The sequence below is a fragment of the Candidatus Woesearchaeota archaeon genome (assembly GCA_027858315.1).
GTDB lineage: Archaea > Nanobdellota > Nanobdellia > Woesearchaeales > UBA583 > UBA583.
Window position 1 is genome coordinate 1 of the sequence record JAQICV010000038.1, and the last position, 44,033, is coordinate 44,033.

At 28.3% G+C, this 44,033-nt stretch carries 39 protein-coding genes, 2 tRNA genes and 1 rRNA gene; 30 read left to right on the top strand and 12 right to left on the bottom strand.

Going from position 1 to position 44,033, the window contains the following annotated elements; all coding sequences use genetic code 11:
* Window positions 1-184: 184 nt before the first annotated feature.
* A complete protein-coding gene (locus tag PF569_02950; GenBank protein ID MDA3855192.1) occupies window positions 185-1,555 on the bottom strand; it encodes an MBL fold metallo-hydrolase in 1,371 nt (456 codons plus the stop codon).
* Between the two features lie 213 nt (window positions 1,556-1,768).
* Complete coding sequence (locus tag PF569_02955) at window positions 1,769-2,437, bottom strand: hypothetical protein (GenBank protein ID MDA3855193.1); 669 nt, start codon at window positions 2,435-2,437, stop codon at window positions 1,769-1,771.
* A gap of 124 nt (window positions 2,438-2,561) precedes the next feature.
* On the opposite strand from PF569_02955, the gene PF569_02960 reads away from it, so the two are divergent.
* Entirely contained in the window at window positions 2,562-4,268 is a 1,707-nt protein-coding gene (locus PF569_02960) for an FAD-dependent thymidylate synthase (protein ID MDA3855194.1), read from the top strand.
* A 1-nt stretch (window position 4,269) separates the two neighbouring features.
* Here PF569_02960 and PF569_02965 read toward each other — a convergent pair whose 3' ends face one another.
* Window positions 4,270-5,346 (bottom strand): HD domain-containing protein, encoded by a 1,077-nt coding sequence (locus tag PF569_02965; GenBank protein MDA3855195.1) that lies wholly within the window; start codon window positions 5,344-5,346, stop codon window positions 4,270-4,272.
* Between the two features lie 188 nt (window positions 5,347-5,534).
* Here PF569_02965 and mutS point away from each other — a divergent pair, with 188 nt between their 5' ends.
* Window positions 5,535-8,024: a DNA mismatch repair protein MutS gene (gene mutS, locus PF569_02970; protein ID MDA3855196.1), complete on the top strand. Its 2,490-nt coding sequence runs from the start codon at window positions 5,535-5,537 to the stop codon at window positions 8,022-8,024.
* Here the strand turns inward: mutS and PF569_02975 are convergent.
* Complete coding sequence (locus tag PF569_02975) at window positions 8,017-8,370, bottom strand: hypothetical protein (GenBank protein ID MDA3855197.1); 354 nt, start codon at window positions 8,368-8,370, stop codon at window positions 8,017-8,019. The two genes, mutS and PF569_02975, sit on opposite strands and share 8 nt — an antisense overlap.
* 131 nt (window positions 8,371-8,501) lie before the next feature.
* On the opposite strand from PF569_02975, the gene PF569_02980 reads away from it, so the two are divergent.
* Complete coding sequence (locus PF569_02980) at window positions 8,502-9,164, top strand: nitroreductase family protein (GenBank protein ID MDA3855198.1); 663 nt, start codon at window positions 8,502-8,504, stop codon at window positions 9,162-9,164.
* A gap of 53 nt (window positions 9,165-9,217) precedes the next feature.
* Here PF569_02980 and gyrA read toward each other — a convergent pair whose 3' ends face one another.
* Entirely contained in the window at window positions 9,218-11,668 is a 2,451-nt protein-coding gene (gene gyrA / locus PF569_02985; protein ID MDA3855199.1) for a DNA gyrase subunit A, read from the bottom strand.
* A gap of 246 nt (window positions 11,669-11,914) precedes the next feature.
* On the opposite strand from gyrA, the gene PF569_02990 reads away from it, so the two are divergent.
* The 3 genes from PF569_02990 to PF569_03000 all read left to right on the top strand — a co-directional run bounded on the left by PF569_02990 (window position 11,915) and on the right by PF569_03000 (window position 13,391).
* Window positions 11,915-12,355: a hypothetical protein gene (locus PF569_02990; protein MDA3855200.1), complete on the top strand. Its 441-nt coding sequence runs from the start codon at window positions 11,915-11,917 to the stop codon at window positions 12,353-12,355.
* 31 nt (window positions 12,356-12,386) lie between these two features.
* The gene (locus PF569_02995) at window positions 12,387-12,629 is read left to right on the top strand and encodes a hypothetical protein (protein ID MDA3855201.1); all 243 of its coding nucleotides are present in this window, start codon (window positions 12,387-12,389) and stop codon (window positions 12,627-12,629) included.
* A gap of 210 nt (window positions 12,630-12,839) precedes the next feature.
* Complete coding sequence (locus tag PF569_03000; protein ID MDA3855202.1) at window positions 12,840-13,391, top strand: class I SAM-dependent methyltransferase; 552 nt, start codon at window positions 12,840-12,842, stop codon at window positions 13,389-13,391.
* Here PF569_03000 and PF569_03005 read toward each other — a convergent pair.
* A complete protein-coding gene (locus PF569_03005) occupies window positions 13,381-15,345 on the bottom strand; it encodes a hypothetical protein (GenBank protein ID MDA3855203.1) in 1,965 nt (654 codons plus the stop codon). The genes PF569_03000 and PF569_03005 overlap by 11 nt on opposite strands.
* 1 nt (window position 15,346) lies before the next feature.
* Window positions 15,347-15,679, bottom strand: coding sequence for a hypothetical protein (locus PF569_03010; GenBank protein ID MDA3855204.1), 333 nt, complete (start codon window positions 15,677-15,679; stop codon window positions 15,347-15,349).
* Between the two features lie 129 nt (window positions 15,680-15,808).
* Here PF569_03010 and PF569_03015 point away from each other — a divergent pair, with 129 nt between their 5' ends.
* Both PF569_03015 and PF569_03020 read left to right on the top strand, forming a co-directional pair.
* Window positions 15,809-17,071, top strand: coding sequence for a site-2 protease family protein (locus PF569_03015; GenBank protein MDA3855205.1), 1,263 nt, complete (start codon window positions 15,809-15,811; stop codon window positions 17,069-17,071).
* A 42-nt stretch (window positions 17,072-17,113) separates the two neighbouring features.
* On the top strand, window positions 17,114-17,956 hold the full coding sequence (locus PF569_03020) for a hypothetical protein (GenBank protein MDA3855206.1): 843 nt from the start codon (window positions 17,114-17,116) through the stop codon (window positions 17,954-17,956).
* A 5-nt stretch (window positions 17,957-17,961) separates the two neighbouring features.
* Here PF569_03020 and PF569_03025 read toward each other — a convergent pair whose 3' ends face one another.
* Together PF569_03025 and PF569_03030 are read right to left on the bottom strand one after the other, a co-directional pair.
* Window positions 17,962-18,450 (bottom strand): hypothetical protein, encoded by a 489-nt coding sequence (locus PF569_03025; protein MDA3855207.1) that lies wholly within the window; start codon window positions 18,448-18,450, stop codon window positions 17,962-17,964.
* 362 nt (window positions 18,451-18,812) lie between these two features.
* Window positions 18,813-18,886, bottom strand: a tRNA-His gene (locus PF569_03030).
* A 177-nt stretch (window positions 18,887-19,063) separates the two neighbouring features.
* On the opposite strand from PF569_03030, the gene PF569_03035 reads away from it, so the two are divergent.
* The 12 genes from PF569_03035 (at window position 19,064) to PF569_03090 (ending at window position 31,530) form a co-directional block, all read left to right on the top strand.
* Window positions 19,064-20,470, top strand: coding sequence for a hypothetical protein (locus PF569_03035; GenBank protein MDA3855208.1), 1,407 nt, complete (start codon window positions 19,064-19,066; stop codon window positions 20,468-20,470).
* Between the two features lie 108 nt (window positions 20,471-20,578).
* Complete coding sequence (locus tag PF569_03040; GenBank protein ID MDA3855209.1) at window positions 20,579-21,229, top strand: hypothetical protein; 651 nt, start codon at window positions 20,579-20,581, stop codon at window positions 21,227-21,229.
* Between the two features lies 1 nt (window position 21,230).
* Entirely contained in the window at window positions 21,231-22,235 is a 1,005-nt protein-coding gene (locus tag PF569_03045; GenBank protein MDA3855210.1) for a 50S ribosomal protein L10, read from the top strand.
* Window positions 22,236-22,290: 55 nt separating this feature from the next.
* Window positions 22,291-22,581 carry a 50S ribosomal protein L12 gene (locus PF569_03050; protein ID MDA3855211.1) on the top strand — a complete coding sequence of 97 codons (291 nt, stop codon included), beginning with the start codon at window positions 22,291-22,293 and terminating at the stop codon, window positions 22,579-22,581.
* Between the two features lie 44 nt (window positions 22,582-22,625).
* Entirely contained in the window at window positions 22,626-23,492 is an 867-nt protein-coding gene (locus PF569_03055) for a hypothetical protein (GenBank protein MDA3855212.1), read from the top strand.
* Between the two features lie 182 nt (window positions 23,493-23,674).
* Window positions 23,675-24,316: a hypothetical protein gene (locus PF569_03060; protein MDA3855213.1), complete on the top strand. Its 642-nt coding sequence runs from the start codon at window positions 23,675-23,677 to the stop codon at window positions 24,314-24,316.
* A 43-nt stretch (window positions 24,317-24,359) separates the two neighbouring features.
* Window positions 24,360-24,704 carry a hypothetical protein gene (locus tag PF569_03065; GenBank protein MDA3855214.1) on the top strand — a complete coding sequence of 115 codons (345 nt, stop codon included), beginning with the start codon at window positions 24,360-24,362 and terminating at the stop codon, window positions 24,702-24,704.
* A 113-nt stretch (window positions 24,705-24,817) separates the two neighbouring features.
* Window positions 24,818-26,731, top strand: a complete 1,914-nt coding sequence (locus tag PF569_03070) for a beta-CASP ribonuclease aCPSF1 (GenBank protein ID MDA3855215.1) — start codon at window positions 24,818-24,820, stop codon at window positions 26,729-26,731.
* A gap of 362 nt (window positions 26,732-27,093) precedes the next feature.
* Window positions 27,094-27,167, top strand: a tRNA-Ala gene (locus PF569_03075).
* 129 nt (window positions 27,168-27,296) lie between these two features.
* Window positions 27,297-30,148 (top strand): 23S ribosomal RNA (locus PF569_03080).
* A gap of 433 nt (window positions 30,149-30,581) precedes the next feature.
* A complete protein-coding gene (locus PF569_03085) occupies window positions 30,582-30,869 on the top strand; it encodes a hypothetical protein (protein MDA3855216.1) in 288 nt (95 codons plus the stop codon).
* A 37-nt stretch (window positions 30,870-30,906) separates the two neighbouring features.
* Window positions 30,907-31,530: an alpha/beta hydrolase gene (locus tag PF569_03090; GenBank protein ID MDA3855217.1), complete on the top strand. Its 624-nt coding sequence runs from the start codon at window positions 30,907-30,909 to the stop codon at window positions 31,528-31,530.
* On the opposite strand, the gene PF569_03095 is transcribed toward PF569_03090, so the two are convergent.
* Together PF569_03095 and PF569_03100 are read right to left on the bottom strand one after the other, a co-directional pair.
* The gene (locus PF569_03095; protein MDA3855218.1) at window positions 31,527-32,681 is read right to left on the bottom strand and encodes a hypothetical protein; all 1,155 of its coding nucleotides are present in this window, start codon (window positions 32,679-32,681) and stop codon (window positions 31,527-31,529) included. The genes PF569_03090 and PF569_03095 overlap by 4 nt on opposite strands.
* Window positions 32,678-33,184 (bottom strand): hypothetical protein, encoded by a 507-nt coding sequence (locus PF569_03100; protein MDA3855219.1) that lies wholly within the window; start codon window positions 33,182-33,184, stop codon window positions 32,678-32,680. The genes PF569_03095 and PF569_03100 overlap by 4 nt, the downstream gene beginning before the upstream one ends.
* A gap of 262 nt (window positions 33,185-33,446) precedes the next feature.
* On the opposite strand from PF569_03100, the gene PF569_03105 reads away from it, so the two are divergent.
* The 3 genes from PF569_03105 to pyrH all read left to right on the top strand — a co-directional run bounded on the left by PF569_03105 (window position 33,447) and on the right by pyrH (window position 39,053).
* Window positions 33,447-35,273, top strand: a complete 1,827-nt coding sequence (locus tag PF569_03105; GenBank protein MDA3855220.1) for a hypothetical protein — start codon at window positions 33,447-33,449, stop codon at window positions 35,271-35,273.
* A gap of 130 nt (window positions 35,274-35,403) precedes the next feature.
* Window positions 35,404-38,292, top strand: a complete 2,889-nt coding sequence (locus PF569_03110; protein ID MDA3855221.1) for a hypothetical protein — start codon at window positions 35,404-35,406, stop codon at window positions 38,290-38,292.
* Between the two features lie 77 nt (window positions 38,293-38,369).
* A complete protein-coding gene (gene pyrH / locus PF569_03115; GenBank protein ID MDA3855222.1) occupies window positions 38,370-39,053 on the top strand; it encodes a UMP kinase in 684 nt (227 codons plus the stop codon).
* Here the strand turns inward: pyrH and PF569_03120 are convergent.
* A complete protein-coding gene (locus tag PF569_03120) occupies window positions 39,042-39,593 on the bottom strand; it encodes a hypothetical protein (GenBank protein ID MDA3855223.1) in 552 nt (183 codons plus the stop codon). The two genes, pyrH and PF569_03120, sit on opposite strands and share 12 nt — an antisense overlap.
* A 108-nt stretch (window positions 39,594-39,701) precedes the next feature.
* Between PF569_03120 and fsa the strand changes: the two genes are divergently transcribed.
* The 7 genes from fsa (at window position 39,702) to PF569_03155 (ending at window position 43,532) form a co-directional block, all read left to right on the top strand.
* On the top strand, window positions 39,702-40,379 hold the full coding sequence (fsa, locus tag PF569_03125) for a fructose-6-phosphate aldolase (GenBank protein ID MDA3855224.1): 678 nt from the start codon (window positions 39,702-39,704) through the stop codon (window positions 40,377-40,379).
* 3 nt (window positions 40,380-40,382) lie between these two features.
* Window positions 40,383-41,318, top strand: coding sequence for a hypothetical protein (locus PF569_03130; protein ID MDA3855225.1), 936 nt, complete (start codon window positions 40,383-40,385; stop codon window positions 41,316-41,318).
* Window positions 41,319-41,326: 8 nt separating this feature from the next.
* Window positions 41,327-41,782 (top strand): ribose 5-phosphate isomerase B, encoded by a 456-nt coding sequence (rpiB, locus tag PF569_03135; protein MDA3855226.1) that lies wholly within the window; start codon window positions 41,327-41,329, stop codon window positions 41,780-41,782.
* A gap of 68 nt (window positions 41,783-41,850) precedes the next feature.
* Window positions 41,851-41,973: a hypothetical protein gene (locus PF569_03140; protein ID MDA3855227.1), complete on the top strand. Its 123-nt coding sequence runs from the start codon at window positions 41,851-41,853 to the stop codon at window positions 41,971-41,973.
* 66 nt (window positions 41,974-42,039) lie between these two features.
* Entirely contained in the window at window positions 42,040-42,840 is an 801-nt protein-coding gene (locus PF569_03145) for a DUF1566 domain-containing protein (protein MDA3855228.1), read from the top strand.
* Between the two features lie 58 nt (window positions 42,841-42,898).
* On the top strand, window positions 42,899-43,123 hold the full coding sequence (locus PF569_03150) for a hypothetical protein (protein ID MDA3855229.1): 225 nt from the start codon (window positions 42,899-42,901) through the stop codon (window positions 43,121-43,123).
* A complete protein-coding gene (locus PF569_03155) occupies window positions 43,089-43,532 on the top strand; it encodes a DUF1566 domain-containing protein (GenBank protein MDA3855230.1) in 444 nt (147 codons plus the stop codon). The genes PF569_03150 and PF569_03155 overlap by 35 nt, the downstream gene beginning before the upstream one ends.
* Window positions 43,533-44,033 lie beyond the last annotated feature (501 nt).

The following is a 44,033-nucleotide window of genomic DNA, read 5'->3' on the forward strand; positions in this document are numbered from 1 at the left end:
TTATTTAATTCTTGACGAAAAGAATTCTCGTGAGGAATTATTTGTTTTTGTACAAGTTTACGAATCATAATAATTAAAGAAATTTGAACTTTATAAATCTACTTCGGATAAAGCCTAATATAAAATTCGAAGAATAAAAGCTTGTTATTGATTTTTTTGTTTAAGATATAGTTAAAAAATTATATTAAATATCTTTGATTGATTCGAATTCAACAACCTTTTGATCATCTAGAACTAAAAGAGTATTTCCTTCTTCATAACCTAGTTCTTCAGCAAGTTCAATCATACCTTCTTTTAATCTAATATCTCCGTGAGCAGGAACAATATATTTAGGATGAATCATATTCAATAAATCTCTATGATCTTCTCTTGATGCATGTCCTGAAACATGAATATCTTTAAATATTTTACATCTAAAAGGTTCAAGTTTAGCACTTAAAATTTGACTCGCTTCAATATTTACTTGTGTAGGAATAACTTCGGATGAGAAAACTACAATATCATCTTCTTTTAATTCAAATGGAGTTCTAGCTTCAGCAATTCTTGAAAGAACAGCATTATCTTCTCCTTGGTGACCTGTACATACAATAATATAATCTTTTTTATTTTTATTAATTATATCTAGCCATTTATTAATTTCAGCAGGACTCTCAGCAATTGCTACATCTTTTTCTTTAAAATCAATAATTCCTGCATTCTTAGCAGCTTTACAATACTTTGCCATACTTCTACCTAAAAAAACTAATTTTCTTCCAAGTTCGTTAGTAAGTTCCATAATAGATTTAAGTCTAGTGATATGTGATGCAAAAGTTGTAATAACAACACCTTGTGTATTAACAATATCTGTTTCAATGAAAATATCTCTAAGCATTTCTTTTACAACAATTTCAGAAAGAGTTTTTCTTTTAAGATTACTTCTCAAACTATCAACAACAAGCATTGAAATTCCTTCTTTCTTATCAATTTCTCTTAATCTTTCATAATTAGTTCTTTGACCTAAAGCAGGCCTATTATCGAATTTAAAATCATTAGCATACATAATTACTCCATCTTTAGCATGAATTGCAATAATTGCAGCTTGAGGGATTGAATGTGTTGCATTGATAAATTCAATTTCCAAACCTGAAGGGAGAGTAATACTTGAATTAACATTTACTTTGATAAATTTATTTTTAAGTGGTTCTTTAACACTTCTAGAAGATTTCATTAAAACTTTCAAAACTTCAATTGTAAATGGAGATCCATAAATTGGACAATTAAATTTTGAAGCCATATACTGAATAGCACCTACATGATCTAAGTGAGCATGAGAAACAACAATTGCTTTAACCTTATCTTTTTTTGCCATGATTAATTCAGGATTAGCCATAATGTCTTTCTCAATCATCTCTTCAACACTCATGTTATCTACTTCATTATTATAAGCTACAAGATTGCTAAGCTGTAATCCCATATCACAAATAATAATCTCGTCTTCGATTTCAAAAGCTACCATATTTCTGCCGGCTTCGTTAACTCCACCCATTGCATATAATTTATGTTTATTTTTTGTCATTTTTTAAATTAAAATATAGAATAAGTATACAAATTATCATATTATTCATTGATAATGTATTTTCCTTAAATTCTCACTACTTCAAATTTAAGTATATCTTTTTAATAAAAAAGTAAAATAATAAACGAGTTTAATATACTTTATTCTATCCTAGAAGATATTTGTGTTTATTTATTTATAAATGTTCTTATTATCGAACATTATCAAAAGTAGCTATTTTTGTTGAATGTATTGTTTGAACTTTTTCATTTTCCCCCAAATGATTTCTTCATCAAATTTGCCTGCTAAAGCAAGGATAGCCTCCATTTTACCATCCTCATAAACCTCTCCTCTTAGTTCACAAAAATCCGAAATTTTTTTGTTATATTTTAATCTTGAATCTTTATAAATGAATCTAGGAGTAATAGTTCCAATATCTATGCTGAAAATTTCACCTCTTATCTCGATTTCCCCTCCTGGCATTAAACCCTCGAATACTAACTTTCTTCCACCTCTAATCGAATACCATTCCTTGTTCTTATCTTCTGTAATTTCAAAATCAGGGTCATTAATCTTATCTCTTAATTTTTCTCCTTTTTTAATCACTCTTCTTAATTTTGGATAATAAGATAAATATTTTTTAATATTTGTGGTAATCTGTTTTTGGATTATTTTTCCATTTAATTTTAAAGCCTCTTTACTTAGATCTTCCCGCTCTTCATCACTAATCTGAAAAAATTGTTCTTCGTAAAAATATGGGTCGTAATGGTCTACAAAAAGATTTTTAGAATAGTTATTTATTTTATTTAAATCATCGAATTCATATTTTTTAGATTCTGCACATGAATATGTTACAATTGATAAACAAGCACAAGTTGCAATTATTAATTCATTAAGTTTCAATTTACTTAAATTACAACATTATTCCTTTATAATGTTTGTGTTTTCATTTTATTCTTTAAATATAAATGAGTACTCAATCAAATTTAACAAAAAGCATATAAAGGCTTTTTTTCATTAAATTATTATGAAAGATTTATATGAAAAAACAGGAACATTAGCACCAATTTTAAATAAAAGAGAATACACAAAAGATGAAAAAACTGTATTATTACATTTTTTCACAAATATTGATAAAAATGTATATTGTGCAACTGATGCAATGAGTTCGCAATTATACGCTTTTTTAATGGGACAATATTCCAGAACTTCATATTCTATGAGGGATAGATTTTTACAATTATTTGAAGATGCACAAAAAAATTTTGATGAAGGAAAAATAACAAAAGATGATTTTATTTCATTAGGTGATTTGGCCGAATCTATAAAAAATGATAATCGTAAGGGAATACAATATTTCAATGATAAAGCTGCAATTTTTCTAAAAAAATGGGGCGTTGATTATGGTCATAATTCTCTAAAAGATGCAGATAGAATAAGATTTGCAGTAGAAAATATTTCTGAAGTATTCACAAAAGTAATTGAAGCTCCATTTCCAACACTTGGAGATTTCCAAGAAAAGTCTACAAGATATGTAAGTTTTTCAAAAGAAAATATAATTTATTCTCCTAAATTAGAAAAATCAAAATTTGGACCAAAAATAAAAGAATATATGGAAGAATTAATGGATTTATATGAAAAATATTTACCTGTAGTGAAGGATGTTCTTGTTGGAAATAAAGTAATAAATAGGAAAGACTTTCAAAGAGAATCTGCATTTGAGAGAACTCTTAATGCAAAGGCATTTGATATAGTAAGATATTTACTTCCAACAGGAGTAGCAACTTCTCTTGGATGTGGTTTCTCTGCAAGAACTGCTGAATCACATATCTCTGAAATGTTATCTCATCCACTAGAAGAAGTAAGACTCGTTGCAAAATCGATGCATGAAGAAGCAATAAAAGTATCACCTGGTCTTTTAACTCATGTAAAAGAAAATGAGTATTTGAGAATAAAAAGAGAGAAAACTCAAACTATTACTGAAGACATATTTGAAAAGTCCTATCTTGGTGATATTCATCACGGAATTGAAGATTGTAATAGGGTAAAATTAATTTCTTCTGATAATCTAGACAATATAATTGTTGCATCAATTTTATATGAAAACTCTCGAAAAAAAGGAATTTCATTTTTAGATTGTCAGAATAGAGCAGAATATCTCTCACAAAATGTCAAAGAAAAAATAATTGAAGCAGAATTAGGGGATAGAGGTCAATTTGATAGAATGCCAAGAACAATTAGGCATGGAAAAATCATATTTGAATTTTTAACTGATGCTGGTGCATATCGTGATTATCAAAGACACAGAGCTTCACCACAATTATATCAAGGAATGGGAGCAATACATGGATATGATTATCCTGAATATATGGATTTGCTTGGAATGGAAGAATTCACAAAAGACTATGATGAAATAATGACAAAAATAACAAATCTTTCCAGAGAAGTAATCAAAGAAGAAATTTATGAAACAGAATATATTGCAGCATTAGGTCATTTATTAAGAACTACATTTGAAATGGACCCTGGTCAATTAGCATACATTATAGAATTAAGAACAACTCCTCATGGTCATCATTCATACAGGAAATTATTTCAGGAAGTATACAAATTAGTACAATTAAAAGCTCCAATTTTCTCAAAATATATTCGAGTAGATCAAGATCTTCAAGCAACAAGAGTAAAACAAGAAGAAAAAGCTGCTAAAAAGAGAGAAGAATTAGGTTTGAATTAAATCATTTAAAATATGAAAAATTAATACATTCATCAGTTTTTGATCTCATAGTTATATCTTTAAATTCATCTCTATAATCTAATACGATTTCTTGAATTATAGGGTCTATATGTCCTTGGAAGTCTTGACCCCATTGATCTTTATATTCTCCAGTTAACATTCCTAAAAATTCATCTTGTTCAATAGCTTTTCGGTAAGGTCTATCATTAGTCATAGCATCATTTAAGTCACCTAGCATTATTATTTTTGCACCAAGTGGAATGCTCTCTCCTTTTAAGTCTAGTCCATATCCTGTACCATCTGATCTCCAATGATGATTTCCTGCGGCAGAATAAGCAAATTCTAATCCTGGAATATTTTTTAAAAGTCTTGCCCCATATTCTGCATGTTTTGTGACAATTTGGAACTCTTCTTTACTTAATTTTCTTGGAGCATGTAAGATATTCCAAGGTACAAATATTTTCCCTATATCATGAAGAAGACCTGCGAAAACTAGTTGATTGAAATAATTTGTGTGATATTCATTCACACTTTTATCAATAGCTCCTCTAAATTCTTTTTGTAATATTTTATACTCAGATTTGTTTGATAAATTTATTTTCTCCCATATAAATTTTCCAAGATATCCACTAAGAAATCCCATTCTTAAATCGTGAGAATGAGGTTCATTATCATAACCTCTAAAATGAGTTTGAATTGACTTACATGTAGAATAAGCACCACGGTCAGTTATTTCTCCATTAATTATGTCAAATTCTATATTTAGACAAATATAATCTGTTATGTCATGACCAGTTTTATCTTTTTTAGGAATTCCATTTAAATCAGTCCTTGGCACTCCGACAGAAATTCTTTTCTTTACTCTGTTTTCTAATAGTTGTTCTAATAGGAAGTTTGGTTGTATTGGAATAACTTTAGATTTCAATGAAGGAATTATTCTTTCAAAATTATATGAGTTATCACACAGTAAATTATTTTTAATTCTATGTTGTAAACTCCCTCCTTCTTGACATCCAATACACTTATTACTACCCTTGAATTCAATTCCATCGCTTTTAACTATTAGACTTGGTGGCATTCTCTTATTGTTATGAATATTTCAATAGTTATATATGTTACTACTTAATGTACGCACAACTTTTCAAATATATTATGTATATATTAAACTTTCATCACAAACTAAACTAAAAAATAATTATTTTTTATGTGCATTTTAAAAATCCTATTTTCAAATAGTTTTATAAATCATCTTTCTTTTAATTTAATATGGAACAAGGAGAAAGAATTACTCCAATGATGAAACAATTTCTTGAATTAAAAAAACAATATTCGGACTGTATTCTCTTATTTAGAGCAGGAGATTTTTATGAAACATTCTATGATGATGCTAAAATTGCATCAAAAGTTCTTGGAATTACATTAACAAAAAGAGGTGAAACTCCAATGGCAGGAGTCCCATTTCATTCAATAAATCCCTACATTAAAAAATTAGTTCAAAACAATTACAAGGTTGCAATGTGCGAACAATTAGAAGACCCTAAACAAGCAAAAGGTTTGGTAAAAAGAGGAGTAACAAGAGTAATTACTCCTGGAACAATTCTGGAAGATGAATACCTTTCTTCTTCTGAAAATAATTATATTATGTGCATATATTCTCCAAAAGATATTTCTGAAAAATATGGAATATCTATAGTTGATATTACAACTTCAGAATTTTTAACAACTCAAGTAACAAAATTAGAAGATGTGAAAACCATAATTAAGAGATATTCTCCTAATGAAATAATTTTAAATGAATCTTCATTTGTAAGAGGACTAAAGGAAAATATTAAAAATTCAAATATATATTATAATTTTTTATCTGACATAAGATTCAATATTAATTATGCAAACGAAATACTAAAAAAACAATTTGGACATAAATCTGAAGAATTAGGACTTGAATCAAAAGAATACTCAGTAATTTCCTCTGGTGCTTTATTGTTTTATATTTACAAACTTCAAAAATTAGAGCTATCTCACATAAACAAAATCACATATATTAATCTATCATCTAATATGGTTTTAGATTCAATTAGTTTAAGAAATTTAGAAATAATTGAGAGTCTTTACATAAAAGATAAATCCAAAACTCTTTATGGAATTTTAAATAATACTAAAACTTCAATTGGGGCAAGACTCCTTAAATCACACATTGTAACACCTCTATTAGATAAGAAAGAAATCAATAAAAGATTAGATGGGATTGAAGAATTAAATGAGTTAATAATTGAAAGAGATGAGATCAGAGAAATGCTTGATGAGTTCTTTGATATCGAAAGAATAACTTCGAGAATTTCTTCAGGATTAGTTTCTCCAAAAGATTTATTTGCTCTAAAAATTTCTCTTCAAAAACTTCCAAAAATAAAAGAAGCTTTATCATTATTTCAAAGCGAATATCTTACTCAAATAAAAAAAATAGATGTATTAAAAGAGATAACTGAACTTTTAGAAAATTCTATTTCAGAATCTGCACCAGCCCATCTAAGAGATATTGGATATATAAAAAAAGATTACAATGATAAATTAAAAGAACTTTTCGATTTAGCATTTAATTCTAAAGATTATATTAAAGAACTTGAAGAATCTGAAAGATTAAGGACTGGAATTTCAACTCTTCGAATTAGATATAATCGAATATTTGGATATTTTATAGAAATTCCTAAGACTCAATCTTCTAAGATTCCTGATGATTATATTCTAAGGCAAACTCTTGCAAATAATTTTAGATATACAAAAGAAGAATTAAAAGAAAAAGAAGTAGAAATTTTAGGAGCTGAAGAAAAAATAAAGAATTTAGAAAAAGTACTATTTGAAGAAATAGTATCAAAGTTAAAATTCTATATTAGAAAATTCCAAGAAATTGCGGGAAAAATTGCTCTTCTTGATGTTTTAACAAATAATTCATTAAATTCACAATTATATGATTATACTAGGCCAAAATTTAATGATGAAAAAACTCAAATAATTGAAGGTAAAAATCCAATTGTAGAGAGATTCATAACTGAGTTTATCCCTAATGATACTTTTTTTGATAAAGATGAAACTATAAAAATTGTAACTGGACCAAATATGGCTGGAAAATCAACTTACCTAAGACAAAATGCATTAATAATAATTATGGCCCAAGCTGGATTCTTTGTCCCTGCAAAATCTGCAGAGCTTAAAATATATGATAGAGTATTTACTCGAATTGGTGCTCATGATGAACTATCTGAAGGTCAATCAACATTCATGGTTGAAATGACTGAGACTGCAAACATCATTAATAATGCGACTGAAAAATCGTTTGTTCTGCTTGATGAAATAGGTAGGGGAACTTCAACTTATGATGGACTCTCAATTGCATGGGCAATAACTGAAGAATTAAATGAGATTGGTGCTGATACAATTTTCGCAACTCATTATCATCAATTAAATAAACTCTCAGAATATTACTCTACAATTGAAAATTACAATGTTATGATTCGTGAAGAAGGAGATAATGTTGAATTCTTAAGAAAAATAATCAAAGGTGGAACAGATAAAAGTTTTGGAATCTATGTAGGAAAACTTGCAGGAATTCCTGAAAAAGTATTAAACAGAGCAAAGGAAGTTCAAACAAATATTGAAGAAAAAGAAGAGATTGTAATTAAGCAAGAATTCAAAGAAACTTTAGTAAAGAAATCTAAGAAGAATACTGATAACAAAAATAAAGGTTTAGGAGATTTTATTTAAGAGAGTCTTCATAATTAGAAACTAGTTTTTCAAGATTTTTTCTAGTAATCTTTTCTCCATTTGGATCAATAAAAACCCCCTTTTCCATCATTTTATATCCTGAACCTTCAATTAATCTTAAATCAAATTCTTTTTTTTCAGCTATTGAAATTGAATTATCTTGATTTAGATCTGCATATTGACTAATAGTAGAATTATATTTTTTATTATCTCTAGATGCAGGGTCACTCATTGTCGCGTAATTTAGGACTGTAATTAATCCAATAGATACTCCTGCAACTATAATTGCATCTTTCCAATGATTTCTAATCATTTGATAGTTCTTGTTATCATTTTTTTTATCCATAAATATGATTCTTTTGTATATAATATAAAATATTCCAAACAAAAATATAGACAAAACAAAAAATCCACATTTGTTTACTATTTAAAACTTTTCAATAATTTTATAAACATTTAATTCTAAAAATACTTAAGATGAGAGATAAAATAAATAAACTTCTTGGAAGAAAGTCAAATTATTATGATGATGAGATTAAGCAAATGACTCAAGAGGAAGAATTAAAATTTTTAAGAAAGGAAAATTCTAAACTAAAAAAGAAAGCTTGTGAGCAAGGAATTCAAAAATTCAAAACAAGAAGGAGTATTAGAAAATTCTCAGAAAAACCAGTTGATTTCAAATTAATTTGTGATGTAGTTGAAGCTGGAATGAATGCACCTTGTGCAGGTAATGTTCAAAATTATAAAATTATAATTGTGGAAAATTCAAAAAAGAGAATTGAATGTGGTAAAATTGCGATTCAACAATACTGGTTATCTCAAGCGCCATATTTATTAGTAGTTGTAAGAGATGACTCAGAACTCTCTGCACTTTATCCGATGAGAGGTGAATTATATTCTATTCAAAATGTTGCAGCAGTAATTGAAAATGTTTTAATGGCGGCTCACTTTCAGGACTTGGGAGCGTGTTGGGTTGAAGCAGGAGATAATGAAGTATTAAAAGAATCTTTAGGTGTCCCAATGGATAAGAAAATAGATGCAATAATTCCTATAGGTTATCCTCTAGAGAATCCTCAAGTTCCAAAACTTGAAACAATGGAAATGTTATTTTATGAGAAATGGGGAGAAAGGCATAGATAGTTTTTTTAGTTTTTCATAAAAAATATTTTTAAAGAATTAATATTAATTTATAATTATTTCAAATCATCAATTTCTACTGAATCTTCACTAATGATTTTCTCAACTCTCTCAATTCTATCATCACCATGAAGATTTACAATTTTAACACCTTTAGTATTTCTTCCGATAATTCTTACATCACTAATTGGAGTTCTAATAATCTTTCCATGTTTTGTAACAATTAATACTTCATCTTCTTCACCAACTGCTTTCATGGTAATAACTTTTCCATTCCTTGCATCAGTCTTAATATCAATAACTCCTCTTCCAGCTCTTTTAATAGTGGGATACTCTGAAATCAATGTTCTCTTTCCAAAACCTGCCTCACTGATTGTAAACATGGTCTTTCCTGGGTGAGCAAGCTCGATTCCAATAACTTCTTCTTCTCCTCTTAGATTCATTGCTTTAACTCCTCTAGCAACTCTTCCTAAAACTGAAAGATCAGATTGTTTAAATCTAATCGCAAGACCTACATTACTCTCACAAATAATATCTTCTTCATGTGATTTTGTATAAATAACATTTAGAACAGTGTCTCCTTCATCTAAATTAATTGCTTTGATTCCACCAGCTCTTGGTTTTGCAAAGTTCTTCATTTCAGTCTTTTTAATAATACCTTTCTTAGTTAGGAAAATCAAGTATCCTTCTTTTAAGTCAGGAACATTTGCAACACTTGCAATCTTCTTTCCTCTTAGGTCAATGTAGTTAACAATTGGTCTTCCTTTACTCTGTCCTGCAATAGTTGGAACTTCATAAGCTTTCATCCAATTAATATTTCCATCATTAGTAAAGATTAGAACATTATCTTTTGAATTAGCAACGAATAAATTCTTAATCATATCTTCATCTTTGATGTGAGCATTAGAACCTTTTCCTCCTCTCTTCTGACTTCTATAATCTTCTAGGGGTACTTTCTTAATGTAATCATTTTGAGTAATCATTACAACAAAATCTTCATCTTGAATTAGGTCTTCAATTGACATAATACTCTCATCTCTAATTAATTTAGAATATCTCTCATTATTGTATTTATCTTTAACTTCTAATAATTCAGTTCTAATAATTTTATATTGTTCTGAAACAGTCTCTAAAATAAATTTGAATCCTTTAATTAATTCTAGTATTGCATTATATTCTGCTCTAATCTTTTCCATCTCAAGACCAGTTAGTTTTTGTAATCTCATATCAAGAATTGCTTGAGCTTGAAGTTCACTAAATGAATATGTGTTCATAAGTCCTTCTTTTGCTTCAGCTCCAGATTTAGATTTTTTAATTAATATAATAATATCATCGATATTATCTAGTGCAATTTTTAGACCTTCAATAATATGTAATCTTTCTTCAGATTTTTTCAAATCAAATTTAGTTCTATTAACTACAATCTCTTTTCTAAATGCAATAAAATTGTGTAGATACTCTTTCAAATTTAAAACAGTTGGAACTCCATTTACAATTGCAAGCATCTTGGCACTAAAGTTTGTTCTAAGTGAACTAAATTTATACAATTGATTCAAAACAATATTTGGATCAATATCTTTTTTAATCTCAATGAAAACTCTAATTCCTTTCTTATTACTCTCATCTCTAATATCTGAAATGTCTTTAACTCTTCCAGTTTTTACTAATTCTACTATTTGATTAATTAAATTAACTTTATTTACTTGATAAGGAATTTCTTCAATAATAATTGCACTCTTTCCTTTAGCAAGTTCTTCAACAGAACACACGGCTTTCATAGTAATTGAACCTTGACCTCTCAAATAAAAATCTTTAACAGAGACATTATCTAGTATCAATGCACCTGTAGGAAAATCTGGCGCTTTAATAATTCCTTTTCTAACAATTTCTTCAATACTTTGTTCTGGATTATCAATAAAGTCAACTGCAGCATCAATAACTTCTCCAAGATTATGTGGAGGAATATTTGTTGCCATACCAACAGCAATACCTGAAGAACCATTAACTAAAAGATTAGGAAATGATGAAGGTAGTACTGCAGGTTCATTAACAGTACCATCAAAATTAGGAACCCATGTAACAGTTTCCTTATCAATATCATCCATAAGTTTCTCTGCAATCTTTGACATCTTAGCTTCAGTATACCTATAAGCTGCTGCGTTATCACCATCAATAGAACCAAAGTTTCCTTGACCTTGAACAAGAGGATATCTTAAGTTCCAGTCTTGAGCCATTCTAACCATAGCATCATAAACACTACTATCTCCATGCGGATGATACTTCTTTAATACCTCTCCAACTACTCCGGCTGATTTAGAGAATTTCTTATTTGGTAATAATCCTTCTCTAAACATTGCATACATAATTCTTCTATGTACAGGCTTTAATCCGTCACGAACATCAGGAAGAGCTCTTCCAACAATAACACTCATAGCATATGAAAGATAGGCATCTTTCATTTCATTTTCAATAAAAACACTTTTTGTTCTTAGTTCCTTATTATCCATACTAAACTTTCTCATTTTCGTTTATTGTATATTTGTATTCACTGGAGAGTTTATAATTTCAAAAAATCACAAATTTCAAAAATAAGGCATTTTAGAAGTCAAAATTGAAGAGATTTTATTTCTTCACAAATCTTCATTTGTTAAGAAATGACTAAAAATTTACAATTTTTAATTTATTTTTAGAGAATTTTAATCTTTTTATTAGTAGAGTCAACTTTTATAAATTAAAAGTGATACTATCTTACTATGGATATTAGAGAATTACGAGAATTTTTAGAAAAATTTTGTCTACCTGAAGATAAAATTGACGAATTTACCTCAAACAAGTCTCTAATTGTAAAAAACAGCAATATCTTCTTGACTAATAAAAAATTAAATAAAGATGAAGTATTTACTAATGGTTTAATCTTTGTTAATTTACAAAAATTACTTCCTTCATCTTATCTATTAAAATACATTCATCAAAATACTAAACCAATTAAGATTAAGTCTGAAAAGCAATCTTTAAACTTCACATATGCAAAATCTTTAAGTCTTGATAGTGTAAATTGTAATCAAAGATTAGTAGAAAATCAATACTATATAGTTGAATATCAAGAAACAATATTAGGATACGCTAAATTCATTCAAGACCAAAAACATGCTATAATTAATATAATGAATATTGGTGAATATTTAAAAGAGTAAAATTTATTAATCTAAATAATACTATTATTATATGTCAAAAACAAAACTATACACTCAAGGAATGAATCTTGACAAAATTAGATTTATTTCAATAGCGCATTTAAGAAATGGTGATGTGATATCTCTAGTCCAAGCTGAAACGACAAAAGAAATAATGCCAATTGATGAGAGTTATCAAGAATTGATCTCTATAGGTGATGCTCAAGACAAGTTTCAAATAAAGATAGTCCCGAAAAGCATATATGATAATTTAAAAAAACTAATCGTTAATTAGACTTCCAATTGGAAAGCTTTAAAAACCAAACCTCATTTGATATTACTAGGTTATTATACTATATTATACAAAAAAATGAAAAGAAGTTCAAGAAGATGGAAAAAGAAAGGTCAGATGCGATGGAAGTGGCAAAAGAAGATCATGAGAGCTAGAAAGAGAAAAGAAAGAAATAATAGATAAATTTCTTAAACTTAATTTTTAGAACAAACAATGTCAAATATAATTTTAAACAAACTCAATTCTCTACAAAAACAAAAACAAAATAGTAAATTTTGGAATATAACTTATGAACAAGGAATATTTTTATCTAATTTAATTGAAATTAAAAATCCTAAAAGGATTTTAGAAATTGGAACTTCAAACGGTTTCTCTACATTGTTCTTGTCTAAAAATTTAAACAAAGATTCGATAATTGATACTATTGAGGTAAATGAAGAAAGATATAATTTAGCAAAAAAAAACTTTGAGTCTTGCAATCTTAGTCTAATTAATTCACATCTTGGTAAAGCATTTGATATTCTTCCAAAATTAAAAAATACTTATGATTTCATTTTCATAGATGCACTTCAAGCTCAATATTTAGATTTATTAAAAGAGATTGAAAAATTAAAAATCACCTCTAAAGACTTGACAATTATATTTGATAATGTTGGGTCTCACGAGAATATGCAAGAATTTACAGACTATGTAAAAATTTATTATCACACTGAATTTATAGGTCTTGGTGGAGGCATGTTATATGCTACAAAATCTACTCTTTAATTAATGCAACAAACCAATCATTTTCAATGACATTTTTATATCCTTCATACTTCTCATAAAATTCATACAACTCATTTTTTAAAGGTAATTTTTTACCTTTAATTTCAATCGTAGTTTTATTAGTGATATCATAGTAATTCAATTTTTTAATTTTTAAAATTACTTCAGAATATGCATATTTAAATAATTCTTTGATTTTCATTTTATTAGCTTTAACAAATATTTTGGGTTCTGTATTTTTTTTAATTTTTTCAAATTCTTTAAGTTCATCAAAATCTTCTTTAAGAATAACTTTTACTTTTTTACTCTTATTTATTTTTTTTAAAAGAAGAATATCTTCAAATTTTTTCTCTAGATTTGAGTCTTTATATTTATCTTTTTTATTATCTTTAGAATCTTCTTTAAAATATGCTTCTAATACTTGTTTTATTTCTATAGAATTTTTCTCATCATAAATTGAGAGTACTGATATGGAATTCAAAATTACTAAATAAAGAGAATACATATCATTTACATTTAATTCATAAAATTTTATTTTATTGAGTATATTTTCAAGTTTTTTATTTGTATTATTTATCAATTCATTTTTTGAGAGGTTTTTTTTATAAGCTTCAAGATAATCTAAAATAGTATTAGATGAGCTAAGCATATATTTTTCACTTAACATTTTCGCTTCAATTTGCTTAGGGTAATGATTATTTTCAATACTTTTCAAAATAAGTTTTTTAATAAGTTTTTTAATTTTATTTCTTAGTATATATTTTTTATTTTCACAGATATTTTCAGAAATAACTATATTCTTAACATCAATATTATTTTTTGAAATTAGTTGAATTACTAATTCATTCACATTTTCAAATTCTACTATATTATCTTCATTTAATTTCTCCAAAATTCCTTCATAGTTTTTATTCAAAAAAAGATTTAGATATTTTGCTTCTTTTCCTGAAGTTGTTTGTAAATAAAGTCTTTGCAAAGTTTCTTTTTCTAGATTAAATTTAATTCCACTAAGTTCTTGAAATTCTAAAGAGTTTTTAATTGGTAGGAATTTTTGATTTGAAACATCTTTCCAAATTGGTAAAGGTAAATTTCCGTTTTTGGTACTAATTTTTATTGGTTGTAATTTTTTTATTTGATTTATTATTTTATCTTTATCAAAATTAGTTTTTGCTAAATTAATTTTTTCAATAATTTCATCTTTATTAAATCTTAATCTTAATTCATAATCAATATCATTATATAATCTCAAATTAGTTTTTTTATCAAGGAATATTTCTTGCTTTTTTTGATAAATTTGAAATGGTTTAACAACATCTTTAATTTTGAGATTATCGTAAATATTAATAGGAGTTTCATTTATGAAATTATCTTTTATTAGACTAACTAAAGGTAAATTCATTTTAACTGCAAGTTTAAAATGTTTATATCTAAGTGTAGGAACAAACATTTCTAATTCTGATGAATTGGAAACATGTATTTTTTCAAAGTCAAGTTTTTTTATATTAGATAAATATTCTTTTAGATATTCAATAATTTGTGGTTGTGAGAAATTTAACTTATATTTTTTATTATATAATTCTCTAGGTTTAATTTCTTTTTTAGTTTTCACTTGAATATCTTCAAATTTATTACTCTGAATATCTAAAAGGATTTTTTCAGTGCAAATATATTTTTTCAAATCTTTAGTGTTTTCAATTTCAAATAATTTTGTTCTCTCGCCTACAAGAATTGTGTGGCCTAAAAGAAAACTAATAGGCATATCTTCAATAAGTAGTATTTTTTTATTCTCAAGTTCAATTTTACAAATATAAAACTCACAACTAAGGGTCTCCTTTTTCAAATCTTCATAATCAACTATATTATTTTTTAAAACTTTTTTAATAGTAATCTCTTCTATTAAATTTCTATTAATTATTTGATTATAAAAAAACTCTAAGTATTTATCGTCGTTCATTTTATGATATTGTTGTAAGTCTATATTTGTTGTCTTCAATTTCTTCAATTTGTATATCACTACCAAAATAATTTTTTTTAACTTTAACATCTTTATATTCTATAACAATTAGATTACCTTCTTTTCTAAGTTTCGTATCTTCATAACTAAGATCTACTTGAAAATTCCTATCTCCAATAAGTGTTGAAGCATAAGAAAGCTCAGTTGCAGTTGCTTGTGCTTGAAGATAATGCGGATTTGAAGTAATAACTATTGCAGCGCTAATAACTAAGAATAAAAATACAACAACAATAACTTCATAAATCTCATAAACATTGCTAAAGATGTCTGCCATAGTATATATTATGAACTATTTACTTTAATATAATGCACTATGATTTATGGGTAGTAAAAATTAATTTTTGCTTATATTTAATTAATAAGAGTAAAAAACATTTTTAAATAGATTTCATTTCAGATTATTATGGTTTTAGAATTAATAGTAAATAATATTGAGTTTTTCGTATTCAGTTTACTTCTAACATTGTTTTTAGTTTTTAAAAGAAAAAACATACAAATTCAAGGATATTTTCCTGTATTTTATTTAATACTCTACAAGACAAGATTAGGTCTTGATAAAATGAGTTCATGGTCCTCAAAGCAACCTAAGATATTTTTGGGATTATCTTATCTTTCAATATTTGTTGGAATTTTTGGACTATTTGCCTCATTTTTTTTCATGATATGGCAATTAAAATATATTTTAGATTTTAATATAACTCAAGGTGGCGGTTTAGTTTTACCTATTAAAACTGCATCAGGTACCATTGCAGGAATTCCTGTTGTAGCACCTCCATTTTTTGAATGGATAATTGCTCTAATGGTTTTAGTTATTGTTCATGAATTTGCACATGGTGTAATTTCTGAAAGATTTAAAATCCGAGTTAAATCTAGTGGTTTTGCTTTTGGAGGATTATTCTTACCATTATTACCTGCAGCATTTGTAGAGCCAGATGAAAAACAACTAAAGAAAGCTTCATGGTGGAAACAAATTGCAGTATTTGGTGCAGGTTCTACTAGTAATTTTATTTTTGGTTTTTTATTTTACTTAGTATTTATTTTCGTAGCACTCCCATTAACTAGTGCAACCATGCAAGTAAATGAAATTTCATTTAATTCAGTTTTAAATGAGAGTGATTTAAACAATTATAATATTACTTCGGGAAATATAACCAAATTTAATGGAGTTGAAGTTTCAGAACTTGATTTTGTAATTTTTAATGGAGTTGGCCCAGGAATGAGTGATAGAACTTTTTTATTTAGTTTTTTGAACTTAAGTGTAAATGAGAGTATAAGTCTTACTATTGATGATGGTAAAGATATAAATACTTATGATATAAATACTTTTGAGAATCCAAGTGTTAATAATTCAGGAATGATTGGAATTTCAGGTTATGAACCAAAAATTGAAAATAATGGCGAATATGTCTACATTGGTAATTTCCCAATATTTTTCCAAAGATTGATTTATTGGATTATTTTATTAAATATAGGAATTGGAATTATGAATCTATTACCATTATGGATAACTGATGGTGGACAAATTGCAAGAACACTTCTAGTTAAAACAATTAAGAATAAGGATTTGGCTTTTAGAATATTAAATATTGTATCTTATATGACATTATTACTAATAGTATTCTTACTTTTTCCAAATCTTTTAAGATCAATATTTTCTTTATTCTAATTTTTTAAATAGTTTTATAAACTTTTTAAACTCAAATAAATTATGATTAAATCAAAAAAAGGAATGTCATGGGAGTTTCTTATAGGTCTAATAGTCCTAGGTGTTGTTCTTATAATCTCTTTTAATTATGTTCAAGAATTTATAACTGAGGGAGAATATCGTTCTTCAGTTATTGGATGTAAGACTTTTTTTGAACAAATTGATGGAAAACCTGCTTTTTTTAATAATTCTTTAAATGATGTATCTCCTAAATTATATACTGCAATATCTAAAATTTGTCCTTCAAGAGATTATGAAATTGAAAAAAATCAAATCTCTCCTGCAGCAAATTTAATTTCTGATTGTTGGGATAAAACTGGAGCCGGAGAAGATATATTTGGTGCTGAAGTAAGGGATAAAGGGATTTGTTTGTATTGTGGGAAAATTACTGCAAAAGATGAAATTCCTAATTTCAAAGATCAAATTTTAAAAGAGTTTGAAAAAGAAGAGTACTCAAATTTATACTCTGAACAAACTGGTGCAAATAATGTGAATAAATTGTACTTTGAGAAAATACCTAACTCTTTAGATGAAGACAAATCAGCTGCAGTTTTTTATTATGCATATAAACCTCCATATCCTGCTCCTGATAAAAATGGGGAGATTAATTTTGCAACATTTTTTGATGATGTCGTTCTAGGCAAATTATCTCAAGTTGTAGGAAATTTAGGAGCAATAGGAAACTACATTAATTATTTTACAACAACAAGTTCGATAGATACTTACACTGGAATAATAGTGACTTCTCAAATTGAATATGATGAATCTAAAAGTATTGACGATATAAATAATCAAATTGAGTTATATGGTTGTGATGTAATAATCCCTGAGAAAAATATTAAATAGAAGAATTAATGATTATAAAAATTATTACTTTTATCTTGCATAGCCATTCTATTAAAATGTGAATTAAGTTCCATTTGCATTGCAGGAATAGTAATTATAGGAATAAAAAACAAAAAAAACCAATAAATTCCATTTGTTCTAGTGATTCTTCCAAATGATAAACAAAACTCGTAAATATATTTTAAAACTAAAAATAGGATAAATCCCCAAATTACTATTTCTAAAATTTCAACAAATAAGTTATCTATAATTAATCTTTTTATAATTAAAACTACATAAAACCATCCAAAAGGAAGGAGCATCATAACTGCAGCACCTCTTGCAGCATCAGGGGAAAATTTATCTAAATGTTCAAATTCTTTATTTTTAGAATAAATCCAAGTTATTATATAAAATCCTAATGATATTATAATTAATCCAAGAACCAACCACGGATTAGTTTCTCTAAATTCTTTAAAATAAATTTCTCTTTTAGTTGGATTTCTAGAGTACATATATTAAAAATAATAAGACTATTGCTTATTAAGTTTTCTTATTATAGATTTATAACAACATATAATTTAGCAAAAATTCTAAGAGTTTTTATGAATTGGGGAAAGAATGAACTAGAATGATATAAGATTATTTAGAATTTCAGATATTTTTCACAAATGTATAAAATATAATAAACCTATATAGTATGTAATATTGTGCAAGAAATGAGTACTTAGTACAAAATTGGCGTAGAGTTTAAATTTTGGGCAATCAAAAGGTCCAAGCCCGATACGAGAATTTTTTTTTGTTATACGAAAAATTCAAAGTATGTGACCTTGTGCTAGAAATTAGTGCTGAGTTGAAATTTATGTGAACTAAAAAGGACCATGCCCGGGATTTGAACCCGAACTATGAGGACCACAACCTCATGTGCTAACCAAGTTACACCAACATGGTCATTATTGGGTATGTAAGGTTAATTAAATTCTAGTTATAAAGTTTTTGATAATTTATTATTCGAATAGTAATTATACCATTATAAACCTTTTTGTAATACTAACAAATATTTTTTAATTCTTATGTACACTCTCAAGAACAATAAAATTTAAATATGGTGAGGTATGCATTTGAGTTATGAGTATATTTAGAGCATATGATATAAGAGGGATTTACCCTTCAGAACTTTCAGAAAAAGATGCATATTTAATAGGTTATTACTTAGTTAAATATTTAAATTTAAAAGAGATAAAAATTGCACATGACTTAAGATTATCTTTTGAAGCTATAACAAAATTTTTTATTCAAGGAGTTTTAGATGCAGGTTCCAAACCAATTTATTTAGGTGAATTATCTACGCCTGGTTTTTACTATTCATTATTTGAAGGGGTGAATTCAGGAGTAATGATTACAGCATCACATAATTCCAAAGAGTATAATGGAATAAAAGTAATGAATAATATGGAAAGTTTTGATTCAAGAAATGGAATGTTTGATTTAGAAAAGCTTGTGATTGAAGACAAAGATAATAAAATTGTAGAATTAAATCAAATTGAATCTGATTTAAATGATCTGTTTTTGGCGGATTTTTTAAAAGAAAATGAAGTCGAGTATTATTTAACTAAGGAAAACTATGTTAATTTTCTAAAAGACTATTATGATAAGATATTGGATGAAGAAGAAAAAAAAGTTTTGGAAAATATCAAATTTTCTTTAGATTTTTCTTCAGGAGTCTCATCTTTAGGCGTTGTTCCTTTTTTAGAAAAAACTAAATTAAATTATAATTTGTTAAATGAAAAACCTGATGGTAATTTTCCAGTTCATTCTCCAGACCCACTAAAAGCAAAAGAGTATCTATCTAAATTAAACTTAAAAGACAATTTATTTACTTGTGCTTTTGATGGGGATGGTGATAGAATAGTATTCTATGATGAAAATTCGAGGTTTATACTGCAAGATTATATAATTGCAATGTTTATAGATTATTATGTTTCTGAGGGAAGTAAAAGTTTTGTTTGTGACTTAAGGGAGTCAAGAGTTGCATTTGATATTGCAAAAGAAAATGATGTCACTTTAAAGCCTTTAAGAGTTGGAAGAAGTTTTTATCAAGACTTTTTAAAAGAACATTCGTGCATTTTTGGAGCAGAACTTTCAGGCCATATGTTTTTTAGAGACTATCGAAATTTAGACAATCCTGATATAGCATTAATTATAATGTTAAAAATTGTATCTAAAGAATTATTAAAAGGTAATTATAATTTCAAATTTTCAGATTTAGTTGTTAAATACAAAACTTATGAAAGGATTCAAGAGACTAATCTAAAAGTTAAAGATGCAGATAAAGTTTTAGAATTTCTAAAAAATAAATATGAAAAAAATCTTGTCATGGAAATTGACGGGTATTCATTTGATTTAGGAGATTATTGGTTCAATGTTAGGAAATCAAATACTGAGCCTATAATTAGGATAAATCTTGAAGGGAAAGATAAAACAAAAACTCAAGAAGAATTTGACAATTTAATTAAATTTATTAATTCTGTTTAATCTTTAAATTAACTACTCTCAAAAACAAAATTTATAAAGGAGTTTTAATTCTTATTTACTATCTACTCTGTTAGACTATAGTGATTAATCTATAGGAAGAGATTAAAAATGGACATAAAAACTATATCACAAAAAATAATTGAGGCTAGAGAAGCTTCAAAGAAAAGAAATTTTACTCAAACTTTTGATCTTATCATAAATCTTCAAAACTTAGATTTAAGAAAACCTGATCACAAAGTAGATATTGGTGTAAATTTAGATTGTCAAGCAAAAGACAAAAAGTATACTATTGTCGCTGTTATTGATCATGCTATTTCTGGTGCTGAAGAAATCTTTGATAAAGTAATTTACAATGATGAACTTGCTGCTATGAAAGGAAATATGCAAGAAATTAGGAAAATAACTCAAGGCTACGATAAATTTGTAGTTCAAATGAATGTTATGCCTCAATTTGCTCAGATTTTAGGTAGGTACTTAGGTCCTATGAATAAAATGCCTTCACCTAAATTAGGTATGGTAATTAGTCCTAAAACTCCTTTAGCTGAATTATATGCTAAACTTCAAACAGTTGTTTTATTACAAACTAAAAAGAACTTAGTTCTACAAGTAGCAATTGGTTCTGAGAAGGAATCTGATGAAGTAATTGCAAAGAACATTGTTCATTTAAGGGAAGCTTTAATTCATGTACTTCCAGGTCATCAAAACAATCTAAAAGATATTAGATTGAAATTAACTATGGGTAACTCGGTGGTGCTATAAAATGGTAGAAGTAAAATATCGACCAAAAATTAGTCCTAGAAATGAAGTATTCGCTGATAAGATTAGAACATTTGCAAAAAAATACTCAATTGTTGGAGTATTAGATGTTGAAGGATTACCTGCTCCTCAATTCCAAAGAATTAGAGCTTCATTAAAGAAAAATGCTGAGGTTCTTATTGTTAAGAAAAACTTAATTAAATTAGTATTAGGTGAGTTAGAGAAAACTTATCCTGGTATTAAAAATCTTGAGAATAGTATGCAAGGTATTGTTGGTTTAGTTTTCACAAATGATAATCCTTTCACATTATACAAATTTGTGAAGAAGAATAAATCTTCTGCTCCTGCTAAAGCTGGTTCAATTGCTCTGGGTCCAATTGTAGTTCCTGCTGGTCCTACAAGTTTTGCTCCAGGTCCAATTATTGGTGAATTAGGAGCTTTTAAGATTAAAGCTGGAATTAATGCTGGAAAAGTAGAGATTAAAGAAGATTCACCTGTAGCAAAAGAAGGAGATGTTATCTCTGGAGCTTTAGCTGCTATTCTTACTAGATTAGGAATTGAACCAATGGAAGTTGGTTTAAACATTAAATCAATTTATGAAGATGGTACTATTTATACTAGAAGTGTTTTAGATGTTGATGAAGATGCAATTCTTGCAGATATGAGAACTTTGGCTTCAAATGCAGCAAAACTTGCTTATGGTCTAAATTATGTGACTAAAGACAATATCTCTATGTTTATTGGGAAAGCTGCAAGAGATTCTTTAGGTCTTGGTGTTGGGATTGCATATCCTGCTGCTGGAACTTTAAGTAAATTATTTGCAAAAGCAAATGCTCAAATGTCTGGAGTAGCTTCACAGCTACCTGAAGATATTAGGCCTGCTGGATTAGCTACTGCTGCTCCAGTTGCAGCTGCAGGACAAGATTCTGCAAATGCTAATGAAGAGCCACAAAAAGAAGAGAAAAAACCTGAAGAGGACGCGTCAGCATCTTTAGGAGGTTTTTTCTAAGTATTTAATACAATCTTAATAATTAAGATTGTACAATTATGTGAGAAAAAAAAAAATGGAATATATTTATAGTGTAATGTTATTAAACAAAGCTGGAAAAGATGTTAGTGAAGCTAACGTGAGTGCAGTTTTAAAAGCTGCAGGTGTTACTGCTGATGCTGCTAAAGTTAAATCTTTAATTGCCGCATTAGATGGTGTTGATGTTGAGAAAGTAATTTCTGAAAGTTCATTCGCTGCTGCACCTGTTGTTGCTGCTGCTACTGCACCTGTTGCAGAAGCTAAAGTTGAGAAAAAAGAAGAAGCGCCAGCTGTTGATGCAGCTGCAGGTTTAGGTTCATTATTTTAATACACCTAAATTAAAAATTTTAATAAATTAATTTTTTGTAACAAATGGGAAACGAGGCAATTCGAGAAGAATTGGAGAAAGTAAGAGCAGAAATACGAAAGCTCAAAACAGATTTTTCTAAAAGGAAAAAGGAAAAAGAGGATCACTTTACACAAGGTGAGGATTATTCTAAAGAAATCAACGAATTATATGAAGAAATTAAAAAAATTGAAGGTGAAAGTGGATTAGAAGTCATTAATACTGATTTAGAATCTAAAAAAGCTGAATATGTTGAATTCAAAGAAAAATTAGAAGAACTTGATAAAAAATTTGCAGATTTAAGAGATTCTACACAAAAAAAAGTAGAAAGACCTGCAGTTAAAACTATTTCAGTTGATAAAGCTCAAAAAGAGATTAAGAGTTTAGATTTGAAATTACAAACACAAGTATTATCTTTAGATAAAGAATCAGAGTTAATTAAAAAAATTCAAGAGTTAAAAGGACAAATCTCTCAAGTTAAAGGAACTTCAGAAGATAATGGCGATTTTAATGATATTAAAAAAGATATTAATTCAATGAGAAGAAAATTCAATAATGTTGAAAAAAAAATTAGATCTTTATACAAACAAATTCGATTAATTAGTAAAGAAAAAAAGAAAAGATATAAACGAATTGATGAATTAAGAGATTTAAAGAAAAAAGCATTTGAAGATTTTAGAGATAGTAAAAAAGTATACTCTACAACAGGAAAAAGTTTAAAAGACTTATTCAAAAAAGAGAGTGATATTTTAGAAGAACTTGGAGAATCTCCTATGCAAAGGAAAAAAAGTATGGACAAAGAGATTAGACAAAAAAGGAAAGATGTTGAAGGTAAATTAATGAAAGAAGGAATTTTGACAACAGAAGACCTACTTATGTTCCAAAAACGATAGTTTTTGATGTTTAAGAATTTTTAATTCTTATTATTCCAAAAACGATAGTATTTTGGTTCTTAGAAATTTTCTAAATTTCGACATTTTTTATAAATTATTTTAGTATTAACATAATATTTTTGAGTATTTATTTTTAAATTATATACCGCAAGATTTAAATATGCAAATAGATGTAGATTTATATGTTATTCATGATTTTGTTTTTAGTTTTCTTAGGATTATTATTTTCATATTTTTTTTATACTGGATATTTCTTTCAATTTATATTACACAAGTATCGTGTCAAAAACTCATTTATTGAAGAATTCAACAAAAATGTTAAGGGAAGGTATGCATCCACATCTTACTTTGGTAATTCTCATAAATTAGTATCTAAGGCAGAATTTCACTCTTTTTCTAACAAACATAAAATCAATTTCAGTATGTGTCATAATATTGTCAGATTTAAAACTGCTGATTCGGAATGGGAAATATTTTTCAATTTAATAAAAGAAGGAGTTGGATTCAGAGAAGTTTTTAATTTAAGAGTATTTCCTCGTTCACACTTAATAAAATCTGAAGGAAATGTTGAAAAAAATTATAGTAGATTAAATGTATTTACAAACAATAGTTATTTAACTAAAATTTTGGAGAAAGATACAATAGATAATTTGAAATGGTTAATAAGATATAATGGAGATATACTTTTAATTTCTCCAAATAACTTACACTTTAAAGCATTTTTAGATTCGCAAAAGTTAAATGTTGGTCGTGTAATGGATATGGTAAAAGCAATGAATAATATAAATTCTTCGATATATAAGGAGGATGTAATTGAATATTGAGCATTTCAATAGTTTTATAAACTTTTTTTACAATATTAATTTTATGATAAAAAATTTATTTCTTTTTAAATCTAAAAAAAAAATTAGATATTTTGAAGAATTTTTAGAAATTTCACGAGATAAAGATAAAAATTATAGGGTAACAATTTTTCCCGAAATAAGTAATAATCCTAATGAGGAGACTATTAATTATATGGTATCTGTTTATAATGAAAAAGGAACTAAAGCTTCATTTGGAATTAAAACTGTAATGGTTAAAATTATGGATGAAAGATCGGAGAAATTAATAAAAGTAGCATTCAAAGAAATGAATGATACTGCAATAGAGTATAAAAAAATTGCTGAAATGAATGGATTCAGAGTAAATTTGAAATTACTTGAAGATTAATTTGGAAATTTCAAAAGATTTATAAATAATTCATACTATCTATAATATAAGAGTTGTTAAATATATCTTAGTTCTTTTAACAACTGAAATCTTATGAGATTTTAATTTTAAGAATGGTAAAAATATTAGATGAAATTATGAAAGAATTGCCTAAAGATAAAATTAGTTCAGTAGAATTTGAAGCTGCAAATATTGTAGTTTACACTAATAATGCTGAATTTTTATTTAAAGGTAGAGATAAAATTAGAACAATTGTTTCTAAATTTAAAAAAAGAATAGAGTTAAGGGCCGATAATTCCTTATTGCTTGAAATAGAAAAAGCTAAAGAAGAAATTATGAAAATTTTAAGCAATGTTCAAGTTGGAGGTTTCAAATTTGATACTGCAAGATCTAAATTAATTATTGAAGTAGATAATGTTGGTGCAGCAGTAGGAAAAGAAGGTGCAAATCTTAAAGAGATTCAAAGAAAAACTATGTGGTCAGTAGTGGTTAAGAGAATTCCTCCATTAAGAAGTAAAGTTGTTGATGCAATGAGAGCTGTAGAATTTCAAGAATCCGAATATAGGAGAAAATTTTTGAATAGAGTTGGAAAAAGAATTTATGGTGGTTGGACTAGAGGAAAAATCAAAGGTTGGTCAAGAATTACTATTTTAGGCGGAGGCTCACAAATTGGAAGGTCTGCAATATACTTGCAAACTACTGAATCTAGAATTTTATTTGATTGTGGTATTGATCCTTCAGTAGATTTTGGAAACCCTGCAGAATTCCCTCATTTAGAATCTCCTGAATTCAGGTTAGAAGATGTTGATGCGATAGTAATTTCTCATGCTCATATGGATCACTGTGGTCTTTTACCATATTTATATAGAATTGGCTACAAGGGACCAGTTTATTGTACTGAACCTACAAGAGATATAATGGCGCTTTCACAAACTGATTTCATAAAAATAATGACTTCAAATTCAGGAGTAAGTCCTATTTACAAAGTTGAAGATATAAAAGAGATGATTAAACATGTAATTCCTCTTGATTATAATGAAGTAACTGATATTGCTCCAGATGTGAGACTTACATTTTATAATGCCGGTCATATTTTAGGAAGTGCATTTTGTCATGTAAATATAGGTAATGGGTCTCATAATTTCATGTATACTGGAGACTTTAATTATAGTTATAAGCAAAGACTTCTAAATGCTGCAGTAACTGAATTCCCAAGACTTGAGAGTATGATGATGGAATGTACTAATGCAGGTCCAAAAGATTATTCTATGAAAAGAGAAGAAGCAGAAGAAGAATTTTTAAAAATTTTAATTGATGCATATGTAAAAAAATCTAAAATTCTAATTCCAGTATTTGGAATTGGAAGATCTCAAGAAATGCTTTTAACAATTGAGAATTTAATTAGGGAAGGTAGATTGCCTGAAGATTTAAAAGTATATATTGATGGAATGGTTGGTGAAGTGACTGCAATTCATACTGCTTATCCTGAATATTTAAATAAAAATATCAAAGGGAGAATATTAAAAGGTGACAATCCATTTACTATTCCTAATTTTATTCAAATAGGTTCTGGAAAAGAAAGACAACAAGTTTTTGATAGTACTGAGTGTGCAATTGTTCTTGCAACTTCGGGTATGCTTAATGGAGGAACATCAGTAGAATATTTTAAGAATTTTGCTGAGTCTGAAAACAATGGTATTGTATTTGTTGGTTATCAAGCAGAAGGAACATTAGGTAGAAGAATTAAGAATGGGGAGAAAGATATTTTATTATCAAATACTGGTAGTGCTGATGATAGAATTAAAGTAAATTTTCAAGTGTATAGTATGCATGGTGCATTTTCTGGACACTCTGATATAGGAGCAAATAGAAGGTTTTTATCAAACCTTTCAGTAAAACCTAAAAAAGTAATATTAAATCATGGTGAATTATCTAAAATTCATTCTTTCTCAGATAATGTTAAAAAATTATTAGGGAATGTTAAAGTTTACACTCCTGAAAATTTAGAGAGTATTAGACTCCAATGATATTTTTATCTATCCTTTTTTATTTCTTATTTGTTAAATTCTATCTTTAAAATACTTATTGTCTACTAATGGCGTTTGTTTAGTATTCATTGGTCTGACTTGTCCTTAGATGAGTGATTATTTGTTTTGTGACTAAATATTCATTACTGATTAATATTATAATGAGGTTAATCCTCTCATATATCATATTCTTTTTTAGTTTAGATATTATATGTTAACATATGTTTTTATTCCTTATCTCAAGAGTTCAACATCCCTTTTTAAAGATTCGTATGGGCGAATTTACACACCATGAAAATCTTTATAAAGGGTTATTCATTCATTTAAGTTATGCCTGCACATCGGTAGGCGTTAATTAGATTGGGCCTGTGGCTTAGTCCGGTATAGCGCCGCCCTTGCAAGGCGGAGGCCCCGGGTTCAAATCCCGGCGGGTCCACTTGAGTGCAGTACCATAGCATAGCTGTGGTGCGAAGAACGGAAGTATTCTCTTAGGAGAATATATAATGAGGTTAAATAATGAAATTGTCTTTAATTCCTACTTGGAATACATTGTATTCCTAGTATAAATAATAATAAAATAATCTATTATGTGAATGACTTGGCTTGTGTAGCGAAGAAGGGCGTGGTTAGCTACGATAATCCTGAGGTAGGAGCATACTTCCTTTGAACTCAGGGTTCCTGAATTGGACTTCCTAATTACTCGCATGACGAGAGCATTACCTGGGGAACTGAAACATCTTAGTACCCGGAGGAAAAGAAATCAAATGAGATTCTGTAAGTAACGGCGAGTGAAAGCAGATCAGATTAAACTGAATCTTTTATAGCAATATAAAAGAGATGTGGTGTATAGAGCCTGATGTGTTCCCAAGGGAGCGTTCAAAATATTCTGGAAAGTATAACTATATAGGGTGATAGTCCCGTATGAATGTGCAACTTGGCAACTAAGGATTTCTTGAGTAGCGTTTATTGGAAATTAGGCGTGAATGTGGGGGGCACTTACCTCCAAATCTAAATATAACACAAGTCCGATAGCGTATAGTACCGTAAGGGAATGTTGAAAAGAGCTCTTAATCGAGTGTGAAAAGATCTGAAACATAATAGAGATAGGATGTAGCGGCCTTTAAGGGGTTGCTACGTACGTTCTGAATAACGGACCAGGGAGTTGATTTTGATGGCGAGATGAAAGTCGAAGCGAAAGCGAGTTGCTGCAAGTAATGAGAGCAATGGTGTTAATAGCGCCTTTAGTCATTAGGATCAAACCCGAAACCAGATGATCTATGCCTGGCCAGGTTGAAGCGGAGGTAAAACTTCGTGGAGGACCGAAGCGATTCAGCGTCTATTTGTTCGTGTGAGTTGGGTATAGGGGTGAAAAGCCAATCGAATCTGGTGATAGCTGGTTCCAGTCAAAAATGGCCATAGTCATGTCTCCACAGAGAAGGTTGTTGGGGTAGAGATACTGATTAGTGTATTGGGGGGATTCGTTCCTTCATGCATTAGTCAAACTCCAAATCCAATAACTTCGTAGAAGTGGGGAAACGGGATTACACGGGGTAAACTTGTAATCCGCGAGGGGAACAACCCAGACTACAGTTAAGGCCCCTAAATGTTAATTAAGTGATAAAGGGTAAAGGGTGTGAGTATTCAAAGACAAAAAGGAGGTTTGCTTAGAAGCAGCAATCCTTTAAAGAGTGCGTAACAGCTCACTTTTCGAGAGTATTTGCCCCGAAAATAATCGGGTCTAAATTAACTGCCGATACTGTAGTTCACGCATACGATGCGTGTAAGGTAGACTGGTGCTCAATAAGGGTAGAAGCGTGTCTTGAAGGGCGCGTGGACCTTATTGTGATAAGAATCCTGGTGGTAGTAGGAAAATAGCGGTGTGAGAATCACCGCCGGCGAAAGGGCAAGGGTTCCTTCTCAATGTAAATCAGAGAAGGGTTAGTCATTCCTAAATTTGCTCCTAATTGGACGCAAGTGAAAGGGAAACAGGTTAATATTCCTGTACTATTTGGATAGATATGGCAACACAAGAACGTTTTTGGACGTTTTGGGCTAGCTGCTGCCAAGCGTGCTTGGTTTAAGAAAAATATAACTGTGGAGTGTGGTAATCACGAGAAGCAGTTAAAATTTCTATGAATAATTTGCGGTAATGCCTTGAATCTTTGAAAACAAAAGCGTTCCGATTCCAAATAAATGTACCGATATCCGGCACAGGTGCCCCTAGGTGAGAAGCCTAAGCCGTGTAAGGTCTAATCTTCGTAAGGGAATTCGGCAAATTAGCCACAAACCTTCGGAATATGTGGTCCCTAGAATATGGTTTTAATAGTCATAACTCTAGGGTGCAATAACTAAGACGGTCCGACTGTTTAATTAAAACATAGGGAACTGCTAGTCGGTAACGATGCGTATAGTTCCTGAAGTCTGCCCACTGCCAGTAACTAAAACCCCTTTTCAAGGGGGCCAAGGTCTGGTAAAGGGCGGGGATAACTATGATCCTCTTAAGGTAGCGAAATGCCTTGCCGTTTAAATGGCGGCTTGCATGAATGGCGTAACGAGATTGTCACTGTCCCTACGAAGAGCCTTCCGAACACACTATCCCGGTGCAAAAGCCGGGGACTCCAAGTGGGAAGTAAAGACCCCGTTGAACTTTACTGTAGCCTGCTATTGTGATCAATTTTGTAATGTAACAAGGAGCTTCGGCAACAAGGTAGTACTTGTTGTTACAGAGTTGATTGCTTATCTCTATACGAGAAACAGTAGTTGGTGGACAGTTTCGCTGGGGTGGCAGCCTGCTGAAAGGATATCAGCAGGGCCCAAAGGTCGGCTCAGATGGTTTAGAAATCCATCGTAGAGTGTAAGGGCAAAAGCCGGCTTTATTCTGATTACCATAATACTAATCTGAATTACGAAAGTATGGCCTAACGATCCTCTATGTGCTTCTTAGTGAGGCCTAGAGTTGACAGAAAAGTTACCACGGGGATAACAGAGTTGTCGCTCCCGAGAGTTCAAATCGACGGAGCGGTTTGCTACATCGATGTCGGCTCATCCTAACCTGGTAGTGCAGAAGCTACCAAAGGTGGGGGTGTTCACCCATTAAAAGGGTTCGTGAGCTGGGTTTACAACGCTGTGAGGCAGTTGGTATAATATCTGCTTGGAGTGTTAGTATCTGTGAGAAAGAACCATTTAGTACGAAAGGAACGGTGGGTCGCGGCCACTGGTGTATCTATTGTCCATATGGGCACGTAGAGTAGCTACGCCGTCGGGGATAAAAGCTGAAAGCATCTAAGCTTGAAACCCCCCTCTAAAAAAGATACTTTGTCCGCCCGCAGAAGACGGGTTTGATAGGAACGAGGTGTAATATAGGAGCTTCGGCGACTATTTCAGCCTTCGTTTACTAAAGGACACTTTATTGAATTAAAGCAATTTCATTATTTAACCTTAAGTTCTGCAACTTAATCACTCAATAAATTTTTTTTACATACAAATAATCACTAAACACTAAATTTTACTATATTTAATTATAAATAAACTAAAACTAGAGTTAGAATTCTTACTATATTTCAACTAAATTGAAATGTGCTAAAAATTGGATTAACACTTCTTACTATATAATTGATTTTACTATCAAGAAAAGTATGTTTTGTACATGTATTTCTATACAAAAATTGAGTTTTTGCAAAATTTTACTATAAATTAAAGTATTTTAGAAGCTAATTTTACAATTCTTACGATGTTTACTATTCATTTTATTAGTTTAAGTAGCTAATATATTGTTCAAACATCTTATGAATTAAAATTAACACTTTTAAAATGTAGATATTTTTATAAAAAACAAAAGTATTTTTAGTATATGGATGAGAATAATTATAGTATTTGTGCAAGTTGGTTATCTCCTCAGGATAGTTCTGATTGGAGTATGCTTGGTAAAAAAAGTGAAGAAATTTTTAATGGAAAAGGTTCTTTTTTTAGAGGGAGATTAGAACAAGCAATCGAAGTAGCAAGAAAGCATTCAGATGGTCTTGGTTCAAATCCTTTCCCTGAATGGGTTTATGGAATAGTTCAAGTAAATGATGGTGTTTTATCTGATTATATTCAAAGATATTCTAATAAATCAGGTTCATTTGATAATTTTGAATAGATTAGTTTTATAAAAAATAAATGTTATATTCTTATTTATGGTAAAAGAAAAACCTCAAATACTTCTAATTCATGGTGGAATGACTTTTAAAAATCAAAAAGATTATTTAAATTATCTTCATAATAGACCTATTTCGGTTGAAAAGAAACTTCGTTGGCAATTGGATTATTTAGATAAAAAATTAGGTAAGAAATTCGAGATTATTAGACCAAAGATGCCTTTACAAGATAATGCTAAATATGAAGATTGGAAGATACATTTGGAGAGACATTTTCCTCTTTTGAGAGAGAATATAGTACTAATTGGAAACTCATTAGGTAGTATCTTCTTAGCTAAGTATTTATCAGAGCATAAATTTCCTAAAAATATTTTATCAACTTATCTAGTCTGTCCTCCATTTGATAACACAATAAAAGGAGAGGATTTGGTTGGAGGGTTTGTATTAAAAGATAATATATCTTTAATTGAAGAAAATTCCTCTAATACTACTTTGATGTTCTCAAAAACTGATGAAGTAGTTCCAGTTCTACATGCAAAAAAATACAAAAAGAAATTAAAAAATTCAAATATTCTTATTTATGAAGACAAAAATGGTCATTTCAAAATAAGCAAATTTCCTGAAATAGTTAAGATGATTAAATTAGATATGAAAAGAATTTAATAATAAAAATCGTTCTTTTCTATAATTAATTCTTTGATTTCTACAGGCTTTGTAAGGACTTTAAGCTCATTTGTTCCATATCTAATATAAGGAATGATTGATTTAATTTCATCTCGTCTTAGAGTCATTGTCTGTGAATTCAATCTAAAATCAATTTGTTGTGCATCAAAATCACCATACATAATAATATCAATCACATCATTAAAATTATTAACAGTAAATTTGTAAACATCTTGGTCATTAAAAAATATTTTATTCAAACTATAAGCAAGTTCATAATAACCTTCAGTTTTAAAAACTAATTCATTACTCTCAGAACTAATAATATTTAAAGGAATTTCTCTAGTAATTGCCCTATTAACTGAAGATGTACAATCAGGATTAAAATCATCAATTGTAAAACCATTAACTTCAACTCTAATTGGTTTATTTGAGTCAGTTTCATCATCACAATCTACAACAATATTTAACTCAACTCTTTCCAAAAAATCTTTTTCAACTAGAAAACTAAATTCTTTTTCATTATTACTGTTATCTTGTCTAACTTCAATAATTTTTAATTCTTCAATTTCAAATCTATTCCAATTAAAAAAAGAATACCAATGTGGTTTATCTAATTCAAATTTCAAATTAGTTGCATTTCCAAATTTTTGATTAATAATTAATGGAACTTCGTTACTTCTTGCTTTGTTTCTGTAAATTTCCATACCATTAGCATAAATCACTAAATCTTGATCTCCTGAAACTCTACTAGGATTAAAATATAAAAGAATAGATTTAACATCTTGTGGATCTTCAAAATTCACATTAAATGAATAATCATTACTTGTAAAAGGATTAGCATTAAGTCTAAAATTATTTTCTAAATGAATTGAGTTATACTCCTTTTTTGACCCTAAAGCAATATTAGGATAACTTTGAGTAACTTTTTTTTGTTTTCCAATATCTGTTTCATTCAGAAAAAATAAATAATTGTCTTCAGGATACTTAGAATCTGAAGCATAATCTTGCGTATTTTTTGATTCAATATAACTACTCTTAGTTTTATAAGGTGTATCATCAACAAATATACTTCCGAAAAAAAGAAGAACTGCTAAAACTATAATTGCAAATCCAATTTGTGTACTTCCATTTTTATTTTCCATTTTCATTTTACAGTTGTATTCATATGCTCCTTAAATTTTTTCATTAAATCTGCAACATCGCCACCTGCAATCTTCATAACATTACTTTGTTCATCATGACCTACAAATTTATCATAAACTTTCCCTAAAAATTGATGAAGAGCATTTTTATCTCTTCCATGTTGCCAATCAGGTTCTAAATATGCATTTGCTATAATTCTTGCCTTTCCTTTTGTTAATTTAATAGTTTTGTGTTCAGTTTGAATTTCAATATCCTTACCTTCCATTAATAACTCATATTTTATAATAATTTTATAATAATCATTATATAATTTTTCAGCTTCAAGTTTTGTCATAATTTTTCTTGAGCCATCTACATTTTTTTCATCATAATCTTTTTCAGAAACATCAAAATATTTTGCATCTTCCAGATATCCTTTCATATGAAGATAAGTTCCATTAATATCAAATAAACCTTCATAAGAATACTTTTTTTCACCAACTACTGGAATTTTTTCAAGAATTGCCATTATACTTAGTAAAATCCTCAGTTTATACTTTATAAATCTTTTTATTTATTCTTTTGTGAAATGCTATATAAATAAAAGAATGACCAGAAAAATCTTGTTTTTCTGATTTATCGTTTCGGGAGAATTTTTTATTCTTCTTTGAACTGATGACCAAAAATCGAGTTTTAAAGTGATTTTTGATTTTTTATGTGAGGTTAATCCAAACAATATTAACTAAATACTAACTAGAAAAACTTATAAAATAAGGTACTATATTTATACTATGGAAAAATCTAAAGAATCAAAAAAAGATTCTAATACAACAAATACTTTTGAAAAAGAGATAGCAAGACTTCCATCTGAATTAAAAAGTAAGTTATTGTCTCAGGAAAAATATTTCAAAGAAGTTTCAGATGAAATCAATAAAGTTTCAAAAGACTTATCTATGGGCTTTTATATAACTCCTGAAATTGAAGTCAAAAATAATGTGCCAACACCAAACTTTGATAGATTAACTCTATACTTCTTACTAGATGATTTTGAAAAACCAATTCCAGTATTTAATGCGAAAATTTTATTAGGTAATAAATTTGATGAACTTTTAATTGAAGAAGTAAAAAAAGATGAATATGGACAAGAATATGGTGAATACACACTAAAAAAAAATAAAAATATTAAATTTGTTGGAAATTCAATCTCCACTCTAAGGGAAAATTGTTTTGATGCGGTTTATGATGATATGAAGGCTATGGGGAGCTCTTTTGTTTATGAAGACTCAAGAGGTTTTATTAGTGCTCTGAAAACTATTGATATCCACAGAAACATGATTCTTCAAAAGTTCGAGAAATATATTGTAGTATACGCTGGAGCTGGATCATGGTTAAGGGGAGAAAAATCCAATGACTTTGATGTATTTGTAGTAGTAGATGACACAGATGTAAAAAGAATGCCAAGAGCGCAAGTAAAAGATCAATTATCAAGAATTCTATGGCAAATGTCAAGAGAAGTTGCAGAATTTACAGGAATTCAATTACACATCCAAGTATACCTATTAACTGACTTTTGGGAAGCTCTAAAAGATGCTCATCCAGTAATGTTTACATTCTTAAGAGATGGTGTTCCATTTTATGATAGAGGAATATATTCTGCATGGAAAGAGCTATTGAAACTTGGAAAAATTAGACCTTCAGCTGAAGCAATTGATATGCATATGAATGTTGGAACTCAACTAGTTGATAGGGCAAAAAAGGTATTTGTAGAAATTTTTGCATCAGACATATACAATGCAGTATTATCACCTTCACAAGCTATTTTGATGCTTAAAGGATACAATCCTACAACACCAAAAGAGACAGTTAAAATGTTTAAAGAGGTATTATTAGCAAAAGAGAAATGTGTATCTAAAGAAGATGTTGATTTCTTTGAAAATGTTGTAAAAACTTTTAAGAAAGTTGAACATGATAAAGATGCAAAAATTACTGGAAAAGATTTAGATGATATGATTGCAGGTTCAGAGAGATATCTAAAAAATATTAAGAAAATGTTTGAAGAAATAACTGAAGATAAAACTAAGGAATCTATCATCTCAACATATTCAGAATTATTAAATCAAATTAGATCTATTTCTGGTTTCTCAGATATGAAAGACAAAGATATTTTTAAGAAATTTGAAATAGAATTAATTAAAAGTGGAAAAATTCCTGCATTCGTAAATACATCAATTAAAAGTCTAGTAAAAGCAAAAGCAGATTATGAAAAAGGTACTCTTACTGTAACTGAAGTGAATAAAGTTCTAAAGGAAGGAAGAAATGTTTTAACTGAAATTAAAGAGTATAAAAATAAAATGCTTGCTGATGACTTTGGGAAAAAGAGATTACATGTAACTTATGATAAAGATAAAACTGCAGAATTAATCAATTATGATGGTAAGAATTATCTTCTTGAAACTTCTTCAAATAAAGGATATGAATTAGATTCCAAAACTCTAAAACAATTCAAATTAGATGAAGAATCTTTTTCTGAAACTTACAAATATGGTAACATAAAACTAAGTGAAGATTTAATTACAAAAGTTAAAAAAGTCCTAAATACTGAAGAGATTTATCTATAATTTTTTCATATTTTTTTCAAATAATGATTAAAAATTTATAGATTTATTATGTATATTAGAGATTTTCAAATTATTTTACTACTTCTACTTAACACTCAATATATTTAAAAAAAAATATTCAGTAATGATTATGATTAAAAAGAATATATTATTAATTTTCCTATCTTTCTTGATTTTACTGTCAGGAGTCTATGCGCAAGATTGTTATTTCAAGACTTACGATTCAACTTGTGAGAGAATTTCAACTTCTAAAAATACATTCCAAATAGAAGATATTTCCTCTCAAAATCTATTTGATAGATATGAAGTTGAGATATATGAGACAAAGAGTCCAGATAATAAAATAAGTTATGAGACTCAAGATTTAAATATCAACCAAATTACTCCATTTTTAGAACCTGGAGTTTATACAGTTGAAGTAAAAGCATATGATAAATCTAATAATTATAAATCAAAAAAATTTGAATACATTTTTGATAATTTAGAACCTATGCCTCCAATTGTTCCAATTGATTTTAATGTTGTTTCAAACTCAGCATCTATTTCAGGAAAAGCAACACCTAACTCAAATCTTTTTGTTGAAAATGCAGCAGGCCAACAAATATCTCAAATCTCTATTTCTGAAATAGGAGGATATGATTTAACAATTAGTAATCTTGCACAAGGATTAAACTACTTAAAATTCTATGTAATAGATACAAATGGGAAAACTTCTCAAATAGTTGAAAGAGTAGTAATTAATGGTCAAGGACAAACTCAAGTAAATCCTGCTGTGTCTTCAATAAGTATCAGTTCAAATCTAGCATCACTTAATTCAAACACAATATATGATTCACTCTCTACATCCTACAAAACAACAAAAAGAAATTTTTATGTTCAAGGAATGGCAAATGGTGGAGCAAATGCACTGGTATATATTAACGGAATAAGAACACTTGCTGATTCAAATGAATTATTTGGAGGATTTGTAATACTTAATGAAGGATTAAATGAAATTGAAGTAATTGTAGGTGATGCAAGTCAAAGTATTCAAGTTGAATATCAAGATATAAGATTTAAATTTTTAGAAGTAGATTATGATAAAGTAACTCAAGATTCTATTACAGTTTCAGGACAAACAAATATTGACTATCCATTTTTAGTAGTAGTAAATGGTGAAGTTTTATCAAATAAGATTTTTCCAAATTCAAACTCATTTAATTTCATAATTTCAAATCTTCAAGATGGAAAAAACTTTATAGAATTAAGGGGAATAAATTCACAAAGATATGATTTTATAGTATATAAAGATGTAATTGCACCTACTGCAAATATAATTGAAACAGACTTAACAAAAGCAGACAAATTAATTTTTGAGATAAAAGATGATATTGGAGTTAATATTTTAGATTTGAATTTAAGAGTTGATTCAGTATCATTAGAAAAAGGAGATCTAAAAGTTAAAAACAATTTTTACATTTTTGATATTTCAGGAATAAGTGAGTCTATAGGACATTCTTATTTATTAGAAGGAACTGATATTTCAGGAAGAACATTTGCAATACAAGGAAATTTTGAAGTAGATACTTCAAAAACTGCAATTGAAGATATTTATTTTGATGATGGTGAATTAATTGGAAATAAATTATTTGTAAAACAAGGAGATAATAGATTAAATATTCTACCTTCAAAAAATATTGCTTTCAAAAGTATATACTTAGATGAAGTTGAACAAATAGACTATCAAATTTATGAAACTAATATTGTAAAATTAAATTTAGACATTAAAGAATCTCAAGGAACTTTAAGATTAGAATTTATTGATGTAGATAGGAACATATACACAAAAGAATACAATTATTATGCTCCAACTAAAGAACCTCAAATTGATTTAGATTACACTAAAAATGCAAGAGCAAAAGATTATGTGACTCTTTCAGGAGAAATAATGGGGGAGTATATTGATTGGCTAACATTAGCTTTTAATGATCAAGAAAATTTTTTAAGATATGGGAATCATTTTGAATCAATAATTGATTTAACAAAAGATGGTTCAGATAATTTAAATATAATTGTTTCAGATTATGCTGGAAATTCTTACACTTCAACTTATGGTTCTTTACTACATAAAGATTCAACAAAATCAATTATAGTTTTAAATCAAGAAAATATAAATAATTCACTAAAAGGTTCAATTACAAATCAAGAAGATAGTACTGAAATTGGAGGAGGAAATTTAAATTTTGTAAACTCTTATGATGGTTACAGTTTTAATAAATTATATTTAAGTGCAGATAGTTTCGAATTACCTCTCTCACAAAGAACAGGTTATAGAACATTAAGCGTAAAAGGATATGAAAAATCAGGTGAAAGATTTGATTCAAATGTAATTTTTAAAGTAGATTATAATGAAAATATTAATCTCTTTGATGAGAAAGGTTTAGCTCCAATTATTTATTTTAATGGGAATGATAAAATTACCGATAAAGATAATTATTTTATTCAAGGAAATATTAAATCTTCAACATCAATAAAAAGTGTAACACATCAAGGAAGTGCATGTACATTTGATAGCACAAGTTTTGTATGTCATATCTCAAATTTAAATGTTGGTGAAAATATAATCTCTGTAGATGTAGTTGATAATACTGATAAAAGAGTATCAAAAGATTATGTCTTAGAAAGAATTCAAACATCTTATAGTGCAATATTAGATGAAATTAAAAAAGGAGAGAATACATATCCAATTACTCAGGGTTATTATTTATTTGGGGATGAATTTGATGCTTTAGGAAGTATTGCTGGAGATGATTTAACAATAAGTGTTTTAGTTGGAGGAGAAGAAATATTATATAATAATCAAATTGGTCAATTAGATTTAAATATTGATTTCACAATACAAGCTCAATCTCAAGATAAAGCAAATTTAAATGTTCAAATAAAAGCAGAAGACAAATTCGGAAATGTTGTTTTATCAGAGAAAATTAAAGTATTCTACAGAAGAGTAGTTGAATCTTTAACTAGAGTTCTGGTTAAATAATTTTTTTTTTTTACATAATTTAATTCTTTTTTCTTTTCCAAAAATATTATAAATTCAAATCTCTAGATATATTTAAAATGGTATTACATGTAATTTCTGTAGGAGGTTCTTTAATTGTTCCAGGAGATAATATTGATATAGATTTCTTATCTTCATTTAAGCAATTTATAATTAAACGAATAGAGAAAGGAGATAGATTTATTCTAATCGCAGGCGGAGGAAAAACTGCAAGAAAATATCAAGATTCTGCAGCTGCAGTTTCAGGAATAGATAATGAAGAAAAAGATTGGATTGGAATTCACTCAACAAGACTTAACGCGCATCTTTTAAGAACAATATTTAAACTATGGGCAAATCCAAAAGTCGTTAAAAATTTTGATGAAAAACTCCCTGAATTTAAAGAAAAAGTTTTAATAGGTGCTGGTTGGAAACCTGGTTGGTCAACAGATTATATTGCAACTCTTCTTGCAAAAGAATATGATGCAAAATCAGTAATTAATCTATCTAATATTGAATATGTTTATTCTGAAGATCCAAAAGTGAATCCTGATGCAAAAAAATATGAGAATATATCTTGGGAAGACTTTAGGGAAATAGTAGGAGATAGATGGGATCCTGGTATGTCAGCGCCATTTGATCCAATAGCATCAAAAGAAGCTCAAGCTCAAGAGTTAAAAGTTGCAATATTAAATGGAAAAAATTTAACTAATTTGGGAGAATATTTTGATAAAAAGAAATTCAAAGGAACTCTAATTGAATAACTTTATAATCTTATTACAATTTTTATTTGCTTCTTTTTTGCAATCATCTAATGTTAATAAGTTAAGTTTTTGTTCCATCTTTTGTATGACTTTTTCAACAGATTCATTAAAAGGAAAACCTCGAAGTCCCAATTCATGCAATAAAATCAAACTACCTTCAATAGTTAAGAATTTAAAACATTCTGCATTTTTAACTACTTCAGCAATCTTCGATTTAGTTTTAATTTTATTATGATGAGATTCAATAGAATTTAAAATTATTTCTTGTTCATTTTTACTAATTTCCCATTTATCTAAATATTCTTTAATGAAGCTTGAACTTAATTCAGGATGATTCTGTTGTGTTCCTCCATGCCAAATTGGACTAAATTTAGTATGGGCAAGGTATAAAGAAACTAATACTAATTTTTCATCCACATTGTGTAATTTAGAAAGTTCTACTCCTTTCTCAATTGCAAGTTTTGTTAATAACCAAGAAGGAGCTTTATTCTTCTTTGTTTGTTCATACATTAGTTGTTTAGATAAATTAACTATATCCATTTTAATTATAATAAAATTTCTTTGCATAAAAATGTTTGTATGTTTATTTTAATTCTTACAGTATCAATACAACAAATCTTTATAAATAAAAAAATTAGTTATTTTTATATGAAATTATATTTAGATACAGGAAATGTAGAGGATATAGAAGCAGCAGTAAAAATTGGAGTTGTAGATGGTGTTACAACTAATCCTACTCTTATTGCAAAAGAAGGAAGAGATTTTAAGAAGACTATAAAAGAAATTGCAAATATTTTATCAAGTCATAAATTCGATTTTACAGTTAGTGCTGAAGTAACAAATACTAATTCTGCAAAAGAAATTATCGAAGAAGCAAGAGAACTTTCAAAATTAACTAGACATATTTTAATAAAAGTACCTCTAACGAAGCCAGGAATTGAAGCTGTATCAACTCTTTCTAAAGAAGGGATAAGATGTAATGTAACTCTTTGTTTTAGTGCAAATCAAGCGCTCCTAGCAGCAAAAGCTGGAGCATGGTGTGTTAGTCCTTTTGTTGGAAGAATAGATGATGAAGGTTATGAAGGGTTAAATGTAATTAGAGAAATAAGAAAAATATTTGATAATTATAATTTTGAAACAAAAATCCTTGCAGCAAGTATTAGAAGTCCACATGATGTATTAGAATGCGCGAAAATTGGCGCAGATATTGCAACAATTCCTCCAAAGATTTTTGATAAATTATTTTATAATCCTTTAACTGATTTAGGGATAGTGCAATTTGAAAAAGATTGGGATGAATACAAAAAAAATTTGAAGGGGAAATAAATAATGAAATCATATCCAAATTTAGAATTAATTGAAAAAATTTCCGAGAATAATCTTCCTTCATTATGTACTGTAACTTTAGCAGCGCTAGAATTATTTACAAAAGAAGGGCTTCCTAAAATTAAATTTCCAGTATTTAAAAATCCAATAATTGTTGGTTCAGGAAATGCGAAAGTAACTTCTGAAATTTTATTTTCAAATGTTGATGCAATATTTGCTGATGAGAATAATTATGAAAATGTTTTAAAAAGAAAACCTGATGGAGCAATCATCTTTAGTGCATCAGGTTCAAAACATGCTCCAATTATTGCAAAAAAATACAAAGATAAAAAATTAAAAACTACATTAGTAACTTGTACTCCTAATTCTCCTGCAGAAATTATTCTAGGTGAACAAAATACAATAATTACTAATAAAAATAGGGAACCCTATACATATAATACTTCAACATATATGGGCTGGATTCTTGCAAAAACTCGAGAAAATCCTGAAGAAATATATGATTTTATTAAAAAGAAAATAATATCTAAAATTCCTAAAAATCTAAAAGATTATAATGGATTTTTATTAATCACACCAAATCAATTCTCTAATGTAAATCAATTATTTGAAACAAAATTTATAGAATTATTTGGAAGAAAAGTTGCAAGAGATGTAAAAACTTATGAAGAACTAAAACATGCAATAACTGTAGTTCCAAATAAAAAAGAATTATGTATTAAATTTGGAAAAGGTGATGATGTAATATTTGAAGGAGATGTATTAAATATTCCATTACCTGAAAATATCAACATTGGAGCAATGATGGCAATAGGTTATTATGTGATTGGAAATATTCAAGAGCAAATGCCACAATACTTCAAAAAAAATATTAAAGAATATGTAAAAACAGCATCTTCTAAAAGTTTTGGTAAAGGAATAAGTGTGATAGTTGAATAATGATGAAAATGGAACAAGATAAAAAAATATATATTGGTTCAGACCATGCAGGCTTTAAGTCAAAAGAAAAAATTAAAAAAATTCTTACTAAATTAAATTATGAATATGTGGATATGGGTCCAAACAATGATGAAAGATCAGTTGACTATCCTTTATTTGCAGCAAAAGTTGCTAAAGCAGTTTTAAAAAATGAATCAAAAGGAATTTTAATTTGTGGTTCAGGTACAGGAATGCAAATCGCTGCAAATAAAATAAAAGGAATTAGAGCTGCATTCTCATACGATTCATACTCTGCTAAAATGGCAAGACAAGACAATGATGCAAATATATTAACACTTAGAGGAAGAAAATTTCCTTCATTAAAATACAAATCAATTGTAAAGGCATTTTTAGAAACAAAATTTTCTGGAGAAGAAAGACATCAAAGAAGAATTGAACAACTTTCTAAGCTTGAAATGGAATAATTATTAAACTTTATCACTTTTTCAATTTACAAGAAATCTTTATCAAAAAAAAAACATATTTTTAGAATATGTTTTTTAGAAACAGAAAAGGAATTTCGGCAGTAATTGCAGTATCCTTATTACTTGTAGTAAGTGTTGTTGCAGTCATTGGTTTTCAAAATTGGTTTCAAACATATCAAAGTACTATGTAATCAGATGTAGAAACTCAAAGTAGTTCGAATTCAGTTCCTAATATTAAGACAATCATTGGCGATAGTTTGTATATAACTACTAAAACATATGATTTAACAATAAGTAAGATTTTAATTGATAGTAAAGATTGTTTAACTAATGTCTCTTTGAATGAGAGTCTAACTGAAGTCAATATTAGTAGTTGTCTTAATAGTGTTAGCACTTCAACTCCTTTAATTACTTTAATTAGTGATGATTTTATAACTAAAGAAAGTGTTTATTTAGAAGATATACAGGTAAGTGTTGGAAGTCCTATGTCAACATCTTTAAGTTGTATAACAGATAATGATGGAGATGGACAAATACTTTTGACTTGCGCTTTGTATCTTATGACTGATACAACTTATGAAGGAGATTTGGATGTAAATGATAATAATTCTACAATTCAAGTTGATATGTCTTGTATTTTTAATAATGATAAAAGTGGATGTCTTTCAAATTATGTAATTGATGGTTGTGGAAGTGAGACGGTTTTAGATTTAGGAACAGGACTTTGTTGGGATTGGAATTTTAATAGGGATGGTACTAAAAATTGGGAAGATGCAAAATCTTATTGTACTGGTCTAACTACACATCCTTCAGGACATACTGATTGGTATTTGTCAACAAGACAAGAATTTGAAACAATAGTTGATTTAACAAGAACGGCTCCACATATCGTAGGAGGAAATACAATATTTTCATCAGTTGTAAGTAATTATTATTGGACAAAAACAACTTATGGTACAAGTACGACTTATGCGTTCTATGTCTATCTTCTCGATGGCATTTCTGACGGCCTCGGTAAGGGTGGCTACAATTATGTCGCCTGCTTGCGTAGACACTAAAAATTTCTTTGAAATTTTTGGGGAATTTTGAACTTGAAAATAATAAAAAATGAAAAAAATGAAAAATAAAACTATAAAAATAATAAGTATATTGTCTCTTGTTATGATAATTTTTTCTTTATCAACTTTTGCATATTATACAAATATAAGTAAATTTTTTGTTGAACAGCAAAATGTTTATGTTGATGGAGAAGGCCAACACAGATTAGCAGAAGATTTTATTGAAGATGGGGTGTGGGAGTGGTACAATGCTAGATACTGTGACTGGACTTTGTTGGGATAAAGATTTAGATGCGGGTGCAATTGATTCTGGAATTAAGAAATGGGCATTAAATTCTGCTTATCCTGAACCTGTTTGGACTGGAACAACTTATAATTTGGGAGTTCAAGTTGCAACAGATTATCTTGCATTTAAAGTATGTGATGATTTAACAACAGGAGGAAATAGTGATTGGAGAATGCCAACAAGAGCAGAATTATTAACTTTAATTGATGAAATTGGCTCTATTGGTACTACATGTACTACTTTAAGTGGTTTCGGGTTTTTATATTGTCAGAATAATTGGTATTGGTCTTCAAATCAAAGAGGAAGTTCCACGACTATTGCGTTCCGTGTCAGTCTTGGAAGTGGCAGTTCCTACGGCGGCGGTAAGACTGACAGCTATTATGTCGCGTGTTTGCGTAGAAACTGAAAATTTCAAAGAAATTTTAGGGGAATTTTGAACTTGTTCAAAATTAACTGAACTTGGTAATTTGATGCTTTGGTTATTTATTCCTTAGAATACCCCACCTTCAGTCACTCATAAATTCGTTCGGTGCACTTTGAACTAGTTCAAAGAGTTTTAAGGTGGGGATGAATCATAAATTTATGAAATTTATGGTCATTGTTTAACATTGTGAAACAATAAAATGAATATTCTAAAGAATGACTAAAATTTTGTGTAAGTGTAATCTCACAAAAGCTTAGAAATCAAAGATTTCTTGAATCCATCTTGAAAATCTCTGCAATACTCCATCATTTATGGTGGAGATAAGAGATTTTAGGATTTTTATTTTATTAACAAAGGCTTAGAAAATTTTTAAAAATTTCTTGAATTTGGCGATTTAGTAAATAACTAACCTTTTAGCGAATTATATATTTGGAATGTGTCTCATATAAACGACAACTTTATAAATAATGTTGTCTTATATAT

Excerpts from the sequence above, each read along its gene's own strand:
- PF569_02950 (MDA3855192.1), bottom strand. The coding sequence starts at position 1,555 with ATGACAAAAAATAAACATAAATTATATGCAATGGGTGGAGTTAACGAA.
- PF569_03095 (MDA3855218.1), bottom strand. The coding sequence starts at position 32,681 with ATGAAAATGGAAAATAAAAATGGAAGTACACAAATTGGATTTGCAATT.
- PF569_03130 (MDA3855225.1), top strand. The coding sequence starts at position 40,383 with ATGAAATCATATCCAAATTTAGAATTAATTGAAAAAATTTCCGAGAAT.
- mutS (MDA3855196.1), top strand. The coding sequence starts at position 5,535 with ATGGAACAAGGAGAAAGAATTACTCCAATGATGAAACAATTTCTTGAA.
- PF569_02975 (MDA3855197.1), bottom strand. The coding sequence starts at position 8,370 with ATGGATAAAAAAAATGATAACAAGAACTATCAAATGATTAGAAATCAT.
- PF569_03090 (MDA3855217.1), top strand. The coding sequence starts at position 30,907 with ATGGTAAAAGAAAAACCTCAAATACTTCTAATTCATGGTGGAATGACT.
- gyrA (MDA3855199.1), bottom strand. The coding sequence starts at position 11,668 with ATGGATAATAAGGAACTAAGAACAAAAAGTGTTTTTATTGAAAATGAA.
- PF569_03060 (MDA3855213.1), top strand. The coding sequence starts at position 23,675 with ATGTTATTCATGATTTTGTTTTTAGTTTTCTTAGGATTATTATTTTCA.
- PF569_03070 (MDA3855215.1), top strand. The coding sequence starts at position 24,818 with ATGGTAAAAATATTAGATGAAATTATGAAAGAATTGCCTAAAGATAAA.
- PF569_03055 (MDA3855212.1), top strand. The coding sequence starts at position 22,626 with ATGGGAAACGAGGCAATTCGAGAAGAATTGGAGAAAGTAAGAGCAGAA.
- PF569_03035 (MDA3855208.1), top strand. The coding sequence starts at position 19,064 with ATGAGTATATTTAGAGCATATGATATAAGAGGGATTTACCCTTCAGAA.
- PF569_03100 (MDA3855219.1), bottom strand. The coding sequence starts at position 33,184 with ATGGCAATTCTTGAAAAAATTCCAGTAGTTGGTGAAAAAAAGTATTCT.
- PF569_03025 (MDA3855207.1), bottom strand. The coding sequence starts at position 18,450 with ATGTACTCTAGAAATCCAACTAAAAGAGAAATTTATTTTAAAGAATTT.
- PF569_03000 (MDA3855202.1), top strand. The coding sequence starts at position 12,840 with ATGTCAAATATAATTTTAAACAAACTCAATTCTCTACAAAAACAAAAA.
- pyrH (MDA3855222.1), top strand. The coding sequence starts at position 38,370 with ATGGTATTACATGTAATTTCTGTAGGAGGTTCTTTAATTGTTCCAGGA.
- PF569_03050 (MDA3855211.1), top strand. The coding sequence starts at position 22,291 with ATGGAATATATTTATAGTGTAATGTTATTAAACAAAGCTGGAAAAGAT.
- PF569_03085 (MDA3855216.1), top strand. The coding sequence starts at position 30,582 with ATGGATGAGAATAATTATAGTATTTGTGCAAGTTGGTTATCTCCTCAG.
- PF569_02980 (MDA3855198.1), top strand. The coding sequence starts at position 8,502 with ATGAGAGATAAAATAAATAAACTTCTTGGAAGAAAGTCAAATTATTAT.
- rpiB (MDA3855226.1), top strand. The coding sequence starts at position 41,327 with ATGGAACAAGATAAAAAAATATATATTGGTTCAGACCATGCAGGCTTT.
- PF569_03120 (MDA3855223.1), bottom strand. The coding sequence starts at position 39,593 with ATGGATATAGTTAATTTATCTAAACAACTAATGTATGAACAAACAAAG.
- PF569_03005 (MDA3855203.1), bottom strand. The coding sequence starts at position 15,345 with ATGAACGACGATAAATACTTAGAGTTTTTTTATAATCAAATAATTAAT.
- PF569_02995 (MDA3855201.1), top strand. The coding sequence starts at position 12,387 with ATGTCAAAAACAAAACTATACACTCAAGGAATGAATCTTGACAAAATT.
- PF569_03015 (MDA3855205.1), top strand. The coding sequence starts at position 15,809 with ATGGTTTTAGAATTAATAGTAAATAATATTGAGTTTTTCGTATTCAGT.
- PF569_02965 (MDA3855195.1), bottom strand. The coding sequence starts at position 5,346 with ATGCCACCAAGTCTAATAGTTAAAAGCGATGGAATTGAATTCAAGGGT.
- PF569_03065 (MDA3855214.1), top strand. The coding sequence starts at position 24,360 with ATGATAAAAAATTTATTTCTTTTTAAATCTAAAAAAAAAATTAGATAT.
- PF569_03045 (MDA3855210.1), top strand. The coding sequence starts at position 21,231 with ATGGTAGAAGTAAAATATCGACCAAAAATTAGTCCTAGAAATGAAGTA.
- PF569_03155 (MDA3855230.1), top strand. The coding sequence starts at position 43,089 with ATGCTAGATACTGTGACTGGACTTTGTTGGGATAAAGATTTAGATGCG.
- PF569_03040 (MDA3855209.1), top strand. The coding sequence starts at position 20,579 with ATGGACATAAAAACTATATCACAAAAAATAATTGAGGCTAGAGAAGCT.
- PF569_02960 (MDA3855194.1), top strand. The coding sequence starts at position 2,562 with ATGAAAGATTTATATGAAAAAACAGGAACATTAGCACCAATTTTAAAT.
- fsa (MDA3855224.1), top strand. The coding sequence starts at position 39,702 with ATGAAATTATATTTAGATACAGGAAATGTAGAGGATATAGAAGCAGCA.
- PF569_03105 (MDA3855220.1), top strand. The coding sequence starts at position 33,447 with ATGGAAAAATCTAAAGAATCAAAAAAAGATTCTAATACAACAAATACT.
- PF569_03140 (MDA3855227.1), top strand. The coding sequence starts at position 41,851 with ATGTTTTTTAGAAACAGAAAAGGAATTTCGGCAGTAATTGCAGTATCC.
- PF569_03020 (MDA3855206.1), top strand. The coding sequence starts at position 17,114 with ATGATTAAATCAAAAAAAGGAATGTCATGGGAGTTTCTTATAGGTCTA.
- PF569_02990 (MDA3855200.1), top strand. The coding sequence starts at position 11,915 with ATGGATATTAGAGAATTACGAGAATTTTTAGAAAAATTTTGTCTACCT.
- PF569_03010 (MDA3855204.1), bottom strand. The coding sequence starts at position 15,679 with ATGGCAGACATCTTTAGCAATGTTTATGAGATTTATGAAGTTATTGTT.
- PF569_03150 (MDA3855229.1), top strand. The coding sequence starts at position 42,899 with ATGAAAAATAAAACTATAAAAATAATAAGTATATTGTCTCTTGTTATG.
- PF569_03110 (MDA3855221.1), top strand. The coding sequence starts at position 35,404 with ATGATTAAAAAGAATATATTATTAATTTTCCTATCTTTCTTGATTTTA.